General features: G+C 40.3%; 55 protein-coding genes (1 of these 55 only partly in view). 25 read left to right on the plus strand and 30 right to left on the minus strand.

All coding sequences use genetic code 11. The features are described from left to right. Positions 1-342 precede the first annotated feature (342 nt). The 5 genes from GM920_RS11965 (at position 343) to creD (ending at position 4,212) form a co-directional block, all read left to right on the plus strand. Positions 343-1,107, plus strand: coding sequence for a DeoR/GlpR family DNA-binding transcription regulator (locus GM920_RS11965; protein ID WP_182957424.1), 765 nt, complete (start codon positions 343-345; stop codon positions 1,105-1,107). Positions 1,108-1,171: 64 nt separating this feature from the next. Further along, on the plus strand, positions 1,172-1,813 hold the full coding sequence (locus GM920_RS11970; RefSeq protein WP_182957426.1) for a DUF47 domain-containing protein: 642 nt from the start codon (positions 1,172-1,174) through the stop codon (positions 1,811-1,813). A gap of 54 nt (positions 1,814-1,867) precedes the next feature. After that, on the plus strand, positions 1,868-2,488 hold the full coding sequence (locus GM920_RS11975) for a hypothetical protein (RefSeq protein WP_182957428.1): 621 nt from the start codon (positions 1,868-1,870) through the stop codon (positions 2,486-2,488). After that, the gene (locus GM920_RS11980; RefSeq protein WP_182957430.1) at positions 2,485-2,787 is read left to right on the plus strand and encodes a winged helix-turn-helix domain-containing protein; all 303 of its coding nucleotides are present in this window, start codon (positions 2,485-2,487) and stop codon (positions 2,785-2,787) included. The genes GM920_RS11975 and GM920_RS11980 overlap by 4 nt, the downstream gene beginning before the upstream one ends. Before the next feature lie 51 nt (positions 2,788-2,838). Further along, positions 2,839-4,212, plus strand: coding sequence for a cell envelope integrity protein CreD (gene creD / locus GM920_RS11985; protein WP_182957432.1), 1,374 nt, complete (start codon positions 2,839-2,841; stop codon positions 4,210-4,212). Between the two features lie 126 nt (positions 4,213-4,338). On the opposite strand, the gene GM920_RS11990 is transcribed toward creD, so the two are convergent. Together GM920_RS11990 and GM920_RS11995 are read right to left on the minus strand one after the other, a co-directional pair. Beyond that, entirely contained in the window at positions 4,339-5,781 is a 1,443-nt protein-coding gene (locus tag GM920_RS11990) for a M28 family peptidase (RefSeq protein WP_182957434.1), read from the minus strand. Between the two features lie 88 nt (positions 5,782-5,869). After that, a complete protein-coding gene (locus GM920_RS11995; RefSeq protein ID WP_182957436.1) occupies positions 5,870-6,841 on the minus strand; it encodes a polyprenyl synthetase family protein in 972 nt (323 codons plus the stop codon). Between the two features lie 72 nt (positions 6,842-6,913). Between GM920_RS11995 and GM920_RS12000 the strand changes: the two genes are divergently transcribed. After that, complete coding sequence (locus tag GM920_RS12000; protein WP_182957438.1) at positions 6,914-7,933, plus strand: alpha/beta hydrolase; 1,020 nt, start codon at positions 6,914-6,916, stop codon at positions 7,931-7,933. A gap of 52 nt (positions 7,934-7,985) precedes the next feature. Here the strand turns inward: GM920_RS12000 and GM920_RS12005 are convergent, their stop codons facing one another. The 6 genes from GM920_RS12005 to GM920_RS12030 form a co-directional block, all read right to left on the minus strand. After that, entirely contained in the window at positions 7,986-8,948 is a 963-nt protein-coding gene (locus tag GM920_RS12005) for a YpdA family putative bacillithiol disulfide reductase (RefSeq protein ID WP_182957440.1), read from the minus strand. A 21-nt stretch (positions 8,949-8,969) separates the two neighbouring features. Next, positions 8,970-10,385 (minus strand): MBL fold metallo-hydrolase, encoded by a 1,416-nt coding sequence (locus tag GM920_RS12010; protein ID WP_182957441.1) that lies wholly within the window; start codon positions 10,383-10,385, stop codon positions 8,970-8,972. A gap of 87 nt (positions 10,386-10,472) precedes the next feature. After that, the gene (locus GM920_RS12015) at positions 10,473-11,489 is read right to left on the minus strand and encodes an asparaginase (protein ID WP_182957443.1); all 1,017 of its coding nucleotides are present in this window, start codon (positions 11,487-11,489) and stop codon (positions 10,473-10,475) included. Between the two features lie 3 nt (positions 11,490-11,492). Beyond that, positions 11,493-12,260 carry a TatD family hydrolase gene (locus tag GM920_RS12020; RefSeq protein ID WP_182957445.1) on the minus strand — a complete coding sequence of 256 codons (768 nt, stop codon included), beginning with the start codon at positions 12,258-12,260 and terminating at the stop codon, positions 11,493-11,495. 67 nt (positions 12,261-12,327) lie between these two features. Beyond that, entirely contained in the window at positions 12,328-13,332 is a 1,005-nt protein-coding gene (locus tag GM920_RS12025) for an FKBP-type peptidyl-prolyl cis-trans isomerase (RefSeq protein ID WP_182957447.1), read from the minus strand. A 105-nt stretch (positions 13,333-13,437) separates the two neighbouring features. Continuing rightward, positions 13,438-14,448 carry a DHH family phosphoesterase gene (locus GM920_RS12030; protein WP_182957598.1) on the minus strand — a complete coding sequence of 337 codons (1,011 nt, stop codon included), beginning with the start codon at positions 14,446-14,448 and terminating at the stop codon, positions 13,438-13,440. 107 nt (positions 14,449-14,555) lie between these two features. Here GM920_RS12030 and GM920_RS12035 point away from each other — a divergent pair, with 107 nt between their 5' ends. The 3 genes from GM920_RS12035 to GM920_RS12045 all read left to right on the plus strand — a co-directional run bounded on the left by GM920_RS12035 (position 14,556) and on the right by GM920_RS12045 (position 16,424). Further along, complete coding sequence (locus GM920_RS12035; RefSeq protein WP_182957449.1) at positions 14,556-14,975, plus strand: nucleoside-diphosphate kinase; 420 nt, start codon at positions 14,556-14,558, stop codon at positions 14,973-14,975. A gap of 478 nt (positions 14,976-15,453) precedes the next feature. Then, positions 15,454-16,191 carry an FKBP-type peptidyl-prolyl cis-trans isomerase gene (locus GM920_RS12040; protein WP_182957450.1) on the plus strand — a complete coding sequence of 246 codons (738 nt, stop codon included), beginning with the start codon at positions 15,454-15,456 and terminating at the stop codon, positions 16,189-16,191. Between the two features lie 53 nt (positions 16,192-16,244). After that, on the plus strand, positions 16,245-16,424 hold the full coding sequence (locus GM920_RS12045; RefSeq protein ID WP_182957452.1) for a hypothetical protein: 180 nt from the start codon (positions 16,245-16,247) through the stop codon (positions 16,422-16,424). A gap of 3 nt (positions 16,425-16,427) precedes the next feature. Here the strand turns inward: GM920_RS12045 and GM920_RS12050 are convergent, their stop codons facing one another. Next, positions 16,428-16,718 carry a DUF721 domain-containing protein gene (locus tag GM920_RS12050; protein ID WP_182957453.1) on the minus strand — a complete coding sequence of 97 codons (291 nt, stop codon included), beginning with the start codon at positions 16,716-16,718 and terminating at the stop codon, positions 16,428-16,430. Beyond that, the gene (gene recF, locus GM920_RS12055) at positions 16,711-17,814 is read right to left on the minus strand and encodes a DNA replication/repair protein RecF (RefSeq protein ID WP_182957454.1); all 1,104 of its coding nucleotides are present in this window, start codon (positions 17,812-17,814) and stop codon (positions 16,711-16,713) included. The genes GM920_RS12050 and recF overlap by 8 nt, the downstream gene beginning before the upstream one ends. A 247-nt stretch (positions 17,815-18,061) precedes the next feature. On the opposite strand from recF, the gene GM920_RS12060 reads away from it, so the two are divergent. The 3 genes from GM920_RS12060 to ytxJ all read left to right on the plus strand — a co-directional run bounded on the left by GM920_RS12060 (position 18,062) and on the right by ytxJ (position 19,843). Further along, positions 18,062-18,730, plus strand: a complete 669-nt coding sequence (locus GM920_RS12060) for a tetratricopeptide repeat protein (RefSeq protein WP_182957455.1) — start codon at positions 18,062-18,064, stop codon at positions 18,728-18,730. A gap of 75 nt (positions 18,731-18,805) precedes the next feature. Then, the gene (gene ribH / locus GM920_RS12065; protein ID WP_182957456.1) at positions 18,806-19,297 is read left to right on the plus strand and encodes a 6,7-dimethyl-8-ribityllumazine synthase; all 492 of its coding nucleotides are present in this window, start codon (positions 18,806-18,808) and stop codon (positions 19,295-19,297) included. Between the two features lie 213 nt (positions 19,298-19,510). Next, complete coding sequence (gene ytxJ / locus GM920_RS12070; protein ID WP_182957457.1) at positions 19,511-19,843, plus strand: bacillithiol system redox-active protein YtxJ; 333 nt, start codon at positions 19,511-19,513, stop codon at positions 19,841-19,843. On the opposite strand, the gene GM920_RS12075 is transcribed toward ytxJ, so the two are convergent. Further along, a complete protein-coding gene (locus tag GM920_RS12075; RefSeq protein WP_182957458.1) occupies positions 19,833-20,237 on the minus strand; it encodes an OsmC family protein in 405 nt (134 codons plus the stop codon). The two genes, ytxJ and GM920_RS12075, sit on opposite strands and share 11 nt — an antisense overlap. 109 nt (positions 20,238-20,346) lie before the next feature. On the opposite strand from GM920_RS12075, the gene lipA reads away from it, so the two are divergent. The 3 genes from lipA (at position 20,347) to GM920_RS12090 (ending at position 22,707) form a co-directional block, all read left to right on the plus strand. Continuing rightward, positions 20,347-21,225: a lipoyl synthase gene (lipA, locus tag GM920_RS12080; protein ID WP_182957460.1), complete on the plus strand. Its 879-nt coding sequence runs from the start codon at positions 20,347-20,349 to the stop codon at positions 21,223-21,225. Between the two features lie 69 nt (positions 21,226-21,294). Further along, positions 21,295-21,846, plus strand: coding sequence for an RNA polymerase sigma factor (locus GM920_RS12085; protein ID WP_182957462.1), 552 nt, complete (start codon positions 21,295-21,297; stop codon positions 21,844-21,846). Beyond that, the gene (locus tag GM920_RS12090; protein WP_182957463.1) at positions 21,847-22,707 is read left to right on the plus strand and encodes an anti-sigma factor; all 861 of its coding nucleotides are present in this window, start codon (positions 21,847-21,849) and stop codon (positions 22,705-22,707) included. Positions 22,708-22,709: 2 nt separating this feature from the next. Here GM920_RS12090 and GM920_RS12095 read toward each other — a convergent pair whose 3' ends face one another. The 4 genes from GM920_RS12095 to GM920_RS12110 all read right to left on the minus strand — a co-directional run bounded on the left by GM920_RS12095 (position 22,710) and on the right by GM920_RS12110 (position 28,519). Next, complete coding sequence (locus GM920_RS12095) at positions 22,710-23,654, minus strand: NAD(P)H-hydrate dehydratase (RefSeq protein WP_182957464.1); 945 nt, start codon at positions 23,652-23,654, stop codon at positions 22,710-22,712. Positions 23,655-23,663: 9 nt separating this feature from the next. Further along, entirely contained in the window at positions 23,664-26,507 is a 2,844-nt protein-coding gene (gene uvrA, locus GM920_RS12100) for an excinuclease ABC subunit UvrA (RefSeq protein WP_182957465.1), read from the minus strand. Positions 26,508-26,621: 114 nt separating this feature from the next. Next, positions 26,622-27,674 carry a ferredoxin--NADP reductase gene (locus GM920_RS12105; RefSeq protein WP_182957466.1) on the minus strand — a complete coding sequence of 351 codons (1,053 nt, stop codon included), beginning with the start codon at positions 27,672-27,674 and terminating at the stop codon, positions 26,622-26,624. A gap of 86 nt (positions 27,675-27,760) precedes the next feature. Next, on the minus strand, positions 27,761-28,519 hold the full coding sequence (locus tag GM920_RS12110; RefSeq protein WP_235964509.1) for a lytic transglycosylase domain-containing protein: 759 nt from the start codon (positions 28,517-28,519) through the stop codon (positions 27,761-27,763). A 272-nt stretch (positions 28,520-28,791) separates the two neighbouring features. Between GM920_RS12110 and GM920_RS12115 the strand changes: the two genes are divergently transcribed. Further along, positions 28,792-30,342, plus strand: coding sequence for a pseudouridine synthase (locus tag GM920_RS12115; protein ID WP_182957467.1), 1,551 nt, complete (start codon positions 28,792-28,794; stop codon positions 30,340-30,342). Between the two features lie 102 nt (positions 30,343-30,444). After that, the gene (locus tag GM920_RS12120) at positions 30,445-31,557 is read left to right on the plus strand and encodes a lactonase family protein (RefSeq protein WP_182957468.1); all 1,113 of its coding nucleotides are present in this window, start codon (positions 30,445-30,447) and stop codon (positions 31,555-31,557) included. 144 nt (positions 31,558-31,701) lie between these two features. Here the strand turns inward: GM920_RS12120 and bshA are convergent, their stop codons facing one another. The 3 genes from bshA to tilS form a co-directional block, all read right to left on the minus strand. Beyond that, positions 31,702-32,862 carry an N-acetyl-alpha-D-glucosaminyl L-malate synthase BshA gene (gene bshA / locus GM920_RS12125; protein ID WP_182957469.1) on the minus strand — a complete coding sequence of 387 codons (1,161 nt, stop codon included), beginning with the start codon at positions 32,860-32,862 and terminating at the stop codon, positions 31,702-31,704. Positions 32,863-33,060: 198 nt separating this feature from the next. Beyond that, positions 33,061-33,543 carry a hypothetical protein gene (locus GM920_RS12130; protein ID WP_182957471.1) on the minus strand — a complete coding sequence of 161 codons (483 nt, stop codon included), beginning with the start codon at positions 33,541-33,543 and terminating at the stop codon, positions 33,061-33,063. Between the two features lie 57 nt (positions 33,544-33,600). Next, a complete protein-coding gene (gene tilS, locus GM920_RS12135; RefSeq protein WP_182957473.1) occupies positions 33,601-34,977 on the minus strand; it encodes a tRNA lysidine(34) synthetase TilS in 1,377 nt (458 codons plus the stop codon). 195 nt (positions 34,978-35,172) lie between these two features. Between tilS and GM920_RS12140 the strand changes: the two genes are divergently transcribed. Next, on the plus strand, positions 35,173-37,725 hold the full coding sequence (locus GM920_RS12140) for an OstA-like protein (protein ID WP_317171542.1): 2,553 nt from the start codon (positions 35,173-35,175) through the stop codon (positions 37,723-37,725). On the opposite strand, the gene rdgB is transcribed toward GM920_RS12140, so the two are convergent. Then, on the minus strand, positions 37,700-38,275 hold the full coding sequence (rdgB, locus tag GM920_RS12145; protein WP_317171543.1) for an RdgB/HAM1 family non-canonical purine NTP pyrophosphatase: 576 nt from the start codon (positions 38,273-38,275) through the stop codon (positions 37,700-37,702). The genes GM920_RS12140 and rdgB overlap by 26 nt on opposite strands. Then, the gene (locus GM920_RS12150; protein ID WP_182957477.1) at positions 38,275-38,970 is read right to left on the minus strand and encodes a hypothetical protein; all 696 of its coding nucleotides are present in this window, start codon (positions 38,968-38,970) and stop codon (positions 38,275-38,277) included. Before GM920_RS12150 ends, rdgB begins: the two co-directional genes overlap by 1 nt. Positions 38,971-39,115: 145 nt before the next feature. Between GM920_RS12150 and GM920_RS12155 the strand changes: the two genes are divergently transcribed. From GM920_RS12155 to GM920_RS12165, 3 genes are read left to right on the plus strand one after another with little or no spacing between them, the layout of a single operon-like run. Continuing rightward, positions 39,116-39,673 (plus strand): hypothetical protein, encoded by a 558-nt coding sequence (locus GM920_RS12155; RefSeq protein WP_182957479.1) that lies wholly within the window; start codon positions 39,116-39,118, stop codon positions 39,671-39,673. 55 nt (positions 39,674-39,728) lie between these two features. Then, the gene (locus GM920_RS12160; protein ID WP_182957481.1) at positions 39,729-41,087 is read left to right on the plus strand and encodes a peptidylprolyl isomerase; all 1,359 of its coding nucleotides are present in this window, start codon (positions 39,729-39,731) and stop codon (positions 41,085-41,087) included. A gap of 4 nt (positions 41,088-41,091) precedes the next feature. After that, positions 41,092-42,054 carry an AAA family ATPase gene (locus tag GM920_RS12165; RefSeq protein ID WP_182957483.1) on the plus strand — a complete coding sequence of 321 codons (963 nt, stop codon included), beginning with the start codon at positions 41,092-41,094 and terminating at the stop codon, positions 42,052-42,054. Between the two features lie 117 nt (positions 42,055-42,171). Here the strand turns inward: GM920_RS12165 and GM920_RS12170 are convergent, their stop codons facing one another. The 7 genes from GM920_RS12170 to mutL form a co-directional block, all read right to left on the minus strand. After that, complete coding sequence (locus tag GM920_RS12170) at positions 42,172-43,059, minus strand: glycerophosphodiester phosphodiesterase family protein (RefSeq protein WP_182957485.1); 888 nt, start codon at positions 43,057-43,059, stop codon at positions 42,172-42,174. A gap of 187 nt (positions 43,060-43,246) precedes the next feature. After that, on the minus strand, positions 43,247-44,104 hold the full coding sequence (locus GM920_RS12175) for a DUF4440 domain-containing protein (protein ID WP_182957487.1): 858 nt from the start codon (positions 44,102-44,104) through the stop codon (positions 43,247-43,249). Between the two features lie 165 nt (positions 44,105-44,269). Then, positions 44,270-45,730: a cysteine--tRNA ligase gene (gene cysS, locus GM920_RS12180; protein ID WP_182957489.1), complete on the minus strand. Its 1,461-nt coding sequence runs from the start codon at positions 45,728-45,730 to the stop codon at positions 44,270-44,272. An 18-nt stretch (positions 45,731-45,748) separates the two neighbouring features. Beyond that, a complete protein-coding gene (locus GM920_RS12185) occupies positions 45,749-46,861 on the minus strand; it encodes an endonuclease/exonuclease/phosphatase family protein (protein ID WP_182957491.1) in 1,113 nt (370 codons plus the stop codon). Further along, positions 46,861-47,724, minus strand: a complete 864-nt coding sequence (locus GM920_RS12190) for a rhomboid family intramembrane serine protease (protein WP_182957493.1) — start codon at positions 47,722-47,724, stop codon at positions 46,861-46,863. The genes GM920_RS12185 and GM920_RS12190 overlap by 1 nt, the downstream gene beginning before the upstream one ends. Beyond that, positions 47,717-48,457 carry a rhomboid family intramembrane serine protease gene (locus tag GM920_RS12195; RefSeq protein WP_182957495.1) on the minus strand — a complete coding sequence of 247 codons (741 nt, stop codon included), beginning with the start codon at positions 48,455-48,457 and terminating at the stop codon, positions 47,717-47,719. Before GM920_RS12195 ends, GM920_RS12190 begins: the two co-directional genes overlap by 8 nt. Before the next feature lie 6 nt (positions 48,458-48,463). After that, positions 48,464-50,347, minus strand: coding sequence for a DNA mismatch repair endonuclease MutL (gene mutL / locus GM920_RS12200; RefSeq protein ID WP_182957497.1), 1,884 nt, complete (start codon positions 50,345-50,347; stop codon positions 48,464-48,466). 284 nt (positions 50,348-50,631) lie between these two features. On the opposite strand from mutL, the gene GM920_RS12205 reads away from it, so the two are divergent. Together GM920_RS12205 and GM920_RS12210 are read left to right on the plus strand one after the other, a co-directional pair. Next, positions 50,632-52,464 (plus strand): serine hydrolase, encoded by a 1,833-nt coding sequence (locus GM920_RS12205; protein ID WP_182957499.1) that lies wholly within the window; start codon positions 50,632-50,634, stop codon positions 52,462-52,464. 48 nt (positions 52,465-52,512) lie between these two features. Beyond that, a complete protein-coding gene (locus tag GM920_RS12210; protein WP_182957501.1) occupies positions 52,513-53,085 on the plus strand; it encodes a DUF1579 domain-containing protein in 573 nt (190 codons plus the stop codon). Positions 53,086-53,155: 70 nt separating this feature from the next. Here GM920_RS12210 and GM920_RS12215 read toward each other — a convergent pair whose 3' ends face one another. After that, a complete protein-coding gene (locus GM920_RS12215) occupies positions 53,156-54,121 on the minus strand; it encodes an isopenicillin N synthase family dioxygenase (protein ID WP_182957504.1) in 966 nt (321 codons plus the stop codon). A gap of 245 nt (positions 54,122-54,366) precedes the next feature. Here GM920_RS12215 and msrA point away from each other — a divergent pair, with 245 nt between their 5' ends. After that, a complete protein-coding gene (gene msrA, locus GM920_RS12220; protein ID WP_182957507.1) occupies positions 54,367-54,969 on the plus strand; it encodes a peptide-methionine (S)-S-oxide reductase MsrA in 603 nt (200 codons plus the stop codon). Between the two features lie 84 nt (positions 54,970-55,053). After that, complete coding sequence (locus tag GM920_RS12225; protein ID WP_182957510.1) at positions 55,054-55,509, plus strand: copper resistance protein NlpE; 456 nt, start codon at positions 55,054-55,056, stop codon at positions 55,507-55,509. A gap of 117 nt (positions 55,510-55,626) precedes the next feature. On the opposite strand, the gene GM920_RS12230 is transcribed toward GM920_RS12225, so the two are convergent. Both GM920_RS12230 and GM920_RS12235 read right to left on the minus strand, forming a co-directional pair. Further along, positions 55,627-56,910, minus strand: coding sequence for an SGNH/GDSL hydrolase family protein (locus GM920_RS12230; protein ID WP_182957513.1), 1,284 nt, complete (start codon positions 56,908-56,910; stop codon positions 55,627-55,629). Between the two features lie 23 nt (positions 56,911-56,933). Beyond that, positions 56,934-57,671: the 3' portion of an OmpP1/FadL family transporter gene (locus tag GM920_RS12235; RefSeq protein WP_182957516.1), read on the minus strand. 471 nt of this gene lie beyond the right edge of the window; only the last 738 of its 1,209 coding nucleotides appear in the window; its start codon lies beyond the right edge, outside the window; the stop codon is at positions 56,934-56,936.

Genomic DNA, 57,671 nt, shown 5'->3' on the forward strand with positions numbered 1-57,671 from the left:
AACCGTACATTATTGATGTGTTAAATTAAACCCAAAAACAGCCTTAATCACACCAAAAAAGGCATCTTTAAAGGAAAAACAAAACGAAACAACGAGAATCAATCTCCAACACACGATACTGCTTAAATACTAAGTGTCAGCTGTTTTAAATAAAAAAACAAGAAATATCCTCAGCAATGACGAGCATATCCCTTCGTTAACTTTCGCTTAACATTAAATCACAACAAAATGAAATAGCGAGTTATCGCGTCCCAAAAACATAGCTGATTAATTTATTTTTTCATTTAATTTTGTTGCATCTTTAATTCCAAGCCAACCAAAAACCACACAACAAGCCCAACCATGATCAACATTGCAGAAAGACACCAATACATTCTCCACAGAATTCAGGCAGAGGGATCTGTAGATGTTCAGGTTTTATGTAAGGAACTAGATGTTTCCTCGGTGACCATCCGTAAGGATTTGAAACTTCTCGAAGACAAAAAGTTACTTTTTAGAACCCATGGAGGAGCCACACTGAACAATCCGTATACCGTAGACCGACCAGTAAATGAAAAAGAGGAATTACAATCTTCAGAAAAATTGAGAATAGCTGCCACCGCAGCACAATTGGTCAAAGACAATGATTCTATTATCATCGCTTCCGGCACAACAGTGTTGGCATTGGCCAGAGCCATTAAACCACAGGGCAACCTCACTGTCATTACCTCTGCATTAAACGTAGCTTTAGAACTCATTCGTCATGATAACATTGATGTAATCCAACTGGGTGGACTATTGAGAAAAAGCTCGGCTTCTGTAACCGGTCCTTATTCTGACAACATCCTAAGCAATGTTTTCTGCAGTAAGTTATTTCTTGGCGTAGATGGGATTGATTTAGAATTTGGCCTCACCACCACCAATGCTTTTGAAGCACAGCTCAACAAACAGATGATGGATGCCTCCCAAAAGGTAATCGTCCTGGCTGATTCTACCAAGTTTGGGAAAAGAGGTTTTGGAAAGATTTGTGGAATTGAAGAAGTCGATCATGTGATTACCGATAGCGGGGTCTCTCCACAGATACTACAACAACTTGAAAGTTTAGGCATCGAAGTCTCTATCGTTTAAATAGCAGAAACTTCATCCCTTGTTAATATTGCGATCGATATTTTTGAGTTAAATCGTCTGCTTTATGAACAACTTCTTCAAAGTCTTTAGCCCTAAAGATAAAAAATTCCAGCCTCTCTTTGAACAATGCGGAGGGAACTTGGTGCGCTTATCAGAAACCTTGCTGCTTACTTTAAGCACAACAGATCTGGAGTTACGGAAATCCCATATTAAGGAAATCGAACGCATGGAGCATACCGGCGAACAGATCCGTACCAAGGTGTTTCTGAGTCTTAGTAAAAGTCTGATCACCCCATTCAGCAGAGAAGACATTCATTCTCTGATCAGCGCTTTATATGCCATTGCCGACTATATGCATACCGCAGCCATTAATGTAGACCTGTATCAGGTTACAGAGCTCAATAAACCGATGATCAAAATGGCGCAACTGTTGATCGAAATGTGCCGAGACCTGGAAATTGCCCTTAAAGAACTTCGAACCTTTAAAAACACGACCTTAATCAGCGACGTTTGTCTGCGGATTTATAAAGGCGAAGGCCAGGCAGATGCCGTATGCCACCAGGCACTGGCTTTTTTATTCCAATCTGATATCAGTCCCATAGAGCTCATCAAACAAAAAGAGATACTTCAGCTCCTGGAGATGGCCACTGATAAATGTGATGATGTAGCCAACGTACTGGAAAGCATCCTTGTAAAAAATTCTTAAGCCCTATTGCAGATTCCATAATTAATACTTTACTTTGTAATACAAAGTACTTTTATGGAAAAGCAAGAAATCTATTCTGAACTCCATTCCATCAGAAACCTGATGGAGCGTTCTGCAAAATTCATCTCCCTTAGCGGGTTATCAGGAATCATGGCGGGAGTTTATGCCTTAATTGGTGCTGGTATTGCCTATCTATTGGTATACGGGCAAAGCCTAACCATGGATTACCGGGAAAATTTATTGCAGGAAGCAGAGCTGCTCTGGAACTTGTTTTTCGTCGCATTAGCAGTATTGATTCTTTCTATTGGTACGGGGATTTTGCTTACCCTCAGAAAAGCAAATAAAAATAACCAGAAGGTCTGGAATCCAATCAGCAAAAAACTACTTTTCAGTATGCTGGTTCCTTTACTTACCGGAGGCCTGTTGATCCTAATTCTTTTTTATAGAGGATATTACGGCGTTATCGCCCCTACCTGTCTGATATTTTACGGCCTTGCCCTGGTTGGTGCCAGCAATTTCACGTTTGAAGATGTAAAATGGTTAGGCTTAATGGAGCTGATTCTAGGTATATTTGCCGCCTTAATACCTGGATATGGCTTACTTTTCTGGACCATTGGTTTCGGATTACTCCACATCATTTATGGTACGATCATGCATTTTAAATACGACAAGTGAAAACCACATTAGCAAATTTCGATAAAGCCTTTGAAAACCGAGTTCGCTTGCAGATTATGAGCATCCTGGTGGCCAATGATAATTACGACTTCAATTCTCTGAAAGAATTGCTGGAGGTGACAGATGGCAATCTGGCCTCTCACCTAAAAGCGCTGGAAAAAGAAGCTTATATTAATGTCTATAAATCCTTCCTCGGAAGAAAGCCTAACACCAGTTATGCCGCTTCGGAAAAAGGAAAAATTGCCTTCCTAAAACACCTGGAATCCCTTGAAAATTTAATCAAACTTCAAAAAACTTAATTTTTTTTATCCACCTACTTTGAAACACAAAGTACTTTTAAAAATAAAACCATGGAAACAACTCAATCGCAAAAAGAAAAATCGGTATTCCAACAACTTCAGGAATCCGTTGGCGCTAAATTATTTTTAATTGCCGTGCTCACACTGCTCTTGCTCATTCCCTCCTCCTGGATACAATTCCTGATTGAAGAGCGACAAGGCAGACAAGATGATGCCATCAAAGAAATTTCAGAAAAATGGTCTGGTCCGCAATTGATAGAAAGCCCAATCTTACAACTCCCATATAAAACATGGACCAAGACGACCGATGTTAACGGCAAACAAATGATGAAAGAAAGTCTTTCCACCATATACCTTCTTCCAGAAACATTGGATATACAAAGCCAGGTGAACCCAGAAATTCTACACCGTGGAATCTTTGATGCCGTAGTCTACCATGCAAAAATTAGCTTACACGGAAAATTCAGTCCACTAGAATGGAAGAAATCAGGTGTTAATCCTGACCTGATCCTATGGGATAAAGCCAAAATTGTTGCCGGAATCAGTGATTTTAAAGGTTTAAAAAGTAGCCCTATCATCAAAATAGAAGGACAACCTTATACCGCGGAGCCAGATTTTGCAGCGGACAATCTATTTGCCAACAACTTAGGTGTACAAATTGACCTCGCAGCAAAAAAGAGTGCTGCCATCCAATTCAATTATGAGTTAGAGTTGAGAGGTAGTGAGGCCTTGAATTTCCTGCACCTGGGTAAAAATAGCACCATCAAGGTAAATGGTGCATGGAACAATCCAAGTTTCACAGGGGCATTTCTTCCGGAAAACAGGAACATCACGGAAAAACAATTCAATAGTACCTGGAAGATGTCGAATTTCAACAGACCATTTCCGCAGCAATGGATAAGTGGTCAACAGGTACTGACCCCACAAAATAAAGTCAAAGCCACATTTGGGGTTAAATTTTTGCTCCCGGTAGATCAGTATCAGAAAACCATGCGCTCTGCAAAATACGCCATCCTCATCATTTTACTGAGCTTCATCTCTCTTTTCTTTATCGAGTTATTGAACAAAGTAAAGGTAAACCTGCTGCAGTATGTGTTAATCGGGGCAGCAATGATCATCTACTATACGCTATTACTTTCATTTACTGAGCAAGTAGGATTTGCAATTGCCTATTTTATTGCCTCAGTAGCTACAGTAATCTTGGTCAGTAGCTTTATTGGTGCTTTTCTCCGGAATAAAAAAGCGGCAATCGCTTTCGCCATTATTCTCAGCATCTTTTATAGTTTCATTTATGTGATTATCCAGCTACAAGACCTTGCGCTGCTTTTCGGAAGTATTGGCTTGTTTATTACAGTGGCCTGTCTGATGTATTTCTCGGTGAAAATAAACTGGCATAAACCGGGTGTGGACCTTGCTCAATCTTAAGAAATTTTTTCAATCGCAAGATAAACCAATCTATTTAGCGCTGAATTCCTGATTAGGAATTCAGCGCTTTGAAATTTACCATTTCCATTCTCCAGCAACCTTCAAAGGGAGTTCCAGGTCATTATCCTAGAGGAACTTTTTCAACACCTCATCTGATTGTCTGCTGACAGGAATATTTGGGGTATTCGCTAAAGCATAAGCCAGCATCGCACTAAACCTTACGGTATTCCTTAATTCCTGATCATCCACCAGTGAGAATACATCTCCGTCAGAATGGTAAAAAGGACCAGAATGATTCGGCAACTGCTCCCCTGCGCCACCACCAGTAGGGATCCCTTCCAATAAGAAAGGCTGGTGATCGCTATGCAAACCTGCGCCTGAATAAAATACATTTTTGAAACCAGTATCCAGTTTATTGATCTGGCTCCCCCAAGCGGTAAATAAATCTTTCATTTCTACCCTACTCGTAGAAAAACCTTTAGGGTTATTGGCCATATCATAGTTCAACATAAAGCGGACTTTATCCAGTCCATTTTGTTTTTGCGCTTCCGCAACATAAGCTTTTGATCCTAGTAAGCCTTGTTCTTCGCCCATAAACAAGATAAATTCCAAAGTCCTCGCTGTTTTTAGATTTAGTTTTTTGAAAGCACGCGCCATATCGATGATGGCAAAAGAACCTATCCCATTGTCGATTGCACCTGTTGCCAGATCCCAGCTATCCAGATGGCCACCTACCACAATTTTCTCTTGCGGCAACGTCGTTCCTTTAAGTGTCGCAATTATATTTCTGGCTTTAATTGGGCCAGAGAAATTGGTCATGTTTAAACTTGCGTATTGCTTTTTATGCTGAAGTGTTTCCTTTAAAGCCATCCCATCTTCCAAGCCAATGCAAATTGCAGGGATAGGAATCAGTTTTCCAGTTACCGAAGCAGTTCCGGTTAGCAATACACCATCTTTTACACCATTGATCAGGATGATCCCAACGGCGCCATGGTTAATGGCAATGGCCGCTTTTTCCGATCGGTGTAAATAAGGTGTTTTTTCAGGGGATCCAGGAAGGATACCCAGATATACCAGGGCGATTTTCCCCTTCACCTTTCCAGCGTCCTTTGTATAATCAGCTTCTAAACCATTCCCCAAATCAATCAGCTCTCCTAATACATTCGCTTTTACCGGCGAATGCGCCAAGGTCACTGAGTTTACCTTTTTCAATTCATTTTCTGAATCTCCAATTTTCGTCTCATTGCTTAGTCTGCTCCAACTTTCCACCTCAAAAGGTTGATATTTCACCTCATAACCGTAAGACTTTAACAGTTGATAGGCATAAGCCTCTGCTTTTGCTCCATTTTCAGAACCAGTTAAACGGTGCCCAATATTTTCTGTAGCGAACTTCAGGTTATCATACGCTTTAGAATTGGCCTGAACTTCAGCATTGATTTTTTTGAAAACCGGGACGAAATCATCCTGAATCTGTCTTTGCGACTGTATTTCCGTTTTCTTTTGTACGGACGTTTGTGCTACCGCAGAAACTGCGATACCACAAATCAATAAACTAAAAATAGTTTTCATAATGGGGGTATTTTCAATGAAAATAAGGATTTTGCCTGTACAGTTCTACCTGCAGGTCATTTTTTTTGCAACAAATTTATGATGATGGTTATTTCTTGCGTTCTGTAGTATAACGAACCAACTGCTCCAGTCCTGTTCTGGCTTCTCCTTCTTCAAAAGAATAGAGAATATCGAAAGCTTCCTGCTGATACTGCACCATTTTTTCATGCGCATAGCGAACCCCTTCTTTGGCATTCACGAAATCGATGATTTGTTGGATTTTAGCGGGGTCATCCTGGTGATTTTTCACCAAACTGATCATTTTCTTTTTCTCTGCTTTTTCAGAACGATTCAGGGCATAGATCAAAGGAAGTGTTACCTTTTTCTCTTTAATGTCGATACCTAGCGGTTTTCCAACATCATCAGTTCCAAAGTCAAAAGTATCGTCTTTAATTTGAAAAGCGATACCTACCTTTTCACCGAACAACCTCATTTTCTCGATGGTTTCCTCATCGGCACCTGCAGAAGCAGCACCACAAGCGCAGCAAGAAGCAATTAAAGAAGCTGTTTTCTGACGGATCACATCAAAGTATAATTCTTCACTGATGTCCATCTTACGAACCTTTTCAATTTGCAGCAACTCCCCTTCACTCATTTGCTTTACCGCTTCAGAAACGATTTGCAACAGACGGAATTCCCCATTATTTACGGAAAGCAACAATCCTTTGGCCAGCAGGTAATCACCTACTAAAACCGCAATCTTATTTTTCCATAAAGCATTGATGGAGAAGAAACCTCTACGTTCGTAAGCATTATCTACCACATCATCATGCACCAGGGTTGCAGTATGTAGCAGTTCCACCAAAGCGGCACCTCTATGTGTAGATTCAATGATTCCGCCGCAAAGTTTTGCAGCAAAGAAGACGAACATCGGACGAATTTGTTTACCCTTTCTTTTAACAATATAATGGGTAATCCTATCGAGTAATGGTGCGTCACTGTGCATCGAGGCCTTGAACTTTTCTTCAAAGGCAGCAATGTCGGCGGCTATGGGTAGTTTTATCTGATTTATTCCCGGCATTCAGGTGAAAAAATATGTGTGCAAACATAAATTAAATATCTTTAAAAGCGTACTTTTAGTAAAAAGTTTAAAGTGAAAAATACATTCAAAGTACTTATCGCCGTTATTTTAGTCGCTGCCGTGGTGTATTTTATGGGTCCAAGACCTGTACAACCACAATATAGCGCTCAGCTTCCCGTTGTTCCGCAACTCCCTCAGCTTGAAAATTATGTAAAAACCATTGAGTCGAAGCACAAGATCAAGCCGGGTAATGAGGCTGAGATTGTGTGGGCAGATTCGACGTTAAAACAGCAGTCGGAATATTCCGTCGTGTATTTACACGGTTATAGTGCTTCTAAAGAAGAGGGAAATCCTGTTCATACACACCTGGCAAAAGAAATCCATGCCAACTTATACCTGGCCAGACTATCTGACCATGGCGTAGATACCGTTTCGGCCATGGAGTATTTCACGCCGGATCGCGTGTGGGAAAGTGCCAAACAGGCTTTAGAAATCGGAAAGAGATTGGGGAAGAAAGTAATTTTGGTGGGTACCTCTACTGGCGGCACTTTAGCTTTAAAACTAGCCGCTACCTATCCCAAAGATGTTTATAGCTTGATGTTAATCTCCCCAAATATCGAGATCAATGAGAAATTCGCCTGGTTATTAAACAACCCATGGGGCTTGCAAATTGCCCGCCTAACCTTTGGTGGTAAAGAAAGGGTTGTTTCCGACAGTGATCCTAGATATGCTAAATACTGGTATACCAAGTACCGTTTAGAATCTGCGGTAGAACTACAGGAATTGGTAGAAACCACCATGAACAAACAGACTTTTGAAAAAGTAACACAGCCAACCTTACTGCTATATTATTATAAAAACGAACAGGAACAGGATAAAACGGTTAAAGTATCTGCTGAATTGAGGATGTTTGATGAATTGGGAACTCCTGCTTCATTAAAGGTTAAAAAAGCAATTCCTAATGGCGGAGACCATGTTTTAGGTTCTTACATCACCTCTAAAGATATTCCATCAGTATTAACGGCTATAGACGACTTTGTAAAGCAGGTCTTAAAAATTCAGGTACAAGAAAAAGCCGCTGTACAACCCTAATAGCTGGTCAGCGGCCTCCATACTTTAGCAGTTCTGATTAAAAGGAAGCGCTTTAGCTACCTGCGGCAATATGCGCAAAGATTTGTTCCGCATGCACCCTGCTATTTTCTATATACCATTTATGAGTATCCATACCTCCACATACTACTCCTGCCAGGTACAAACCTGGTAGGTTACTTTCCATACTTTCCTCATTATAGAAAGGCTGTGTGCCATCTCCCATTTCTACCCCTAAATTTTTAAGCATCTTGAAATCGGGATGATACCCCGTCATGGCAATCACAAAATCATTGTCGATGCTGTGTTCCCCATCTGGTGTTTTTATTTTTACTGTTCCTTCGCCAATCTCTGTCACTTCCGAATGGAAATGTGCCATAATTTCGCCTTCTTTGATCCTGTTTTCAATATCCGGGCGCACCCAATATTTCACATAAGAACCAATTTCTCCACTACGGATCACCAAGGTTACTTTTGCGCCTTTACGGTAAGTTTCCAATGCGGCATCGATGGCGGAGTTATTTGCTCCAATCACGACTACATTTTGAAAGGCATACAAATGCGGATCTTTATAGTAATGCGTTACCTTGGGAAGCGATTCACCAGGAATATTCATCATCAAAGGAATATCATAAAACCCCGTCGCGACGATCACTTTTTTGGCTTCATAATTTGTTTTTGAGGTAGCGATATGAAATCCCCCATCAGGTTGTTTCTCTACCTTCTGAACTTCTTCAAAAAGATGAATGTTTAAAGAAAATTTCTCTTTAACTCTCCTATAGTACTCTACTGCTTCATTGCGATTGGGCTTAGGATGAATGCTCACAAAAGGAACATCCCCAATTTCCAGTCGCTGGGAAGTAGAAAAGAACGTCATAAACACTGGATAATTGAACAGGCTGTTTACCAATGCCCCTTTTTCTACGATAACATAAGTCAGTCCCGCCTTTTTGGCTTCAATTGCACAAGCCATCCCAATTGGGCCGGCACCAATTATCAGTACATCGTAATTGTTCATTTTATTTTCCTGAGTTAAAGATTAAGCTTTCATCCCTTTAGAAGGGCAGGCAAAATCTGTACGCTTCAATCCGGTATTTTTAATCGCTCCATAACCACCGGCGATGTCGATTACATTTTCTACACCACGAGCTTTAAGAATAGATGCAGCTACCATAGAGCGGTAACCACCAGCACAATGGATATAATAAGTTTCCTGGTGATCCAGCTCATTGGTCCATTCATTAATGTAATCCAAAGGACGTGTCAAAGTTTGCTCCAGGTGTTCTGCCTCATATTCTCCTGGCTTTCTCACATCTAATGCCAACACATTTTCATTGCGATTCAATACCTGTTCAAATTCTGTCGCAGAAATGGAAGTAATGGTATCCAGTTCTTTTCCAGCCGCAGCCCATAGACTAATGCCATCCATTAAGAAACCAATGGTATTGTCGTAACCTACTCTGGAAAGGCGGGTAATTGCTTCTTCCTCTTTCCCCGGTTCACATACCAGCAACAAAGGTTGTTTCAAATCGGTGATTAAAGCGCCTACCCAAGGGGCAAACTGCCCATTTAATCCAATATTCACAGCAGAAGGGATAAAGCCTTTAGCGAAGACCTGAGGATCTCTGGTGTCCAGGATTAATGCGCCAGTACTATTGGCCATGGCTTCAAATTCATCTGGAGTTAAAGGCGTCAATCCTTTTTCACAAACGTCTTCGAAGCTTTCATAACCATGTTTGTTCATGGCGGCATTTTTAGAGAAATATTGAGGCGGAGGTAAAATACCTGCCGTTACTTCTATGATAAATTGTTCTTTTGAACTGGCTTTAAGCGCATAGTTCACTTCTTTCTGATGTCCTAAAGTATCAAAAGTCTCCTTGCTCATGTTCTTTCCACAAGCAGAACCGGCACCATGTGCGGGATAAACCAATACATCATCAGGAAGCGTTAGAATTTTATCTTGTAGAGAATCGTAAAGTGTAGCTGCCATGTCTTCCATAGTCAGTTCTCCTTTTTGCGCCAGATCCGGGCGACCGACATCTCCTATAAACAAGGTATCACCAGTAAAAATACAATGTGCCTTTCCTTGCTCATCTGTTAACAGATAGGTCGTAGATTCGGGCGTATGTCCCGGAGTATGCAAGGTCGTAATTGTTAATGCGCCAATTTTAAATTGTTGCCCATCAACGGCGATCAGCGATTTGAAAGTCGTCTGCGCAGTTGGTCCATAAACGATTTCCGCGCCTGATTTTTCAGCCAGGTCAACATGTCCTGAGACAAAATCCGCGTGGAAATGAGTTTCAAAAATATATTTTATCGTTGCATTGTCTTTCTCCGCACGCTTAAGATAGGGATCTATCTCACGTAGGGGATCAATAATTGCTGCTTCACCATTACTTTCTATGTAATAGGCTGCCTCTGCTAAACAACCTGTATATATTTGCTCTATCTTCATTCCAATTTGCTATTGAGTTGCAAAATTAAGGTTATAATTGAATAGACCAAGATTTTGGTTTTTAATTACATTGGCAGGATAACTAATTTAGGCAGTTAACTCTCCACGAAGCGATTGTTCCATCAATGCGGCGACCTCCTCCTGGGTATAATCTTGTCCCATTAAATACATCAACTTAGTAACGGTTGCTTCAAAAGTCGTGTCATAACCACAAACTACGCCCATTTGCTGCAATTTCTTACTGGTTTCATATTTCCCCAATTCTACTGATCCCCTTTTACACTGCGTAATATCAATGATCAATTTACCAGCATGGATCGCTTCCTGTAAACTGGCAATAAACCAATCGGCAGTATTGGTATTTCCGGAGCCAAAGGTCTCCAGTACAATTGCATCGACGCCTGATTTGGTAATGGCATGGACAGCTTGCGGGGAAATTCCAGGATACAATTTCAGCACACCAATATTGGCATTGAACTTTGTATGCACCTTTAAAGGTTCTGTAGGCTGTTTGGCAATGTAATTTTTATAGAAAGAAAGGTGAACACCAGCTTCTGCCAAAATGGGATAATTTGGCGAGCGGAAGGCTTCAAACTTTTCTGAATTGTATTTAATAGAGCGGTTACCGCGGAACAGCTGATAATCGAAATAAATGCATACTTCTGGCACCATCGCTTTACCTTGTTTTTTTGTAGCCGCAATTTCTAGTGCAGTGATTAAATTTTCCTTGGCATCTGTTCTGATTTCCCCTATTGGCAATTGGGATCCAGTTAAAATCACCGGTTTAGACAGGTTTTCCAACATAAAGCTCAATGCTGAAGCCGTAAAAGACATCGTATCGGAGCCATGAAGAATTACAAAACCATCAAATTCCTCATATTTATCACGAATTAAACTGGCTAATTCTTCCCAAATCAAAGGATCCATATTAGAGGAATCGATGATGGGCTGAAAAGAATGCACGGAAAGGTCATAGTTTAATCTGGCCAGCTCCGGAACATTTTGTTGAATTTGCTCAAAGTTAAAAGGAATGAGAACACCAGTTTTAGGGTCGTTTACCATCCCTATGGTTCCACCGGTGTAGATGATTAGTATTTTAGTCATTGGTTAGATGTTAAAGATAATTTTAGAATTGGCAGTGGTTACCGCAGCAATTTCCTCGATATCGGTATGGTAAATGTCTGCTAATTTTTCGGCGATATGGATCAGATAACTGCTTTCATTTGGTTTACCTCGGAATGGCACAGGTGCTAAATAAGGGGAATCTGTTTCCAATACCAGATTGGCCAATGGAATTTCTTTCAATACCTCATCCAAGCCAGCTTTTTTATAAGTAACTACGCCACCAATCCCCAGGTAGAAACCAAGATCGATGGCCTGTTTAGCCTGCTCCACATTACCGGTAAAGCAATGTAAAATCCCTCTTAGTTTGGCATCTCTTTCCTTTTCTAATACTTCGAAGATCTCATCAAAAGCTTCTCTGCAATGGATTACGATAGGTAAGTTTAGGTCTTTAGCCCATTTGATTTGTTCTGAGAACGCGATTTTCTGAATATCTAATGTGGTTTTATCCCAATGTAAGTCGATACCGATCTCACCAATGGCATAGATCTCTCTACCTACAATACTTTCGCAGATCTCGTCCAGCACCAATTCATAATCTTCTTTCACATCACAAGGATGTAAACCGGCCATTGCGAAACAGTGGTCTGGATATTTTTGCACCATGGCATCGATTTTAGCAATCGAGGCAATGTCGACATTGGGCAGGAACAATCGTTCAACCTGATTATCAAGACATCTTTGCATCAAGATATCTAATTTTTCCGGGTCTGTCTCGTAATAAAGGTGGGTATGGGTATCCGTCAAAAGCATGGACAAAGTTAATAAAAAAAGCCCGTTCGCTATATGCGGACGGGCTTTTCTATTTTATGCTTTTTTACTATTTTTTTGTCACCGGAGCAGCTGTTGCTGGAGTCAATGTTGCAGCAGGAACTGATTTAGGTTTTTTGATATCTACCAATTCTACATCAAATACCAATGGAGCGAATGGGCTGATACCAGCACCACCTTGTTGCATTCCGGCTTCGCCATAAGCTAAAGCAGAAGGAATCACCATGGTGATTTTTCCACCTTTACCGATCAACTGTAAACCTTCGTCAAATCCTGGAATTGCTCTTCCTAAAGTGATTGCACGTGGGCCATAAACAGCCATTGGGTTATGTTTACCTGCTTCTTTAGCGATTTTAGCATCACTAGTATCGAAGATATTGTCTTTACCGTCTGCTTTTTTAGTCGTTAATTTACCAGTATAGTTTACCATCATGGTATCTCCTAAAACAGGTTTTTCGTTGTTACCTGGTTTAACGATTACATATTGTAATCCTGAAGCAGTAGTAGTTGTTTTAAGGTTGTTATCAGCAATATATTTTTTGATTTTACCAGCTTCCGCATTTTTCATTCTATCGATGCTTGCTTTGTAATCTTTTTCAAAAAAATCTCTTGCTTTTTTCTGGAAAGTTGAGTCTGCCTCACCTTTATCTTTTTGCAATACTTTTTCAACTTTAATTGTAAATACCAGGTATTTATCTTTTTGACCAGCTGGTTTTGGCTGACCAGAATATTTAGCTACGGTATCTAAGTCTAATTTGAAAGTTGCACTATCGCCTTCTCCAAACAAGGTCAACACATCATTCATATCACCTGCGAATACTTTTTTCTGAACAGGGAACACTTGTGGTGCTTCCATATCCCAGGTATTCATGGTTACCGAATCTTTTTCAGTTTTTTGAATAAAGTTCAATTTTACAATATCACCTTCTTTAATCTTATCTTTTCCACCATCTTTATGAATGGTGTACATTAGGCCACCCGGACCTTTTTTGTATTGGTTACAAGCAGCTAATCCAAGTGTTGCTGCGAAAAGAATTACGATACCTTTCTTCATGTGGTTTATTAAGTTTTATTTTTTATTTAATCTTTTTATTTTATTCCTAGGCCGGAAGGTCACCCTTCTTTTGTCCTACACCTCGATCAGCAATAGCCTCTTTTTTTACTGTATCAACTGCGTTTTATAGTCTGGTAATAACGCTTTAAAAGCGGTTACGGTATCTGCAAGGTTTTCATCTGAGAAGCCTCCTGCCGCATTTCTATGTCCGCCACCGTTGAAATATTTCTTACAAATTTCATTTGCAGGGAAATCACCGGTGGAGCGCAAAGATAATTTAACTTTATCAGTTCTTTCAATAATAAATGCAGCTAATTTTATCCCATTTACGGAGAGTGCATAGTTCACAATTCCTTCTGTATCACCCGTCTGAATATTGAAAGATTTCAACTCTTCACTCGTTACCGTAATGATTGCGGTATGGTATTCAGGAAGGATTTCCAACTTGTTACTCAGGCAATGACCAAGGAAACGCAGGCGGTTTTCCGTTGCATTGTCATACACCAACTGGTGGATCTTCCAATGCTCTGCACCCAAATCAATCAGGTCAGCCCCAATACGGTACACCGTAGAATTGGCAGAAGGAAAGCGAAAAGAACCAGAATCAGTCATGATTCCTGTATATAAACAGGTCGCAATGTCTTTATTCATGAATTCACCGTCTTCCAGTTCATTCACAATAAAATCATAAACCAGTTGTGCTGCTGCACAGGCATTGATACTCCAATGGCGGTAATCATCAAAATCTTCCGGATCCAAATGGTGGTCGATCATCAGTTTTAAAGCACTTGATGCCCTTACCAATTCCCCAAGTTCATTGATCCTGCTCAGACTGTTAAAGTCCAGGCAAAAGATCATCGCTGCATCTGCTACTAATTGCGCAGATTTCTCCTGTTGTTCCGTGTAAATAATTACCTCAGAATTGTTTGGAAGCCAATGTAAAAAGTAGGGATAATCCGTAGGAGTGATCACAGTAACGTGATGTCCTTTCTGGATCAGATAAGCGTACAAGCCTAAAGATGAACCCATCGCATCGCCATCAGGCTTATGGTGGGTCGTAATTACAATTTTTTGCGGCGTTGCCAGCAATGATTTTAATTCAGGAACAGATAGCATAATTTTCACTGCAAAGCTAGTGATTAAATGATTAATTGGAGCCTATTATATTTGATGCTATAATATTAACAGTATAAAACGTAATTTTGCAAAAAAATTGAAATAAGATGACTACAAACAGAACATTTACCATGATTAAGCCTGATGCTGTTGCAAACGGACATATCGGCGCAATCATCAACGACATTACTGCAGCAGGTTTCAAAATCATTGCATTAAAATATACTAAATTGACAGAAGAAACTGCTGGTCAGTTCTATGCTGTTCACGCTGCACGTCCTTTCTACAAGGATTTAGTGTCTTTCATGTCTTCAGGTCCTATCGTTGCGATGATCTTAGAAAAAGACAATGCAATTGAAGATTTCAGAACTTTAATCGGTGCTACTAACCCAGCTGATGCAGCTGAAGGTACTATCCGTAACAAATACGCAGTATCTATTGATGCAAATGCTGTTCACGGTTCTGACTCAGACGAAAATGCACAAATCGAAGGAGATTTCTTCTTTACTGCTGCTGAACGCTTCTAGTCTTCCCTAAGCGGAAAACATATTTCGGTCATTTTGTAAGGCAGCGTCTAGCTGAACCAAGACAACAGACCTTTAAAAATAAGCATCCTTAACCGGGTGCTTATTTTTTTTATACCCGATTTTTTCCAAGTCATTCATCTATCGCCTTAAACAGGATTATTTAGGAATAAAGCACCCGGTATGATTCGCCTATTGGTCGGAATGACTGCATAGTTTCCTGAGAGTTGACTTGGAGTTCAGTTACAGTCTATTTAATGTTTTATCACATGAACTCCTGCTGGACTCTTGCTGAACTCCTGAGTTACCCCTATCAAACCTGCACCACTTCCCGACCACAACCCGGACAATTCCTATTGCCTTCACGCTTGATCAGAAAAAAATCAGCTGAAAAATTTAAGGATACTTTGTACCTTTCGGCGGCAAACAAACCACAGGGCCTTGCATAAGAATACGAGGTCATTTATAAATTATAGAATTGATGAAAAAAATTTTTATCACCTTATTACTTCCATGTTGCAGCTTAGTTGCGGTCGCACAGACAGGAAAAAAGGCGAGTCCCGTTAAAAAGGCAACGGTGACAAAAACACAGGCATCTGGCCCGGCAAAACCTGTTTTCAAAAACAACCTGGATTCTGCCAGTTATGCTTTAGGCAGTAATATGGCGGGAAGCATGAAAAAAGACGGGCTGACTTCCTTAAACTATGATCTCATGATCAGAGGAATGAAGGATGCACTCGAAGGAAAAACATTACTAATTAGCAAAGAAGAGTCACAAACCCCAATCAGCAACTTATTTAATGCGCTGAGCAAAAAGAAATTTTTACCTATGATCAACGAAGGAAAAGCATTTTTAGAAAACAACAAAAATCAACCAGGCGTACATGTTACCCCTAGTGGATTGCAATACATCGTGCTACAAGAAGGAACTGGTATCAAGCCAAAGGCTACAGATACCGTATTGGCACATTACAAAGGAACTTTGTTAAACGGAAAACAGTTTGACAGTTCTTATGACAGAAATGAGCCGCTTTCATTGCCTTTAAACAGAGTGATTCAAGGATGGACAGAAGGCATCCAATTGATGTCTACAGGTTCAAAATACAGATTTTTCATCCCTTACCAACTGGCTTATGGCGAACGTGGTGCAGGTGCAGATATCCCACCATACAGCACTTTAATTTTCGAAGTTGAACTTTTGAAAGTAAACGGTAAATAAACTATACAAAAACCATTGGGAAATAGCTTTGTTGTTAGGGTAAACACATCCTTATGAACGCAAAAAGATATTTCCCACTGGCGCTTGTTGCGCTCCTGTCCAGCACGCTCATGAGCTGCGAACTAATCACAGGCATATTCAAAGCTGGCGTATGGACCGGCATTATCGCTATTGTAGTGGTGCTTGCATTGGTCATCTGGCTGGTTAGCCGGATTTTTGGTGGCAGAGATTAGCCCCTATAGAAAGACTATTTCTGTGATGACTTCGGAACCGGCACGTTCATTTAATTTATCAATGATTCCGGTTCTGACCATCATCAATTCATTTTTAATCACCGAAGACTCTATTCTCACAAAAAGTTTCTTTTGAAAAATATAGATCTGCGTGGTTCGGTTGCCTATAGCTACCCCCATCAGCTCCGGCCATAAGGCAATGATGGTCGTCTCATCGAACTTCCCTTTCAGCTTATAGACATTAAGCAATTTGCCAATCCCTTCTTTTAAGGTGATGTCATTAGGTTTACGCATTTTCTACTGCTCCGTTGTTTACTTCGAACAAAGTGACTGCCACATCGATCTTATTGAATACTGCCAACACCCGTTCTTTACCGGTATCTGTAATAAATATCTGCCCGAAATCATGATGTGATACCATTTCCATCAGTTTGTGCATCCTACTGTCGTCCAATTTATCAAAAATATCATCCAGCAACAGCAAAGGCTTAAAACCTTTAAACTTCTGAAGATAAGCATATTGAGCCAGTTTTAACGCAATTAAAAAAGATTTTTGTTGCCCCTGCGAGCCAAACTTCTTTAAAGGCATTCCGGTGATGCTGAAGATCAGGTCGTCTTTATGAATTCCGGTAGTAGTTCGTTCCAGAATTTTATCCTTTTCTATAGACTGGCTTAATAGTTTCAGAAAAGGAGTCTCTTTCAATTGACTTAAGTAAGTCAGACTCACCTCCTCTTTATCATCCGTCAGATACTGATAATATTTGTTAAACAAAGGAATAAAATCGGCCATAAACTCCTCGCGTTTTGCGAAAATCTTATCACCGGATTGTACCAGTTGCTCATTGTAAATTTCCAATAAGGTAGGGTCATAACTTCTGGTCAGCGCTAACTGTTTCAGTAACGCATTCCGATTCAGCATGTGTTTATTATACAGCATCAGCTCATCCAGATATTGTGCATCCGTTTGGGAAATCACATTGTCCATGAACCGTCTGCGCTCCTCGCTACCCTCCATAATAATGGTAGTATCATAAGGAGAAATCATCACCAATGGAAATAAACCAATGTGATTAGCCAGTTTATCGTATTCCTTTTTATTGCGCTTGAATTGTTTCTTTTGATTTCTTTTTACACCACAGGTGATCTTCTCATTCTTCTGCTCGCGTTCAAAGTCCCCCTGGATCAAAAATAAATCTTCAGCTGTTTTAATCTGCTGACTGTCGATTGGATTGAAATATCCTTTACATAAACAGAGGTAATGAATTGCATCTAATAAATTGGTCTTTCCTGCACCATTATTCCCTACAAAAGCATTTACAGTTTTGGAAAAACTAAGACTTGCGTCAGAATAATTTTTAAAGTTGAGGAGTGTAATATTTTTTAACCACATAGTTGTATGGAGCAAAGTTACCGTTTAGCTTTGTTATATAGCAAAGTGACCGTATCATTTATTTCTCCTTTTAATTTCCGCTTAAATTCCACAGTCAAGGCAGGTTTTAGCGCCTATGCAGTAGATTATTAACCATCAGGTAGTTCGGTTTAACCATTTAAGCAACAAAGTTTAAGAAATACGTCGAAAGGGGTTGATACTTTCCCATAAAAATGTATTTTTGCAATCCTTAATTTTTTTAAATAAAATGTCTACAACAGAAAAAGAAATGAGTCACCCAGTAAGAAAGGGTTCCTTTTTAGAAGAAAATTCAAAAAGCCTTTTGTTCATTGCAGGCGCTGTAGTGCTATTAATTGGAATCTACTTTTGGTATCAAAATGTATATCTAAAAGACAGAGCACAGGAAGCATCGGCTAAAATGTACAAAGCAGAGCAGTTTCTTGGTGTAGATTCTCTTGCCAATAAAGCAATCAATGGCGATGGTGGTTACCCAGGTTTAGAAAAAATTGCGGAAGAGTATGACAACACCAAATCGGCAAACTTAGCGAACCTTTATTTAGGTGGTATCTATTTGCGTAAAGGTGAGTACAAAAAAGCAACTGAAGCTTTGGGTAAATATTCAGAAACTGGTAGCCCGGTAGCAGATCCATTGGCTTTAGGTTTATTAGGTGATGCTTATAGCGAGTTGAAAGACTTCAAACAAGCGGCTACTTATTACAAAAAAGCAGCTGATAAAGCAAGCAACAAATTCACTTCTCCAATGTTCCTTAAAAAACTAGGATTAGTTTATGAGCACCTGAAAGATTTCAAATCTGCGGAAGATGCTTATACTAAAATCAAAACTCAATATCCGGAAAGCCAGGAAGCAGCAATGATCGATGAATATATCGCTCGTGCTACCGTTCAGGTGAAGTAGGATGAAAAAAATATTATGACAAAGGTTAGCCATTACGGCTAGCCTTTTTTTGTACCCTTTCCTTATATTTGCAGTATGGCAACACAACTTAAAAACCTATCTGACTTTTCACATACTACTGTTCCTAATGGAGCTACGTTTAAAATCGCAATTGCTGTTGCGGAGTGGAATGCAGAAATCACGGGCAGCCTGTATAATGGCGCTTTAAAAACCTTATTAGACCATGGCGTTGCAGCGGAGAACATTCTTTCTATTGCAGTTCCAGGTAGTTTTGAGCTGACTTCAGCTGCTGATATCCTGTTAAAAAAACATACTGATCTAGATGCAGTAATTTGCTTAGGTTGTGTGATCCAGGGCGACACGAAACATTTCGACTTCATCTGTGATGCAGTAGCACATGGTGTAACTCAGGTAAGCGTAAAATACAGTAAGCCGGTTATTTTTGGCGTATTGACTACCAATGATTTACAACAGGCAATTGATCGTGCTGGTGGTAAACATGGCAACAAAGGCGATGAGGCTGCAATTACAGCCCTAAAAATGGCTGAACTGGCAGCTACTGCTTAACAAAGCTTTGTTTCTTCGTATTAAAATCGGTAATTTAGTTGAAGAAAATTTTTAAATCCTTTGAAAATGAAAAAATTAGTGCTCTTATTGCTTTGTGTAGGTTGTACGATTATGCTATTGCAGTCCTGCGCAAACAAACTTTGTCCGGCTTATGGCTCTTATCCCCAGAAAAGAAGATAAAGGCTAAATACAATATCTATTAAAAGAATCTCAATGCAGTGGAAACAGATAACTGATCTGGTACAGATCAGTGAAATAAAAAATAATGAAGGCTACAGTTTAATTTTTAAACACAGTACCCGTTGTTCGGTGAGTAGTATGGCAAAGAGACGCTTTGAGTTGGATTGGGAAGCGATTCCTGAGACTACCAAACTCTATTTCCTGGACTTAGTGAGCTTTAGAGAGATTTCTGCAAATATTGCAGAAACCTTCCAGGTGCATCATGAATCTCCGCAGATCTTATTGATCAAAGACGGAGATTGCGTTCTTGATGCTTCCCATAGCGACATCTCCGCGGAGGAGGTTGCCGAAATGATTAATAATTAAAAGATACCGTTTGCTTGATATCAGGATGTAAACTCATCGCCACCGGACAAGTATGTGCCGAGCGCTCAATGATCGTTTTATCCTTATCAGAATAACCATTTGCAGGGAATTGGAAATTGACTACAATTTCCGAAACCCTCCTTGGATTTTCGGCCATGACCTTTGTGATCTCACAAGTAGTCCCATCAATGTTGAAGCCATGTGAGGCAGATGCAATACCTACAATCGTCAGCATACAATTTCCTAAAGAAGTAGCCAGCAAATCTGTCGGCGAAAATGCCTCTCCTTTTCCCTGATTGTCCACCGGTGCATCGGTTATAATTTCATTTCCCGAACGTAAATGAACAGAAGTTGTCCGTAAACCTCCGTTATAAGTTATTTTTGAAGTTACCATCGCTTAGTTTTTAGATACAAGATTAACATATTTTTTTAAAACTGTCAGATTAGCGTTGTTAAACGGCCCATTTTTATAACTATTCAAACCTATTGCTTAACTTTGCCTCATGATCGAACTTCCGGTTGTTTCCGCAAACACAGTACAACGTAAACCTGATTGGCTTAGAGTTAAGCTTCCTGTTGGTAAAGAATATGCACAAGTACGTAGTCTGGTAGACACGCATAAACTGCATACCATTTGCGAAAGTGGCAATTGCCCAAATATGGGCGAATGCTGGGGTGCTGGTACTGCAACCTTTATGATTCTTGGAAATATCTGTACGCGTTCCTGCTCTTTCTGTGCAGTAGCAACCGGCAGACCATTGGCTGTAGATACAGATGAGCCAAATCGTGTGGCGAACTCGGTGAAACTGATGCAGGTAAAACACTGTGTAATCACTTCCGTAGATAGAGATGACCTGAAAGATGGTGGTTCTATCATCTGGGCAGAAACATTACAGGCAATCAGGAGAGAAAGTCCGGAAACTACATTAGAAACCTTAATCCCTGACTTTAGAGGGATCTGGGATAATTTATACCGCGTACTGGAAGAAAGACCAGAGGTGATGTCTCATAATATTGAAACGGTAAGACGTTTGACCAAACAAGTGCGCATCCAGGCTAAATATGATCGAAGTTTAGAGTGCCTTAAACGCATTTCAGATTTTGGATTGAGAACCAAAACCGGTATTATGCTGGGTTTGGGTGAAACCGAAGAAGATGTTTATGAAGCAATGGACGATCTGGTAGCCAATGGCGTACACATCCTAACCTTAGGACAATACCTACAGCCTACCCGCAACCACCATCCGGTGCTGGACTGGATTCATCCAGATCAGTTTGCAAAATATAAAGAAGTAGGCATGGCTAAAGGATTTAAATATGTAGAAAGCGGACCATTGGTACGTTCTTCTTATCATGCTGAAAAACACCTATTTGATTTATAATCTGCAGGAATCAAACAAATATTAAATTTTCTTGTTAAGGTTTACGGTATATCTGTATATTAGTAAACCTTGACAACGAACAATAAAATCTCCCTCACTGAAGAACAACTCGTTCTGGCCTTAAAGGCTCAGGACACCAATGCTATGAAAGCATTGTACGATATGTATTCAGCCTCTTTGTTTGGTGTCATTTCCCGAATCGTAGTTCATACCGAAGTCGCGGAAGATATATTACAAGAAACTTTCTTGAAAATCTGGAATTCGGCAGGTACTTATGATGTCTCTAAAGGCCGTCTATTTACCTGGATGATGAATATTGCCCGGAATTTAGCTATCGATAAGCTCCGTTCAAAAGATTTTAAGAATGCCAGCAAAAACCAAGACATCGAAAATAACGTAGATTTCGTTGACGCACAGAAAGAAACAACTTTCAACGCAGATGTGATTGGTTTAAAAGACATGGTGACTGCGCTTAAACCGGAATTCACCAATGTGTTGGATATGGTTTATTTTAAAGGCTATACACACGTCGAAGCGGCAGAAGAATTGGATTTGCCATTGGGAACGGTTAAAACCCGCATCCGGATGGCTATTATGGAATTAAGAAAGCATTTTAATTAAGTGGAAGAGGGAAAAGCATATATCGAATCAGGCATACTTGAACTTTACGTTCTCGGCGAGCTTACAACGCAGGAACAACGGGAAGTAGAGGCAATGGCAGCAAAATATCCGGAAATAAAAAAGGAGATCAGTGCCATTGAGCTTGCTATGGAAAATTATGCCCTGGAAAACGCGATTACACCATCTGCAGAGTTGGAGCGCATCATTCTGGAGAAAATCACACCGAAGGGAAAAGAAACACCTGTTGCCCCTACTACAGCTCTATTGGCCAGTCAGCAGTCAGGAGTGTTGCCTATTCATCAAGCAGGATATGAATCAAAAATAAGGACCTTAAAATTTGCCTTAGCAGCTTGTGCAGCATTGCTATTAATAACAGGCATTGCGCTTTATTCTGCACATACAGAATTAGATACTGCAAAAAATCAAATCATCGCCCTAAATCAGGATAAGCAACGATTTGCCACCACGGTAAATTACCTGGAAGGAACCAATAAAGAATTGCAAACTATTGCAGATATGCCTGCTGATCCGGATTGGAAAATAGTACGTTTGGCAGGGACAGAAATGGACCCTGAGGCAAAAATGACGGTTTATTGGCATACTTCGGGTCGCCATGTGATGCTGGACAATACCAAAATGGGACTTCCTAAAAACGATGACGCACACCAATATCAATTGTGGGCATTGGTCAAAGGTAAACCTGTTGACCTTGGTGTATTTGATGTGAACGCAGACAGCAGTCACATCCTCTTAAAAATGAAGGAAATTGCAGGTGCTGATGCTTTTGCTGTGACTTTAGAGAAAAGAGGTGGTTCAGCTGCTCCTACGATGGACCAAATGATTGCCAAAGGTGGCGTTTAAGATCAGTCTTCCGCTTTATTAAACAAACTTTTTACGGTTATCGGAATTTGTGCGGCTACCTCTGAGGCCGTTACATTGAAATGTGTGGTACTCAACTCATCCCCGGCTTTGCCATGAAAATAGCAGGAAAGTATTGCTGCGGCCTTTGCACTATATCCTTGCGCCAAATAAGCGGTCAATATACCGGTTAGCACATCCCCCATTCCACCTTGTGCCATCGCTGGGTTTCCCGTTTGATTAATAGATACATCGCCTTCATGATCCACAATAAAGGTATATTGATTTTTGAGAATCAGAATGACACCTCTTTTTTTAGCTTCGGTTCTGGCCGTTTGTAAACGATCCCACCAATTTTTATGGGGACCAAAAAGACCATCAAATTCTTTTACATGAGGACTCAGGATGGAATCTTTAGGCAAGAGGTGAAATAAGTCTGGATGTCCGCTTAGGATGGCTAATGCATCCGCATCGATCACCACTGGTTGTTTCAGTGCAAAAATCTCTGCCATAATGGTATGACTATCTACCATTCGGCCAATTCCTGGCCCAATACCAATTGCATCATAATTATCTAATGTTCTGGATCTGAGTAACTCAGAACGCTCGAGGTACATCGCCTCTGGTACAGCGGTATTCAGTGCCGTTAACCCTTGTACAGGAATGGAAAGCGTAATCAAGCCTGCTCCGCCATACACACAGCCTTTAGCACAGAGCAAAGCTGCACCCATGGTCTTCTCTGCTCCGGCAATGATCAGGGCATGGCCATAAGTTCCTTTATGAGAAAAAGGCATTCTGATTTTGACCATGCCGCGTATGTCGGCCAGTTCTATTAATTTATAAGGAGAAGCTTTTGCTTCTGCACTTTGTTTAGTTAATCCACGATCTACTACCTGTTTTTTACTCAATGGATCTGTATCGGGTAAATAGGCATTCAGGAAAACTGACATAATTAGATTTTATAAACCCATTTCTTTCTTTAAAAACTTACCGGTTAAACTAATTGGGTTCTGTACTAATCCTTCAGGAGTTCCTTCAAAGATGATCCTGCCACCGCCGGCACCACCTTCTTCTCCTAAATCGATCACCCAATCCGCTACTTTTACGACGTCCAGGTTGTGCTCAATGACCAATACCGTATTCCCTTTTTCCACCAATTCATTCAGCACACCAAGCAACACATTAATATCCTCAAAATGTAAGCCAGTTGTTGGTTCATCCAGAATATAAAATGTTTTTCCAGTGTCTTTTTTAGAAAGTTCCGTTGCCAGTTTTACCCTTTGCGCTTCCCCACCGGAAAGCGTGGTAGAAGACTGGCCTAAAGTAATATAACCTAAACCTACATCTTTAAGCGTTTTGATTTTACGGTAGATGACCGGCATATTTTCAAAGAAATCACAGGCTTCCTCGATACTCATATCGAGTACGTCACTGATGGATTTACTACGGTAACGCACTTCCAGGGTTTCCCTGTTGTATCTTTTTCCACCACATTCTTCACAAGGCACCTGTACATCTGGAAGGAAGTTCATTTCGATGACTTTCATTCCTCCTCCCTGACACGTTTCACACCTTCCTCCTTTTACATTAAAAGAGAAACGGCCTGGTTTATAACCTCTGATCTTGGCTTCCGGCAATTGCACAAACAAGTTTCTGATGTCAGAAAACACGCCTGTATAGGTAGAAGGGTTAGATCTTGGCGTACGTCCGATAGGCGCCTGATCGATTTCAATTACTTTATCAATTTCTTTAATGCCATTGATTTTTTCATACGGCAAAGGATGTTTCTTAGCCCTAAAGAAATGATGGTTTAAAATCGGGTATAAGGTTTCGGTAATCAAACTGGATTTACCACTTCCGGACACCCCGGTTACGGCAATAAATTTACCCAATGGGAATTCTACCGATACCTCTTTTAAATTATGTCCACTTGCTTTGATGATGGATAATTTATGACCAGTTCCTTTCCTACGTTTTTTAGGAACTTCAATTCCTTTCTTACCATTCAGGTAAGCCGCAGTCAAGGTATCTGATTTTAGAATCTCTGCCGGAGTTCCCTGCGCAACGATTTGTCCGCCGCGAACACCTGCTGCAGGTCCCACATCAATCACATGATCTGCTTCCAGAATCATGTCTTTGTCGTGTTCTACTACCAATACCGTATTCCCAAGGTCTCTTAAATTTTTCAAAGCACCAATTAAACGCTCATTGTCGCGTTGGTGCAAGCCAATACTTGGCTCATCCAGAATGTACATTACATTCATCAGTTGCGAACCGATTTGCGTCGCCAAACGAATCCGCTGCGCCTCACCACCTGATAAAGTCCTCGCCGTACGATCCAGAGAAAGATAATTCAACCCTACATCCGTCAGGAAGCCCAATCTGGTTCTGATTTCTTTAAGAATTTCTTTAGCAATGGTATTTTGACGTTCCGACAAGCGACTTTCTATGTCCACATACCAGTTTTTCAAACTGTTAATGTCCATTTCTGCCAGCTCAAAAATATTTTTGCCGTCAATTTTAAAATGCAAACTTTCCTTCTTTAACCTCGCCCCATTACATACCGGACAGGTTTTAAGTTTACGGAAGGTTTCCATATCGTCAATCGCTCCTTCTCCCTTTTTCTCCTGTTGCTCTTCCAACAGTTTAATGATTCCATCAAAAGTGATCTGGTAGTTTTGAACATTCCATTTGTTGTATTCTACAGCTACACTTAGCAATTCATGAGAACCGTCCAGAATGATCCCAATCTGTTCTTCTGTGAGTTTTTCCAGTGGCGTAGATAAAGAGAAGTTATATTTTTTGGCCAGCGCCTTCAACACCTGGAAAACCCAGATGTCGCGGTACTCTCCTAATGGTGCTAAACCACCGTTCATAATGCTCAATTTAGGATTCGGCATCACCGATTCCTTATCGATTACAAAAATATACCCCAGTCCGTCGCAGCTTTCACAGGCTCCATAAGGAGAGTTAAAAGAGAAACTATTGGGTTGTGGCTCATCATAGGAGATTCCAGTGGTTGGGCACATCAGGAAGCGACTAAAATGAGCAACATTATTGTCTTTATCGCTAATTTTAATAATCCCTTTTCCCATTTTCATCGCGGTTTGAATAGAATCATTCAAACGCTTTTGATCTTCTTTATCAACGATCAGTCGATCAATGACCACTTCAATATCATGGATTTTATAACGATCCACCTGCATTTTAGGGCTCATGTCCTGTATTTCTCCATCAATGCGCACCTTCACATATCCTTGTTTACGAATTTGTTCGAATAACTCTCTGTAATGTCCTTTACGGCCTTTTACTACAGGCGCCAGGATATTCACCGGCATCCCTTCAAATTTCTTATAGACATTTCCCAGAATCTGATCTTCGCTCATGCGCTCCATTTTCTCCCCTGTATTGTAAGAGAAGGCATCCGCAGTACGCGCATACAATAAACGCATGAAATCATAGATTTCAGTAATTGTACCTACAGTAGATCTTGGGTTTTTACTGGTTGTTTTTTGTTCGATGGCAATCACCGGACTTAATCCAGATATCTTGTCGACATCAGGACGCTCCATTCCACCCATAAACTGGCGGGAATACGCGCTAAAAGTCTCCATATACCTCCGCTGCCCCTCCGCATAAATGGTGTCAAATGCCAAAGAAGACTTTCCACTTCCACTCAACCCGGTAATGACTACCAGCTGGTTGCGGGGAAAGGAGATGTCTATATTTTTAAGGTTATGTACCCTGGCACCATATACTTCTACATCCTTTTGCTCGCCCAGGTCAACGGTATTTTTGCTCATATTTTTATTAAAACAATACTGATATCTATATATTTAAGACAACAAATTTTCAGCCACAAAAATGCTAAAAATTTTATCAAATGAAAAGTTTACAAGCCTTGCGGCTGATAATGTTTACCAAACTAGTGTGGTACCATTTTCAGTGGGGTGGCCAGTACAAACCAGTACCCTTCCTGCTGCAATTTCATTGTCCATTAAAACTTCATTATAATCCATTCTTACTGAACCTTTGGTACAATTGGCAGTACAAGTGCTACAAATGCCAGCATGACAGCTGTATGGCAGGTTGATTCCTGCTGCTAAAGCCGCGTCCAAAATGCTCTGGTGGTAAGGCACCTTGATTTCCTTAATTTCTCCTTTAAAATGGAGGATCACGGAATAGGTATTGGTATCTTTTACTTTCTTTTCGGTGGTATCATCTTCATCAGCCTCATCTTCAGGAAGTACAAAAGTTTCTTTCTTAATTTGCGTTTGATGGAAGCCCATGTTCAACAAGGTAATCCTACAGACATCCATATAGTCTACCGGGCCACATGTATATAATAAGGTATCCTCTTTTTTAAATTCCTGATTTTCCGCTACGATTCTTTCGATCAGTTGTCCGTTTAAGCGGGCCATCATCAGGTTCTTCGCCGTACTAAACAAATAGCTAATTTTTAGCCGATCCGGATATTTAAGCTGCCATTCCTGAAGTGCTTCATAGAACAAGCTGGCTTCGGCCGACCTATTGCTATATGCTAAAATGACTTTGGTATGTTTTTCACGGATCAATGCCGTCTTCAATATCGAGAATAAGGGCGTGATGCCTACACCTGCGGCGAATAAAAACACGGTTCTTTTGATTTCTTCCTGCGGCAGATAACTGAATTGTCCATTTGGTTCCAATGCAGTAAGCACATCTCCAATCGCTGTTTTATGGTGTAAAAGCCTGGAGATTTCGCCATTTTCCACTCTTTTGATCGCAATAGTCAGTGGTTCTTCCAGATCTGGAGCACTGCAAAGGGAATATGACCTTCTCAATTCTTTTCCATTCACCTCAAATACAAGCGTTAAGAATTGTCCGGCCAAATAGTTTGGCTTTGGGGCATCTATTGGCTCAAAACTGATGAGGAGTGTTTCACCCGGACCATAGGTCATTCCGGTAATGCGCAATTTTAACAGTTTCATAGTCGGGTAAAATAGTGATTTTCTGAGAAAACAAAAAGCCGGAATAAATTCCGGCTCCCCCCATTGTCTGTCTTAATATTTTATGCTTATTCTTTGTTTTCCGCTTTATCAGCTTCGCTGGCGGCCTTTTCAGCATTGTAAGCTAAAAACGCTCTTGACGCTTTATAACCATACTGATCCGGATATTCCATGATCTGTTTCATGGAAATCAATTTGTAAACGTAACTAGCGGTTTCGCTGTTCAGTTTCATCTTGAAATAATTGTCTTGTTTTTGCCTGTTAATCTGCTTTCTCATGTGGTTATCACCAACATTATAAGCCGCTGCAACTAATGCCCAATTGTCAAAAATTCCGTAGAGTTCTTTGATGTATTTGGCGGCAGCGATTGTGGACTTGCGCAAATTGTTTCGCTCGTCTACTTTCGAATTAACTTTCAAACCATAACCGCGTGCAGTTGCCGGCATGAACTGCCAGAATCCTGCTGCTCCTTTTGGAGAAACGCCCGACTTTAATCCTGATTCCACTAAAGGCATATACTTAAAGTCGTCAGGAATGCCGTAGGCGGCAAGTATTGGTTCTATTACAGGAAACCATTCAGCTGCTTTATTGTGCAAACGGTTGGTTTGTAGATTACTGTAACTAAATTTAGCAAGGGCCTTTTCCATTTTCCGCTCCACAATCGCATCCCCTAATGGTAGTCCTTCCTCTGCAAATTTTAGATCAGCCATTGTTTGAGCTGGCTCCTCGATCTCTGATACTAGTGTATCGTTATTTTTTGTTATTTTATCTTCTTTTAAAAGACTTTTTGCTGCTTGGGGCATGTTGTAAGCAAACACTTTTGCCATTACTAGTAATGTAATAATTACCGTTAATGTTATTATGTGTTTCTTTATCATTTTCCTCCTTTTTTTGGTTAACAATTTTAAAACGTTTGCAAAGATACCGTATATTATCTTAACTATCAAGCTTTTACAAAAACTGTCTCCAAAATCCACGTTTAAACACCCATAGACCGCGATTTTTTCCAACTCTTACAACTTCGCAAAATAGTAGCGATAAATTGCTCGATTTTTACTAAATTTGCACCCGCATAAATTATGCGGAATAATAGCGTATCATGATGAAAGACAACAACAGGAACAGTCGGGATGACAAGTCCAAACCGGGAAACAGAAGTTCAACAGGCCAAAATCGTAGTGGAGGAGATTCCTCTTACAGAGATAAAGGCAAGTTTGACGACAAAGAGGGGAAAGATAAAAAATTTGGTGGCCCGAGAGATTTTAACCCAAGAGAAGGTGGATCGAGAGATTACAAACCTCGTGAAGGCGGATCTAGAGATTTCAAACCACGCGAAGGCGGTTCAAGAGATTTCAAACCACGTGAAGGTGGTTCAAGAGATTTCAAACCACGTGAAGGTGGTTCAAGAGATTTCAAACCACGTGAAGGTGGTTCAAGAGATTTCAAACCACGTGAAGGTGGATCAAGAGATTTCAAACCACGTGAAGGTGGTTCAAGAGATTTCAAACCACGTGAAGGTGGTTCAAGAGATTTCAAACCACGTGAAGGCGGTTCAAGAGATTTCAAACCACGTGAAGGTGGTTCAAGAGATTTCAAACCACGTGAAGGCGGTTCAAGAGATTTCAAACCACGTGATGCTGGTTCAAGAGATTTCAATTCTAGACCTCATAGTGCAGGAAGCTCAAGGGATGTACCTCCTTCTGACAAAACACGTAGTTATATAAAGAAAGACCATTTCGGAAAAGGGGATCAACCTTTCAGGAAATTTGATGATAATAAAGGTGGTGCTTCAAGAAGTACTGACAGCAGACCTTTTAGAAAAAGAGAAGACGAAGGTGGTTCAAGAGATTTCAAACCTCGTGATTCACGCCCTGACCGCACAGAAGGTAACACGACTATGCGTAGCAGAAAAGCACCTATCGTTAAAGATGACGGCTTAATTCGTTTGAACCGTTACATCGCCAATTCAGGCATTTGCTCCCGTCGTAAAGCGGATGAGCTTATTGCTGCTGGTGTAGTATCTGTGAATGGCGAAGCAATTTCTGAACTAGGTCACAAAATTGACCCGGCGAAAGATGAAATCCGTTATAACGGTGAATTGCTAAAACGCGAAAAGAAAATTTACGTGTTATTAAACAAGCCTAAAGATTACATTACGACTACTGATGATCCTCAGGAACGCCGTACCGTAATGCAATTGGTAGAAAAAGCAAGCAGAGAACGTATTTATCCGGTAGGAAGATTAGACCGTAACACTACAGGTTTATTATTGATGACCAATGATGGCGATCTTGCTGATAAATTATCTCACCCAAGAAATGGCATCACTAAAATCTACCATGTAGAATTAAGTAAGGCTTTAAGTCAAGGTGATTTTAACAAAATTCAGTTCGGTTTAGAATTGGAAGATGGTTTGATCAAACCTGACAACATTTCTTATGTTGCTGGTGGTAGTAAAAAAGAGATCGGTATTCAGATCCACAGTGGTAAAAATAGAATCGTAAGAAGAATATTTGAACACTTAGGTTATGATGTCGTGAAACTTGACCGTGTAGTTTACGGTAACTTGACTAAAAAAGACCTTCCACGTGGAAGATGGAGATATTTAGAAGAGCATGAATTGATTCAGATCAAACATCTGATCAAGTAATCTTTTAAATAAGATCCAATAAAATATCATTAGCCTGTTCTTTACAAATTGTAAGGAACAGGCTTTTGTTTTTTTAAGATTATTTTAAATAAATTAGCCCTCATGAAGAAACTCTTATTTTTCCCGGTCATTATGTTAGCACTACAAAGCTGCGCACAGAAAAAAGATTATAATTTAATTGTAGGAACGTATACCAATACAGGGAAAAGTGAGGGGATTTACGTGTATGACTTTGACACCAATACCGCTGCTTTTAAAGCGAAAAGCGTGACTAAAAACGTAGAGAACCCAAGTTTTTTGGCTTTAGGCGATGGGAATAAAACCATTTATGCAGTCAACGAAACCGGGGAAACCAGTGCAGCCAGTGCTTTTAATTTTGATCCTGTTTCCGGCAAGCTGACTTTCCTGAACAAACAAGTCACCAATGGTGCAGATCCATGTTATATCATTGCCGATAAGAAAAATGTGATCACCGCAAATTATTCGGGTGGTAGCATCTCTGTTTTTGGCATTGAAAAGAATGGTTCCTTATCCGCCATTAAACAATTGGTAAAACATAGTGGAAAAAGCATAGATAAAGACCGTCAGGGAAGTTCACATGTACACATGGCACAGTTTAGCCCAGACCATAAGTATGTGGTGGTAGATGACCTGGGTACAGATAAGATTTATTTATATAACTATAACCCGGACGGTGGCAATAAAGTACTCACGATTAAGGATAGCGTTGCTGTAACCCCTGGAGCTGGCCCCAGACACCTTATTTTCAGTAAGGACGCTAAATATGCCTACCTGATTCATGAAATTGATGGAGGGATCACTGTATTCAGTTACAGCGATGGCAACCTGACTGAAATTCAGAAAACCAAAATCACAGAAGATGGGTTCAAAGGAGAGAATGGCGCTGCCGATATTCACCTTTCTCCGGATGGTAAGTTTTTATATGCAAGCAATAGAGGTTCTGAAAATAAGATCACCATTTTTGCCATTGAAAAAGGTGGTTTATTGAGTATCAGAGGGTATGTCTCTACTTTAGGAAAAGGGCCGAGAAACTTTGCCATTGATCCTACAGGAAAACACCTTCTGGTTGCACATCAATACACCAACAACATCGTTATTTTTGAACGCAATATGGAAACAGGTGCCTTAACAGATACCGGTAAAAGAATTGAAGTGGGTGCTCCGGTATGTTTGATATTTGCAGCGGCTAAATAACACTTAGAAAGAACGCGCATTAACCAGTGTAATCTTACAAAAAAAGGCCTTCGGAAAATCCGAAGGCCTTTTTTATGGAATTATATTTAACCAATGAATTGGATATTGTTCATTTACTTATTGGCTTTAACTACTTGTTTCCAGCTAATTTAAGGTCGCATTAAGTGGGTTATTATGCTTAGCTTCTTCAATAATCTGGCTATAGTAATCCACATATATTGGCAGAATTTTCTTCAGGTCAAAATCTTGTGCCCGAATAAAGGCGTTTTCCTTGAACTGTTGTAATACCTCATCATTTTCCAGAATCTGAATTCCTTTAGCCGCCATATCGTTTACATCGCCTACATTGCTCATAAACCCACAAAAGCCATCTACATTTAGTTCAGGGAGGCCACCAGCATTAGAGGTGATCGCTGGCACCTTACAGGCCATCGCTTCCAATGCTGCCAATCCAAAGCTCTCAGATTCTGAAGGCATCAGGAACAAATCAGATACCGAAAGAATCTCTTCTATCGCATCTTGTTTCCCCAGGAAGCGAACATGCTCGCAAATGCCCAGGTCCCTGCACAATTGTTCACAATATACGCGCTCAGGACCATCTCCTACCATCAATAATTTCGAAGGAATTGTTTTCTGAATCTTTTCAAATGTCAAGACTACATCTTGCGTACGCTTCACTTTTCTAAAATTGGACGTATGGATTAAGATACGCTCGTTATTTGGGGCGATTGCTTTTTTAAAGTGATCTTTTGGCTTTAAGCTAAAGCGTTTAAAATCTATAAAATTCGGAATCACTTTGATCTCATTGGTGATGTCAAAATGAGCCTCGGTATCTTCCTTCAGATTCTGTGAAACCGTAGTTACCCCATCAGATTTATTAATGGAAAAAGTAACAACAGGTTTATAAGTAGGATCCTTTCCTACCAGTGTAATATCTGTTCCGTGCAGGGTGGTCACGAAAGGAATGTATATTCCATAAGTTTCCAGAATCTGCTTGGCCATAAATGCTGCTGAAGCATGAGGAATGGCATAATGAACATGGAGGATATCCAATTTCTCAAAACGAACTACGTCTACAAGTTTACTGGCCAGCGCCGATTCATAAGGTGCATAGTCAAACAGGGGATAATCCCTTACAGAAACTTCATGATAGAATAAGTTGGCAGAGAAAAAGTCGAGGCGTGCAGGCTGACTATAAGTAATAAAATGTACCTGATGTCCTTCATCAGCGAGCGCTTTACCTAATTCAGTAGCAACTACGCCACTACCTCCAAAAGTTGGGTAACAAACAATACCTATTTTCATTCTAGCGAATTTGTTTTTTTTGTGATATTCTTATCTCAAATACACAAGACCAAGCGCTGAGATCTAACACCAAATCAGCCACTTCATACTGTGTTGTAAAGACAACACCAATCCAGAAAAACGGTTTGATTTCTTTTGTTTTTACAAATGCAAAGAACAATACTTAAACTGAGCTTTGTGTTAAACAATTGCAATTATTTAAGATTTCATCTGGTCTTTTATCACCAAATACATCTCGTTGGGACGTTGTGTGCCAATGAAGTATTCAAAACCATCACGATCAGTGAGTACAACAGCATCTTTTCCAGAGGAATAGAAACGCACACTCCCTTTTCGGTGGAGGTTATAAACAGGGTTATTGAACAGGTAATTGCTATACGTATCTTTTCTTACGCTTTTAATGGTATTCAGATCTATTTCCACTTTTCTGGCCGACCATAATCCATCTATCAGGATCTTCTTATCTTCAATAATTGTTTTATATTGAATCATAAAAAGCAAAATAATGGAAACGGCAATGATCCCGAAACCTACCACTAAAAATAAGTCCTGGGTATTGTCGCGGTCACGCTCATAAACATAAGCTGCAAAACAAAATGCTGCCATTACCAAACGAATACAGATTCGGATATAATCGCGGCCTATATATTGTTTCTCCAAAAAAGCGTATCGGTTCCCCATCTATATAATTTTCAATAAAGTTACTTGTTTTTTCCTTTGCATAGTAAAACAACTGGGTTAAGATTGTTTAGAATTTGTAATATATGGCGCTGAATAGGTCAATATAGTTATATTTTTTGTGGCAGCGCCTATCTTATACCGGTTATCCTGGCGCATTCCAGCAACCCAAATCACCTCCCCATTTCCATTCAGTAAGATTGGCACCGCATCTTTTCTGGTGACTGGAATTTTTTCATCGATAAAAAAATCACTGAGCTTTTTATAATGCTTCATGCCGAATGGCTTGAAACGATCTCCGGGCTGTCTGCTTCTCAAAATCAAAGGATAAATCAATTGATCAGCATCTAAGTATGCCTTGTTTGGATCTCTTTCAATCTGATAATTTGTATCGAATTCTGCTTTACTTAACCGTTTACTACTGATGGATCCATGCGGCATTTCGATGGTCTCTTCTGTTGGATGCCAAAGCAAATGTTGTCCGCTTTCTTCTTTTTTCAGGGGACTAATGATCAGCTCCTCCCTGTTTAAAGTCAGCTGATGTGTCGTACTGAAAAATGAAATCCCACTTTGCTTATCCAAAGCTTGTATCAGATCTGCAATCACCGCCTCAGAAAAATGGTAAGGTTTCAACAGCTCAAACATGAGTAGTTTCTGAGGATTCAGACTTTTCACCTTTTCAATTGATAAGTATAGGCCATCATGTTCCGTTCTAAACATGGCACTGCGCAGCTCCGCTACCACTTGCTGTAGCACCTGTTCGGTATCTGCGAAGCGCTGAATATTCTGCTGAAAAGTAAGTTCTAAACTTGCATTGATTTCCTTTAATGGAGGAATCACCTTGAGCCGGATTTTATTCCGCGCATAATTGGCACTCAGGTTAGAGCTGTCTTCCACATAATCAATCTTTTCTTTCTCCACCAGAGCATTGATTTCTACCCGAGTTAAAAACAACAAAGGCCTGATCAGTTTACCTCTTTTCGGTAAGATGCCATGCAAACCTGCAATGCCAGTTCCGCGGGTCAGATTTAGCAATACCGTTTCTATCGCATCATCCTGATGTTGTGCCAGTGCGATATAAGCGTAACCTTCCGCCGTACTTAACTCCTCAAACCATTGGTAACGCAAATCTCTAGCCGCCATCTGGATCGAGATTTTATGACTACTGGCGTAGGCTTTGGTCTCAAAATGTTTCACATAAACCGGCACTTCCAGTGTCGCTGCCAACATTTTCACGAAATGTTCATCGCGGACAGACTCCTCTCCTCTTAGATTAAAGTTGCAATGTGCGATTCCGAACTGATAACCGGCCAATTTAAACAAGTGGGCCATTAAAACAGAATCCCTTCCTCCACTAACCGCCAGAAGGATCTGATCATCGGTAGAGAATAGAGTATTTTGTTGGATATAAGCTTTAAAATTATGAAGAGGTAGCATCTTTCAAAAATAGCATTTACTAATGGATTTTAATTTTAGCCGCATAGTAAAATTTGTATTTTGTACGTTTAGACTATAGGTTCTCCGCAAGGCTAAGTCGATATTTTACCGGATCATGGAAAGAAACCTCAAAATAGCCCAACTGAACGACATTTATTTTGATGAAAATGGTAAGCAAAAAACTAACTTTGTAACGTGCAGAAACTATATATTTTCTTTATTTTATTCTTTCTATCGTTTTCTCTACTTGCTCAGCAGAAGACCAAAATCTTATTGAAAAGCTCTAAAAGCGCCAGGGTAGAAAAGAATATCAATACCACATTCCTGAAAAATCCGGTATTCCAACAAGACAATGCCACATTGGCTTGTGATAGCGCCCTATTTTATGAATCAAAAAATATGTTCGATGCCTTTGGGAATGTGCACATCAATCAGGCAGATACGATTAATATTTATTCTGACCGCTTGACCTATGATGGGAATACGAAAAACGCACACCTCACCAGTAATGTGAAAATGATCGACAAAGAGTTGATTTTAACCACCAACATCCTGGATTATAACCTGGGTAGTAAAGTGGGCACCTATGTTACCGGGGGTAAAATTGTAAATAAAGATGTTACGTTAACCAGCAAGAACGGGTATTATTTTTCCAATAGCCGCGATGCTTATTTTCGATATAATGTAGTGGTAGTGACTCCCGAAACCACCATTAAATCAGATACTTTAAGATATAACACCCTAACCAACTGGACTTATTTCTATGGCCCAACCAATATCATGGGGAAAGATGATAACCTGTACACAGAAAACGGGGCTTACAATACCAAAACGCAGTATGCCTATTTCGGAAAGAAAAACCTGTATACTACAGGCTCAAAATCCTTAAAAGGAGATAGTTTGTATTATGATGGCATCGCCGGATATGGTAAAGCGGTAAGGAATATTGTGTTTAGAGATACCGTTGATAGAACCGTGATGTACGGCCAGCTCGGCTATTATTACAAAATTGACCAACGTACCATTGTCACCAAAAACCCTTATGTAGGTTTGGGGACCTCTGACTCCATTATGGTGGGTAAAAAGCTTCAACCGGACAGTTTATGGATGGGTGCCGATACACTGGAAACCCAAATGGTTCTCCTTAAATCACTAAAACTGATCTCCTCCCCTGTACTGAAAAAAGACAACGAGATGGGAGAAGCAGAGGAGCCGCAAGAAGAAAAAATTGGTGCCCAAAAACCTGCTGTAGCTGCTGCCGGTACAGATAAAAAAGGAGAGCGAAAGAAAGAAAAAGCGCCATTGGCTGCTCTTCCTGTAAATGCGACAGATTCCAGTAAAACAAAACTGAACATGACCAAGGATTCGCTATCAAAACGAAATCTTCCTTTGAAAAACGATGCCATTCCGATTAAAAAGAAGGAAATCCCTTTAAGTAAGCAGCAGGTAAAAGCAGCGCTTTCCGACAGCACCATTTTGACAGTCCTAAAAGCAGCAGAGATAATTCAGCCTGAAATCACCGACTCCCTCAAAAATAAGCTAAAAGATTCCGTAAAAACGTTAAAAGTTTCGGAAGCAGACAAAGCAAATGCATTGAAAAAAGGCGCAACAATTGCCAAAAAGAATGCTGCGGCAGTTGCTGGGAATAAAGTGGCAATTGGCAAGGCTGCAGCAACTGCAACCACGGTTGCCAACAACGCAGTGGCCGGTAACAAAACAGCGCCAGGAAATAAAAATGCTGCAGTAAAAGCAGTGAGCACCGTAATGGCAAAGGATTCCATCCCTTTTAATCCTGCTGATACCGTAAAAACAAGGATTATTAAAGCTTACCACAATGTAAGGGTTTACAAATCAAATATGCAGGCAAGGGCAGACTCTCTGTTTTATACCAGTTCCGATTCTACCCTTCGCTGGTACGGAAAACCCGTGCTTTGGGCAGAAGGCTCCCAGCAAACTGGCGATACCATTTATTTGAAGCTAAAAGACAAGCAATTGAATACTTCACAGGTATTGAGTAACGCATTTATGGTGAATGTAAATTTAGATTCTGCCAGATACAATCAGATCAAAGGAAAACAGATTACCGGATTCTTCATTGATGGTAAGTTGAACAGAATGTTTGTAGATGGAAATGCGGAAAGTGTGTATTTCAATAGAGAAAAAGACAGCATTTACACGGAGATGAACCAGACAGTGAGTAGCCGGATAAAGATCATTTTTAAGGAAAAAGAGATCTCTGAGATCATCACGATTAAAGACACTGAAGGTGTCAGGACTCCTATAAAGGAGCTCAAACAAGATGTTTTCCTGACTGGTTTTACCTGGGTACCAGAATTGAGACCGCTGTCTAAAAAAGAAGTAATCAATGGAAAACCGAAACTGAAACCTGGTGCAAAGAAACCTGCAGGACCTAAAGGTCCGAAGTTGCCTCCTAAAAAGAAGGAAGAGGATGAAAATGGTTCTCCCGCGACTGATCTCAAAGCGAAGCCAGTTGCTGGAAAGGAACAAGTTCCAGTTAAATCAATAGAGAAAGCAGTAAAAGGATTACCCCTAAAAACAGCACCCTTAAAGCTGGATACAGCCAAAATAGATACACTTAAGAAAGAAATTGAGAAAACAGTCCCTTTAAAACTGGATACTGCAAGGATAGATAACATTAAAAAAGAAGCACAAAAAAAAGCGGCTCCAATTAAAGCCGCTATTCTTTCGCCGGTTGTTATCCCTACTGCTCCTTCAAAAAAGCAATAAGCTTACGCATGGCAATTGCCCGGTGACTGATTTCGTTTTTCTGCTCCATACTCATCTGAGCGAAACTGACTTCATACCCATCAGGAATAAAAATCGGGTCATAGCCAAAGCCTTGGTCACCGATTGGCTTTTCAGCAATCTGGCCGTTAATCACACCTTCAAAAAGGTAATTCTTATGGTCTTTAAAGAGCGAAACCACGGTTCTGAAACGGGCCTTCCTATTGCTTTCCCCTTCCATTTTCTGAAGAACCAAGTTTAAATTTGTGGCATCATCCTTAATACCGGAGTACCTGGCAGAATAAATTCCTGGCTCCTGATTGAGGGCCTCAATTTCCAAACCACTGTCGTCCGCAAAACAATCCAACTGGTAGTTCTGCACTACATAGCTACTTTTTAAAGTCGCATTTTCTGCAAATGTGCTTCCTGTTTCCGGAATATCTACCGTACATCCAATGTCCGTTAGGTTCAATACTTTATATTGGCCGCGCAATAAATTGCCAACCTCTTCTGTTTTGTGTTTATTATTTGTGGCAAATACCAATTCACTGATCATAATCCCAATTGTTTAAGACTCCCCCATAATGCTTTTTTCCCTGCTGGATCTTGCTCCAATTTTCTCAATTCTGCTGAGAAAATCAAACGTACATCTCCCTCCATCACGATTTTATTTTCCGGTTGCGTTGCCAATTTTAAATCGGCAGCGGAAACGCCAAAAGCAAAAATCAACCCACTTGAAAAATATTGCTGTAATTCTGTAAAGCTGGCTTTTGGGTAATTCGCATAATTTAACAAAGCAAAATCACTCGCCGTTAAGTTGATAGATTTTACAATTTTACGCAACAACTCTCTTCCTGCCTCATCACTCACCTCATGCGTTGCATCATTTACCAGGATAAGAATCTTCTTTTTATTCTTGCCAAGAAAGGTAAAAGACAGGGCCGCTGGTTTTTCAGCCGCAGCTGCCAGTACCGGAATAGAAATTGGCTGTGGAATGGTTGGTATTGCTGGAACAACTGGACTTGCAGTCACAGTTGCTGGATTCGTTACCTGAGGAATTTGCGTATTTTCTTCAGCAGCTAAGCTAAGGGATTCTTCTTCAGCACCTATAAAACCAGCGCTATCCTCCTGAACAACAGAACCTAGCGCTTCTTCAGTTGAATATCCTTCCTCCCCCTTAATCAAATAAATATCCTCTGTAAAAAATAAACGTAAAGCGGCTCCGTTCGTCGTTAGTTCACTGCCCATTAATGCTGATTTTGATAGAAATCTTTTTTCTGTTAAAATTAGTTAAATATCTTATTATAGTGCCTTTATTTATTACTTTTATGCCTTAAAATATATATAGCATATATCTTTCGTGAGAAAAACTTGTTGCATTATCTTCTTCAGTATGACCTTTGCCAGCGCATTTGCACAAAATGTAGCCAGTATTAATGGGAAACCTGTAAGTAGTAAAGAATTTATGTGGGTGTATAAGAAAACCCATGCCGGAACTACAAATGATACATTTAAAGAACTGGAAGACTATTTAAACCTCTACCTGGATTTCAAACTTAAAGTACTGGATGCTATAGAAATGGGATTTGACAGAGATACGGCCTATCTTGCAGAAATAAAAGATTATGAAACTGCCTTACTCGCCCAGAAAAAGGCATCCACTCCAAAGGCAACCTATTCCATGGTGATCAATGAGTACAAAAATGCCGTACTCATGTTTAATGTATCTGAGATAAAAGTTTGGGATAGAGCTCAAAACGATGCACACCAACTCCGCAACTTTTATGAAAGCAACCAGGCACTTTATGGTGCTGGCTCTTTTGAAGAACAAAAAGCAGTGGTGATCGCTGATTACCAGCGGGTACTAGAGAAAAACTGGGTAACAGCATTAAGACAACGCTATCCGGTAAAAGTAAATGAAGCGGAATTGAGAAAGCTGGCGAAATTATAAGGATAACGCCTCAAGAATATTAATGTTAAATTTGCAAAAGAATAACGTACATAGAATGAAGAAATTTTTAGTGATTGCAGGCGGATTGATCTGTTTGTTTTTAAACACACAAGCGCAAAAGAAAAATATCGATAAAGTTGTTGCTGTATTAGGGAATAATATCATTTTATTATCTGATTTGAACCAACAATATGCGCAATACCTGAATTCTGGAAATCCAGCTGATGAAAAGGTAAAATGCTATATCTTACAACAGATGCTTGCGCAAAAATTGCTGAAGCAACAGGCGGAAATCGATTCAATTACGGTCGATGAATCTCAGGTAGATAATGAAGTCGAAAAAAGAATGCGTATGCAAATTCAACGTGCAGGTGGAGAAGAGCGTTTAGAGCAATTCCTAAACCGTTCGGTATTGCAATACAAAGATGAAATCAGACCTGACATTAAAGAACAATTGATTTCTGACAATATGCAACAACACATCACCAAAGATGTGAGCATCACTCCTCTTGAGGTTAAAAAATACTTTGATTCTTATAAAAAAGACAGCTTACCTGATATCCCTACAGAATTTGAGGTTGGAGAGATCGTACTTCACCCAAAACTGACTAAAGCAGAGAAACAGAAGTTTTATGATAAAATTGATGCCTTAAGGTTAAGGGTTAAAAGTGGAGAAGACTTTGCCTTCCTTGCAAAATCATATTCAGAAGATCCAGGATCAGCACCTGATGGTGGTGATTTAGGTTTCTTTGACCGTACCAGAATGGTGAAAGAATTTACAGCATGGGCATTCAAATTGAAAGCTGGTGAAGTTTCTCCGGTTTTTGAAACAGAGCATGGTTTCCATATTTTACAAGTCATTGAGCGTCGTGGTGAGCAGGTTCAGGCCCGTCACATCTTGATTCGTCCACAAGTTACACCAGCAAGTTTAGATCGCGTAAAACTTCAGGCAGATAGTATCTACAATAACCTTGTCGATAAGAAGATCACTTTTTCTACAGCTGCATCTTTATACTCAGACAATAAAGAATCACAATACAATGGAGGCATGATCCTTTATGCAGATAATGTGACTGCTAGAACTACCTTCATCCCTGCAGACAAGCTTGATCCTAAAGTATTCTTAGTTGTAGATACGATGAAAGTTGGTGAAATTTCTAAACCAGTACTTTTCACTGGACAAGACGGTAAAGAAGGTTATAAATTATTGTATTTAAAATCTAAAATCCCACCACACAAAGGAAACCTGGAACAAGATTATGCGAAGTTCAAAGAAAGAGCACAGCAGGCTAAGATAGACCGTACTTTAAGTGAGTGGTTTCAGAAAAGAAGAGAAAATACCTACATCAGAATTGGTGAAGATTACGACCAATGTGATGAGTTAAAAATCTGGGCTCAAACTTCTAAGAAATAAATCTATGCAGTTTGAAAATGATATCAAAGCGGTAGACGCCTTACATCAGTTATACAAGGACATTAAGGCCGAGATTGGCAAAGTGGTTATTGGGCAGGATGAGGTGGTCAAATCGGTTTTAATATCCATTTTCAGCAATGGCCATTGCTTACTGGTTGGCGTTCCCGGCCTGGCAAAAACCCTGCTGGTTCAAACCGTATCTAATGTACTGGATCTTAATTTCAATAGGATCCAGTTCACTCCAGATCTAATGCCCAGTGACATCATTGGCGCAGAAATCCTTGGAGAAGACCGTAACTTTAAATTCATCCCAGGTCCGATATTTTCGAATATCATCCTTGCCGATGAGATCAATAGAACGCCACCTAAAACGCAGGCCGCCCTATTGGAAGCCATGCAGGAAAAGGCCGTTACTGCCGCCGGACAAAGACATATATTACCAAATCCATTCTTTGTATTGGCCACACAAAACCCCATTGAACAAGAAGGAACTTACCCACTTCCAGAAGCACAACTGGATCGTTTTATGTTCCATGTACAGTTGGGGTACCCTTCTTTTGAAGAGGAATTGACTATTGTTAAAAATACAACCAGTAACCAGGAAGTTCAGCTGAAAAAGATCATCAATGCGCAGCAGATTCAATATTTCCAAAAACTGGTTAGAAATATCCCCATCGCAGACAATGTGGTGGAATACGCCGTTAAACTGGCCAGCAAGACCCGTCCACAGACCGCACATGCCACAACAGAGGTAAATAAGTATATCAGCTGGGGTGCAGGGCCTAGAGCCTCTCAGTTCCTGGTTATCGCGGCGAAATGCCATGCGGCAATTTCGGGTAAATATTCTCCGGATATTGAAGATGTACAAGCCGTGGCAGAAGCCATATTAAGACACCGGATTGTACGGAATTACCGTGCGGAAGCAGAAGGGCTTTCGATGGAACAAATCATTAAGAATCTGTTTTAAACCAGCATATACTAGCAAGCTAATGATGAGCTCTCTGCGATTCAACAGCTGCTAATGGAGTCCTATAAAAAGAGCGGCCTTGAAAATTTTCAAGGCCGCTCTTTTTATTTTCGAGTTTTATTCTCCGGACAGTAAATCCGCTTTAAACAAGTTTGGATAATCTGTCACCAGGCCATCAACACCAAGACCAATCAAATACTTCATTTCTTTAGTGGAATTGATCGTCCAGGGAATGATTTTAATCCCCATTTCATGGCAACGGTCTACCAGGCTTTTACCCACTAAAACCGAATAAGGACTATATATTGTTGGTTTAAAACCCAATTGCTGAATGTTATTTTCAAAATCTTCCTTTTCATCAATCAGCAATCCTGTTTTCATCTTTGGGTAGTTTTCATGAAGATATTGAAGTGTCCGAATGTCAAAGGAGGTAATGGTTACTCTTTTCTCCAGTTTCTTTCTTTTGACAATTTCCATAATCAGATCCACAAACACCGCTGGTTCCGGTTGAAATTCTCCATCACCCTTAGGGATCAGTTTAGTTTCAATGCTATAGTTAGGTTTAGGCAATCTATGTTGTTTCACATGCGCCTCTACAGAATCAATCGTTTCTTCCAGCAAAGGTTTATAGGCTTTAAATTTCTGCTGACCGGGAAAACGGTTGTGAATTTTACTACCTACATCGAATTGTTTAACCTCTTCATAATTCATTTTGTAGATGTTATACTTCTTTTGATCTTTTAAACTGATGGCTTTGCCATCTGGTTTCAAACTGATCTCGGCATTAAAATAGGGCTCCTGGGACAGGACTACCTGTTTATCTTTTGAAATCACCGCGTTCATCACTAAGGTATTTACACCAAGATCTAAAGCTTTGATCATTCCGGGAATCGTATTTTCAGGCATGATACCTCTGGCGCCTCTCTGGCCCTGCAAATCAAATTTCTGAGCCTGACTTTTAGCGGCAATCAACATTACCGCAAGGATTAGTATTTGTTTCTTCATTTAATATGGATATTCATTAATTATGGTTATTCCTCCTCCATAACGCAGATAAGAACCGATCCTTATCTATACAGGTCATGAAAACGATATGCCCCATGAAAATAGGGCATTAAAATATAGGACACAAAAAAAGGGTTTTTAAATTGAACCTTTAAAAACCCCTTTCATCATCTTTATATTTTTTTGATTAACGTTCAGCTGGTGTAAAAACCTGCATAATCAAGTTCCAGTTATGGTCAGCCTGACGCTCATAAATAAATACGTAATTGAAGCTTTCTCTTAGGTCTGCCTTATAATCAATAGTGGCAACACCATAGGTATAGGCCATATCTCCACCTTGTGCCTTATCAGCTTTAGTGGTTTTAAGCGTCATATTCTTCACCATACCATTGTAAAAAGCCATTGCTTTATCTTTTCCAATGATTGGCTCATATCCAGGGAACAATACTCTGACATCAGGATTTAAAAAACTTGCAAAAGCAACTACGCCATAAGATTTCAAAGTGGTATTTAACGTTTTTTCTGTGGTCACCAAGATCTCGGTTCCCGCATTTCTTTGTTTATCTGTTGCAAATTTAGGCTTAAAGAATTCTTTAGGCTCGATAAATAAGCTTTCTGATTTATTCAATGCCTTGTTGTGCGTCACACCAAGATCCATTGCCAATTCCCATTTACCATCTTTTTCTTTCCAGATCGATAGGTATTGTCCATAGGCTTTCTCAGCGCCATTATCTGTAAATGGTCCTGTCGTAAAACCCCAGTCGCCACTCTTAGCAACTCTTGCATAAGTTGGTGTCCAGCTTAAGCTTTTAGTATCCGCTGCGGTAGCATAATAACTTTTTGCATTCACAGGATTCGGTCTGAATACCAGGGCATCATTTGATGAAAAAGTAGTGAAAGCACTTTTGGCACCATGCTTTGCCAGACTTTCTGCAAATTCTTTCTCTGCTTTAACAAGAGATTTAGTGGTTCCGTCTGATTTTTGCGCGTAGGCACCAACCGTCATAGAAAGGGCTACTACAGTATAAAGGATTTTATTGATCATGATTTGAAATAGTTTGAATAATATTTTTGTTTTTCCGAACATCTTGCTAAAATCTACCTGATCCGAATAAGTTTAGGGCAGATCGCTTTAGCACAAAAATGTTTGATACGAATATAATAGTTCTGAGAATTCTGAATGCTAAAAGTAATTAACAATTAAACATTGTTAGGCTTTATTCCAGGTTGTTCCATCTTTACTGTCTTTCAACTGGATTCCCATACTTTGAAGTCCCAGGCGGATTTTATCAGAAGTTGCATAATCTTTGTTCTCCTTTGCAGTCTTACGCAAGTCGATCACCATATCCAACACAGAGTTCAGTTCAATATTAGCACTTTCCTCGTCTTTTAGTCCGAATATATCATAGACAAAATCCTGCATCAGTTTCTTTAACTTATCTAATTCTACAACGGATATCTTTCCTTTACCGTCATGAACTGTGTTGATGATTCTGCTGGCTTCAAATAACTCAGCAATTACGACCGGGCTATTGAAATCATCATTCATTGCTTTTACACAATGCTCAGCAATTGGATCGATTTCAAAATCACTGCTTTCCGATGGGCTCAATTTATCTAATAAACTCAAGGCATTCATCAATCTTTTGAAACCTTTTTCTGAAGCATCTAAAGCCTCGTTTGAAAAATCAAGTGTACTGCGGTAATGTGCCTGTAACATGAAAAATTTCACGGTCATCGGGCTAAATCCCTTTTCCAGTAAGTCATGATCCCCAGTAAATAATTGTTCTGGTAGAAATCCGTTACCTGCACTTTTAGACATCCTGGTTCCATTTACGGTAAGCATATTGGTATGCATCCAGTATTTGGCCGGTTGTTTATGACTGCAAGCTTCAGATTGCGCAATTTCATTGGTATGGTGCGTTGCTGCAAGGTCCATTCCACCTCCATGAATATCGAATTCTGCGCCAAGGTATTTCGCGCTCATTGCGGAACATTCAATGTGCCATCCTGGAAAACCTTCTCCCCATGGGGAAGCCCAGCGCATCAATGTTTCTGGCTTTGCTTTAATCCAAAGTGCAAAATCCAATCTCCCACGTTTTTCATCCTGTCCACCCAGTTCTCTGGTATTGGCCAGCATATCTTCCAGGTTTCTATTGGTAAGAATCGTGTAGTTATAAGTTTTACTATATTTTTCTACATCAAAATAGATGGTGCCATTCGCTTCGTAGGCATAACCATTATTCATGATCTCTTTGATCATTTCAATCTGCTCGATGATGTGTCCGGTTGCGGTAGGCTCAATGCTTGGGGGCAGTGTATTGAACATTCTCAATACATCGTGGAAGCCCAAAGTATACTTTTGTACAATTTCCATGGGCTCCAATTGCTCCAGCTTTGCTCTTTTCGCGAATTTGTCATCACCTTCATCACGATCACCTTCCAAATGGCCGGCATCGGTAATGTTGCGCACATAGCGAACTTTATATCCACTATATTTCAAATACCTGAAGATCAAATCAAAAGAGATGAACGTACGACAATTGCCCAGATGAACATCACTATAAACAGTAGGTCCGCACACATACATACCTACATGAGGTGCGTTTAGCGGTTCAAAAAGTTCCTTTTTACGTGTTAGGGTATTGTAGAGCTGTAAGCCTGTATTCATCTTGCAAAGGTAAAAATTTTAGGGTGTTAATATCAAATCACTGCGAACAGGAAAATGATCTGACAATTTAGCGGGAATCACGAGGTGATTCAACACTTTTATGTCTTTTGTAGTAGCAATATAATCAATTTGGAAGTTAGGAAACTTACCATTGTAGGTTCTCCCCAATCCAGTTCCTTCTTTTTGAAAGGTATTGTGTAGTGATTTTGTCAATTGAGTCACGGCATAAGAGGCTGGTGTATCGTTAAAATCACCGGCAATCAAAAAGGAAGTCGGGCATTTTGCCATATGCTCCTTCATGATGTCAACCTGCTCACTCCGCTTTAAAAAGGCATTTCTAAGCAACACCAGTATTCTTTTCGAAGGCTTAATCTCTGCATCCATTTTTTTCGCTACCTGATCAATATAGCTATAATCCTGCTTATCAAAAGAGATGGATTGCAAATGAATATTGTATACCCTTAGTTTCTTTTGATCTACTTCAATATCTACAAAAATACTGGCATTGCCACCGAAGTTTGGTCCGAAAGCAATTGTTCCGGTATCTTTAATCGGATATCGCGAGAAGATGGCCAGCCCGGTTGCCTCATAATCATTCTTACTAGAGGGCACGAAGAAAAAATGTTTGGTTTTAAGAATTCTTTTCAGACTATCAGTGATGTCAAAAGACCCTTTTTTACGGGTAAAGTATTCCTGAAAACAAATGACATCAGGGTTTTCTTTTTCGATGAGTTCCAGCATTTGCTGTTTCACAGACTCTACATTTCCCAATCCATAAGGTTTGAAACTATGCACATTGTAAGTCATCATTCTCAGCGATTTTGGATCGTATTTAGGCCCTTTATCAGACTCCCCAAAAACACCTATTGTGGCGGTTAACGCTTGCCAGCCAACCAGAATCAGGGCAAAGGTTCCCAAGGCAAATAGCCAGCGTTTGCGCAGGCACCACCAGACCACCATAAAAATATTGAAGAAGAGAATAAAAGGGTAAGCCAGTCCGAAGAAAGCAATCAATTGATATTTTCGGGGATCAAATCGACCTGCCAGGAAGCCTAGCACTAAACAAAGTGCTAAAACAACCGCAAGTAAACGCAGCAGTTTATCCAAAAATGTAGGCTTTGATTTCTTCATTAATGTTTGCTGGCCTTAAACAAAGTTTCCTTCTCTTCCTTACTTAACCTATCGTATCCTGATTTAGAAATCTTGTCTAATATCGCATCTACTTCCTGCTGATTTACGGAAGCTGGTTTATTTTTCGTTGTAGATTTTGAAGGCTCATTTCTAACCACCCTTAGCTTAGGTTTTCTTTTAAACAGTTTACTCCAATCTTTCCCTTTTTGCAATAAGGTAATGTAAGTAAAACCGAATAAAGCGCCACCAATATGAGTGAAACTTCCTCCAGCATTCGCAGAAGCCAGGCTAACCAGCTCCATTGCAACATAAGCCATGGCCAGGTACTTCAGTTTAATATCACCTAATAAAAACAACCTCATGCCATAATCAGGCACTAAGGTCGCCGTAGCCACGATGACAGCCATTACAGAAGCAGAAGCCCCAATGACGGTTGCCGTTTCCACCGTTTCTGAAAAAACCGGAAATAGGTGATACGCCAGGGTATACATGGCTGCACCAGCAATACCTCCTGCGAGGTATACAAAATGAAACTGTCTTGGTTTTAAGAAATCCAGGAAGATCCTACCCAACCAGAATAACCAGAGCATATTGAACAATAGGTGCAGGAAACCATCATGAAAAAACTGATAGGTGATCACCGTATAAAACCGTGTTGGCAATTTGGCTATGGAGGCCGGATAGCCCATATACTCTCTGATAAAGGCCGGAAAATCAACCGATCCTAAACCCGACAGGAAGAAAGGAATTCCTAAGAATGCCACGATCAAAAAGATCAGTACATTGATGCCAATGTAAAAAAACACCGGATTCCCCGATTGAAACACTTTGTATTTCAGTTCTTCAAAAAAAGACTTATTCATAGTATTTAAAAAATCTATTGTTGTCCTTGTCTTTCCACAATTTAACCAGTATAAACCCTAATAATGCGCCACCAAGATGTGCATAATGGGCAATTGAGTCGCCGGGAACACGTGCAACTCCTAATGATAATTCCATTAAAATATATACAGGGATAATATATTTCGCTTTCACCGGAATCGGAATAAACATGATGTACATTTCCGTATTCGGATACAACATCCCAAAGGCTACCAGTAATCCGAAAATAGCTCCGGAAGCACCTACCATTGGGAAACCATAAATCCCGATCAGGGTGTCTCTTGCTTCTGCAGAAATACCAGGAACACCAACCTGTGCCATCCCTCTGGTCAAATCAACCAGCACTGGGTTGTGAAAAACAGAGCCGGTGATTTGGTACACTTCATAGGCCTGTACACCCATTTGCAGGGCTACTGCACCCAATCCGGTAATCAGGTAGAAATTAATAAAGCGTTTCGTTCCCCACCTGCTTTCAATGACACCACCGAACATAAACAGGGCAAACATATTGAAGAAAATATGCATAATATCACCATGCATAAACATGTAAGTGATGGGCTGCCAGATTCTAAAAAACTGGGAATCGAAGTAAAAAGCACCCAACAAATAGTCCAGGTCAATACCTGCATTCTTCATTACAAACTTCGCAGCAAAAAATAGCGCATTAATAATGAGCAGGTTTTTGACTACCGGTGGGATATGGATATTGTTCATCGTCGCTTATTTATCAAATTTTTTATCAAGTTCAGTTAGTCCGATGGTTTGAATGACCGGCTTCCCACTAATGCTAAAGTTAGGCGTCTGACAAGCAAAAAGTTGCTCAATCAGTGTATTCATTTCTTGTTGTCCTAAAACGGCACCGCTTTTAATGGCGCTGTTTTTTGCCATACTTCTGGCCAGGGCATCTCTTTTACTCAGTTTAAGCTCTTGTTGAGAGTTTTTAAACCCTTCAATCAGGTGCTCAAATAACTGCGTTTCATTGCCATTGTTATTCCCTAAATCTACAGGAATTCCTTCAATGATTAAGGTGTTCTTTCCGAACTCCCGAACCTCAAAGCCAAGACTTTTAATGTCTTCCAGTAAGCTCTTTGCCAATTCAAAATCATTCGGACTTAAAGTGACCGTTTGTGGGAATAAGCTTTGCTGTGATGCTCCTTTACGATCATCCAGATGTCTGCTGAAACGTTCATAAAGAATGCGTTCATGTGCCGCCTGCTGGTCGATCAGCATCAAACCAGATTTAATCTGCGAGATGATGTAACGATTGTGCAGTTGCATCAATTGCTTCTGAACAGGCACTAAAGAATCATCAGGTAATACTGCTGCTCCGGGCAATTCGATCGCCGTCTGCTGTGCGGTTTCCGCATGATTGGCTACTTCATATAAAGCACCCCAGCCCTTTGTACTTGGTACAATCGCTGCACTGGCATCTCTGGAAGCACCGTTCCCGGTTCTTGGGAAAGTTGGCGCAGGATCTCTGCTCGGTTTATCCGCAGCAAAAGGGTTAAAGTCCGGGTTAAAGCTGATGCTTGGTGGCACAATTTCTTCCGGTGCTTTATGGGTAATCATGCCGCTAAATCCGGTTTCCTGGTCAAAATCAATCGTCGGACTGATGTTAAATCTACCAATAGAACGTTTAACTGCAGAATGTAGAATCGCATAAATTGATTTCTCGTCCAGATATTTGATCTCCGTTTTTGTAGGATGCACATTTACATCAATCTTTCCGGGATCAATATCAATGAACAACACATACATCGGAAAGTGGTCATCAGGCAATAAATCTTCATAGGATTTGCTCACTGCATGGTTCAAATAAGCATCTTTAATGTACCTGTTGTTGACAAAAAAGAACTGCTCTCCCCTTGTTTTTTTAGCAAATTCCGGCTTTCCTATAAAGCCTTTGATATTGATGATACTGGTTTCCTCTTCTACAGGAATCAGTCGCTGGTTATAATTATTTCCAAACAGATGAACAATTCTTTGCTTCATGCCCGAAGCAGGTAAGCGGTGAATTTCTACGCCATCATGGTTTAAGCTAAAAGCAATTCTTGGATTGGCCAGGGAAATACGCTGAAATTCCTCCAGGATATGGCGCATTTCTGCAGAGGTACTCTTCAAAAAGTTTCTTCTGGCAGGCGTATTATAAAAAAGATTTTTCACAGAAATACTGGTCCCCACTGGAGTAGCTACAGGCTCCTGATTGGTCACCACAGATCCTTCAATTTGTACCATCGTCCCCAGCTCATCTTCATGTCTGCGGGTTTTCATTTCTATCTGTGCAATTGCTGCAATAGAAGCCATGGCTTCACCTCTGAAACCCATGGTACGAATGGCAAATAAATCTTCTGCTTTCTTGACTTTTGAAGTGGCATGGCGCTCAAAACACATACGTGCATCTGTTACACTCATTCCACAACCATTGTCTATCACCTGAATCAATGCCTTACCGGCATCTTTTAAAATCAACTGTATCTTTTTTGCACCTGCATCTATCGCATTCTCTAAAAGCTCTTTCACGGCTGATGCCGGTCGTTGCACCACCTCTCCGGCCGCGATTTGATTGGCTACACTATCCGGTAAAAGTTGTATTATATCTGACATTTATTTCTCTCTGGTAAAGGTTGCTAATTTAGGGAAAATAAGCCTCAATCCTCAGTTTTCATTTGTTAATAATTTGTCTTTTAATGCCTATTTCTGTTTTATTTGTTCCTTTTTCTATCTTTATCGACAGGAAATAACGGCTATTGGCCCGGGTATGGAAAGGCTGCTGTTTCTGAATGCAAATACATAACCAGCAGATCTGAGGGTATATCTCTTAATTTTGGCATCACCAAGACCATAACCAGGATTCCGAAATCCGAAACCCAGCTTAAAAACATACCCTAATGGAGAAAAAATATAGCAGAAAAAGCAACCTTGCAGGAATCATAGCCACGAGCTTCATGGCCTTGTTCACCTTCAGTGCCTGTGCGCAGAACCATCAACAAAACCAGCAAAAGATTGGTATTTTCAACAATATCAGCAGCAATACGGTATTACTCAACAATGAAACACAACTGATTCCTTTAACCGCATTGAATCAGAAAAACATCGCTGCAGTTAGCCTGGAATTCAATTACCGATCTTCCTTCGACAGTCTTTTAAATAAATACGCAAAGGTCAGCAGCTTCTCCTCTGATGCCTATCAGGCCTATAGCACGCTTGATGAACTGGAAGATGACCTTAAATATTTCAACCTCGTAATTGTCGCCTTACCCGCCTCGGCGATGAACAATCCCAGAAATGCCAATTTCATTAACAGTCTCGCCAAAAGCAAAAAGATCATTGTTTCTTTATTTGGCGAAACGGGGAGCCTATTGGCATTAGATGGCATTAATACCCCTATTGTCTGGGCCAATCAAAACAATGAAGAAGCAGCCCTCACTGTTCCTCAAATGATTTTTGGTGGCATCCCATTTACTAAAAAACTAACTGCCAGCTACTCTTCAAAATACACCGTCGGGCAAGGTGCCAGCACCAGTCAGACCCGATTAAAATATACCCTTCCTGAAGATGCAGGTGTAAACTCCGACAACCTCAGAGAGATCGATAACATTGCCAATGAAGCCATTCGTGAAAAAGCGGCTCCGGGAATTGTGGTATTGGTCGCGAAAGATGGAAAAGTAATTTTCAACAAAGCTTATGGCAATCATACCTATACCAACGGCCTGACGGAAAAGGTAACTGACATCTTTGATTTAGCCTCACTCACCAAAACTACAGCCACCACCCCTACCGTGATGCGCTTATTTGAAGAGCACAAGCTCAACCTAGACACCAATATCGGCGCATACATTCCAAGAGCCAGATTATCACCAATGAACCCGATTAAAGTTCGTGAAGTGATGTTGCACCAGGCAGGATTCATCCCTTTCATTCCCTTCCATGATTTTATAAAACCTGGAGATTACAGCAGAGATTCCAGTGCGGCCTTCCCTACTAAGGTGGCAGACAATTATTACATCAAAAAAGGATTTTTCAAGGATGTGATGTGGCCTAAAATGCTGAACTCGCCAATTAGAACCCGAGGAAAATACGTGTACAGCGACATCAGCATGTATGTCATGAAAGAAATCTGTGAACGCCTGAGTGGCGTGCCTTTGGATACCTATGTCTGGGAGAATTTCTACAAGCCACTCGGGATGCAAACCGCAGGTTTTTTACCTAGAAACCGTTTTTCAAAAGACCAGATTGTACCCACCGAACAGGATAACTATTTCAGAAAAACCTTGTTAGAAGGTTACGTTCATGATCAGGGAGCTGCATTAGCAGGCGGTGTTTCTGGCCATGCCGGTTTATTTTCCAGTGCAAACGACCTGGCCATCATCTATCAGATGTTATTGAACAAAGGCAGCTATGGCGGCACTCAATATTTCCAACCACAAACCGTAGATATGTTTACAAAAAAACAATCTGATGTAAGCAGAAGAGGTTTAGGATTTGACAGATGGGATCCAGATGCGACAAAGAAATACCCTTCTGAACTGGCCTCTCCACTGACCTTTGGCCACACTGGATACACGGGAACAGCAGTCTGGGTTGACCCTGCAAAAGGACTGGTCTACATTTTTCTATCCAACAGAGTAAATCCCACTGTATCAGAGAAGTTAGGTAATTTAAAGATCAGACCTAGAATCCAGGATGCGATTTACAAAGCCTTTGAAAAAGGAAATAATTAATTCATTTTTTCGTAAATTAGGTTACGTACAAAACTTAATTCTATTCAAATGAAAAAGTTAACATTAACTGTTGTGGCTTTGCTATTGCTGGCCATAACCAACCGGGCTCAAGCTCAGGATGACGCCATGATGAAAGCATGGCAAGCCTATATGACCCCTGGTGATGTACACAAAATGATTGCTAAAGATGATGGAAAGTGGGATGGAGAAGTAACCATGTGGATGGCACCTGATGCGCCGCCCACAAAAAGTAAAAGCAGCTGCACAAATACGATGATCATGGGGGGCCGTTATCAGAAATCTATGCACGTAGGAAACATGATGGGAATGCCTTTTGAAGGCATGGGCCTGTTGGGCTATGACAATTCAAAAAAAGTCTTCGTTTCTAGCTGGATAGACAACATGGGTACAGGTATCATGAACATGGAAGGTACTTGGGACGATGCCAACAAAACCATCAACTTTACCGGAAAATGTGTTGATCCCATGACCGGCAAAGACATGGACGTTCGTGAAGTGTTTAAATTTGTAGACAAAGACCATCAAATGATGGAAATGTATTGCAGCACGGATGGAAAAGAAATGAAAACCATGGAAATCAAACTCAGCAGAAGAAAATAAGTAGCACAGCCTATTTATAAAAAAAGGGACCAATATAGATTGATCCCTTTTTTTATACTTCATGAAATACTTACATTTTTTTCAAGCCGATTTCGCGTAAACGCTCGTCAAGATATTCACCTGCAGTCATATCTGAATACACTTTAGGATGTGCTTCATCCACTGTAGATGGCAAACTTGTCAGGTCCATATTTGCACGTGGGTGCAAAAAGAAAGGAACTGAAAAACGAGATGTTTTCATCAACTCAACTGGCGGATTCACCACTCTATGTGTAGTAGAACGTAATTTGTTGTTCGTTAAACGTTGCAACATATCACCTACATTCACGACAATATCCGTATGACCAGCTTTGATAGGCAACCATTCATTGCTACGAGTCAATACTTCTAAACCATCTGCACTAGCACCAATTAACAAGGTAATCAGGTTAATGTCTTCATGGGCACCTGCACGCACTGCATCAGGAGCCAATAACTCTGGATGTTCAATTGGGAAATAGTGAATCCCTCTTAAAATAGAATTACCATTATGTACATGCTTATCGAAATAATCGATAGGTAAAGAAAGGTAAGTCGCAATTGCGCGTAATAAATGTTTACCATTCTCTTCTAAACGTTGGTAAATTTCACGGGTTACCGCATTAAATTCAGGAAGTTCTTCTAATACTTCATTTGCTGGATATTCCGACTTAATAGGATCATTATCCATCACTTCCTGACCAATTTGCCAGAATTCTTTCAGGTCTGCTGTTTTAGCACCTTTAGCAGTTTCTTTTCCAGGGCTGGTATAACCACGCTGACCGGCAAGTTCTGCTCTTTCATATTTTTTCTTCTGCTCAGGGCTCAGGCCAAAAACACCTTTAATGTTGGCATAAAGCTTATCAATCAGTTCCTGATCTACACCATGATTAGTGATGGTTACAAAACCAGAATCATTAAAAGCTCTGCCCAATTCATCAGAGAATTTTTTACGCTGCGCATCATCGCCATTGATGTAAGAGCCCAGGTCTAAACTAGGAATATAAGGTGTTGACATATCGATATTTTTATAGGTACTAACGCTGCAAATTTAAGAAAGTATTGTTAATAAATGTTAAATATCCACACAAATGAAAAGCAAACCACTGAAAACAACTAGATTAAGTTATGCACATTTCAAGAAGCCCTCCCGTAATTTATCAGTTAATTGTAATATAGCTGAAGAAGCTAGTCCTTACTAAAACTATAAACACGACACTTACGTATTATATTTTGAATTGTTTTCAACTTTTCCTTACTACCATGAAGTATTTATCAATTATGATCTTAGTCCTCCTATCTGCAGGCCATGCAGATGCACAATCAAAAAAACTACAGAAAGCCACATTTGGCATGGGCTGTTTCTGGTGTTCAGAAGCACTTTTCCAGCGCCTGGATGGAGTGACTTCCGTTAGGTCAGGCTATGAAGGCGGATCCGTTGCCAATCCCAGTTATGAAGAGGTGTGTACCGGCACAACCGGACACGCAGAAGTCATTGAGCTGACCTATGATCCTGCGAAAATTAAATATGACGATTTACTTGAAGTATTCTGGAAAAGTCATGACCCGACAACCTTAAACCGTCAGGGTGCAGATGTGGGTACACAATACCGATCAGTTATTTTCTACCATAATGACGAACAAAAACAAATCGCTGAAAAGTATAAAAAGGAACTCAATGACACGCGTGCTTATGGGAAGCCGGTAGTGACCGCCATAGATAAAGCCAGCGCATTTTATGTAGCAGAAGGGTACCACCAGGATTATTTCAACAAAAATTCCAATCAGCCTTATTGCAGACTGGTCATCCTCCCAAAACTGGAAAAACTAGAAAAGGTTTTTAAAGCGAAATTGAAGCCACATTAATCAACAGATCTGGTTAAGCAGGTCAAACATATTTACCTTAAAATCGTTTAAAAGGCAAGGCAACACCTGCAAAAACGATCTATTATGAAAATAAACAACTTAACACTCGCCATCATTCCTATGTTTTTTATAGCCTGCAATAGCGATCAAAAAGCCAGCAGTACCAGCGACAGCACACACAAAACGGAAGAAACCGCCTCAAAAGACCCACACAATGCACAAAACTCATTAGATTGGGCTGGTACTTATACAGGTGTTACTCCTTGTGCGGATTGCGAAGGCATTCAAACAGAATTAACATTAAACCCTGACATGACCTATATCCTGAAAACCAATTACATGGGTAGAGATACCCATTTTCCGGAGGATCGTGGCACCTTTAAATGGGACAGCACTGGGTCAAAAGTAGAACTCATTGGATTAAAAGATGGCCCAAACCTATTTTTCGTAGGAGAAAATACGGTTAGGCTATTAGATATGGAAGGAAAAGAGGTTACAGGTCCACTTGCAGATCATTACGTACTGAAGAAAATAAAATAAAGGATTCGAATACTATTCTAAAATAAAAAAGCATGCAAATGCCCCCATAAGTTTAACTTTTTGGGGGCATTACAAAACTTGTTCTTGGCAATTCCAAAGCAATCGCCAGGCTATTCATTAAGGGAATTTAACTCCTCTATACCTCGTTACATCAACAACAGGAATAGAAGAACCATATTTTCCATTGATCGCTCTGATAAATTCATTGGCCACCAAAGCATAACCCATTGGAGTAAGGTGTATCCCATCTAAAGAGAAAAGATTTCCAGTGATGTAGGCTGCACTTATTGGTACACCGTTCACTACTTTACCCGCACCATATTCTTTTAATAACGCATAAGCATCCACGACAGCCAGACCTTTACTTGCTGCCACCGACTTAATTGTGTTGTTATAAGCACTCACGTAATCAGCAACTATCGCTGCCTCATCCTGATCCAATACCCATTGGCTCTCAATAGGATTGAAAGGACTTAGCCCATAAGGAATAGCGCCAGTTCCGATAAGATTGGCTGATGCCAACGGCAATACAAAATAATCCTTTGCCGTTGCAGCTCTGGTGGCATTTTGCCCTGTTTTAATATAAAGCGCATTTATGGTTGGCGCAGTCGCATGTACCGCAGCCAAGAGAGAAGATAGCGTAACCGTATTAAAGAAAGGAGTTGCTAAAACATCTGGAATAGTTGCAACCACCCCTTTCGCCTTATCTTTTGTCATCACATCCGCAGCTGCTGTATATAAACTAGCAAAAGCAGCTTTAGGTGTTGGCTGATCCGTAGGGTCTGCTCCTCCGGTCGTGGCATAACCCAAAATATCATTATTACCAAGCCACATACTAAAGAACGTAAATGGTTTGGCAGTCACAAAATTCAAGTAAGTCGTGTTGTTGTTATTCGGGTAATCTGTTGGCAACATGCGCTCAAAATAATTATTCAGGTTACCATATTGCGGGATATTAATGTGCGCCAGTTTAATCCCCGGCACGCCATAATTATTGATTTCACCAACATATTTGGTAAATAATTTAGGTGGAGTAGTGGTACGATAAGCGGTATGCGCATTCTGATCTCCAATAATAGGCAAACCTGCTGCCGTAAATCCAGTCAGGATTTTATATCCGGATCCATCGGCTTCTGAATCCTTAAAGAAAGGTGTATAAAAAGCACCGCCTCCAACGGATTTCATTTGACCAGCGATCATTTCCGGGAAAGAGTTCTTCTGTCCTTCCAGGTAAAGTCCATTATCCGCATAACCGGAAGTCAGGGAATTACCTATGGCAATATATCGTGAAAAATCGGCCGTTCCTTTAGATGGACTGATATCGCTCAATTCGGGTTTGCAGGAAGCCATTCCAAGAATAGCGACCGCAATCATGCTTCTAAATATGTATTTTGAGTTCATTGTGATAGGTCTGAAGAGGGTGATTAGAATTTATAAGAAAAAGAAATACCAGGAATATAAGCCAGGGTTTTAAACTCACCTGCCAATTGGGTCTCAATATTGGTTTCTTTTCTTTTCTCTACGTTTTCATACAGGAAGGAAAAATCAATATGAAACTTCTCAGACGCTTTAAATCCAATACCTGCACTTAATAAAAGACGGTTGGCATCCGGCACTTCCGGAGTCACATAACCTTCCCCTACCGGAGTAAAGGCATAGCCGATTCCTGCACGTAAGGCCAATCTATTCGTGGTTTGGTTTTGAATCCCGAAGCGTAATGCTGCAGCATCATGGTAATTTCTAGGAGAAGGAGGCGACACAAAGTTATTATTGTAATCAAAACCCAGTTCTTTGTATTTACTCCAATGTACCCAGTTTACATCAAAGGCAAGCGTAGTCTTTTCTGAAGGACTGTACCCTAAGCCCAGTGTTGTTGTGGCCGGCAAAGGAAGTTTTGCACCAAATTTAGTAGGAACACGACTTCTGATTGCATCAGGTACATCAAAGTTGGCATCACCATTCTTAACTGTAGCGGTAACTTGCGAACGGTGGGTAACTCCAATAGAGACCCCAGATACCGTTTCCACATAAATACCTGCATTCCATCCAAAATCTTTAGAATTCCCTTTAAGTTCAGCCGTAGATTGTCTGCCGTCATTTAGCGTATAAGGTAAAGCCTTTTTCAGGTCTACTTTTCCAAGTGAATAGACCAGACCACCACC

This window comes from Pedobacter gandavensis, from assembly GCF_014172405.1.
In the GTDB taxonomy this organism is placed as follows: Bacteria; Bacteroidota; Bacteroidia; order Sphingobacteriales; family Sphingobacteriaceae; genus Pedobacter; species Pedobacter gandavensis.

Coding starts and splice junctions, on each gene's coding strand:
- ytxJ (WP_182957457.1), top strand. CDS start 19,511: ATGCAGTGGAAACAGATAACTGATCTGGTACAGATCAGTGAAATAAAA.
- GM920_RS12150 (WP_182957477.1), bottom strand. CDS start 38,970: ATGGGCAGTGAACTAACGACGAACGGAGCCGCTTTACGTTTATTTTTT.
- GM920_RS12195 (WP_182957495.1), bottom strand. CDS start 48,457: ATGAACAATATCCATATCCCACCGGTAGTCAAAAACCTGCTCATTATT.
- GM920_RS12010 (WP_182957441.1), bottom strand. CDS start 10,385: ATGAAGATAGAGCAAATATATACAGGTTGTTTAGCAGAGGCAGCCTAT.
- mutL (WP_182957497.1), bottom strand. CDS start 50,347: ATGTCAGATATAATACAACTTTTACCGGATAGTGTAGCCAATCAAATC.
- GM920_RS12155 (WP_182957479.1), top strand. CDS start 39,116: ATGACCTTTGCCAGCGCATTTGCACAAAATGTAGCCAGTATTAATGGG.
- GM920_RS12015 (WP_182957443.1), bottom strand. CDS start 11,489: ATGACTAAAATACTAATCATCTACACCGGTGGAACCATAGGGATGGTA.
- GM920_RS12115 (WP_182957467.1), top strand. CDS start 28,792: ATGATGAAAGACAACAACAGGAACAGTCGGGATGACAAGTCCAAACCG.
- GM920_RS12165 (WP_182957483.1), top strand. CDS start 41,092: ATGCAGTTTGAAAATGATATCAAAGCGGTAGACGCCTTACATCAGTTA.
- GM920_RS12120 (WP_182957468.1), top strand. CDS start 30,445: ATGAAGAAACTCTTATTTTTCCCGGTCATTATGTTAGCACTACAAAGC.
- GM920_RS12095 (WP_182957464.1), bottom strand. CDS start 23,654: ATGTCAGTTTTCCTGAATGCCTATTTACCCGATACAGATCCATTGAGT.
- GM920_RS12060 (WP_182957455.1), top strand. CDS start 18,062: ATGTCTACAACAGAAAAAGAAATGAGTCACCCAGTAAGAAAGGGTTCC.
- cysS (WP_182957489.1), bottom strand. CDS start 45,730: ATGAATACAGGCTTACAGCTCTACAATACCCTAACACGTAAAAAGGAA.
- bshA (WP_182957469.1), bottom strand. CDS start 32,862: ATGAAAATAGGTATTGTTTGTTACCCAACTTTTGGAGGTAGTGGCGTA.
- uvrA (WP_182957465.1), bottom strand. CDS start 26,507: ATGAGCAAAAATACCGTTGACCTGGGCGAGCAAAAGGATGTAGAAGTA.
- GM920_RS12105 (WP_182957466.1), bottom strand. CDS start 27,674: ATGAAACTGTTAAAATTGCGCATTACCGGAATGACCTATGGTCCGGGT.
- ribH (WP_182957456.1), top strand. CDS start 18,806: ATGGCAACACAACTTAAAAACCTATCTGACTTTTCACATACTACTGTT.
- GM920_RS12025 (WP_182957447.1), bottom strand. CDS start 13,332: ATGAAGAAAGGTATCGTAATTCTTTTCGCAGCAACACTTGGATTAGCT.
- GM920_RS12185 (WP_182957491.1), bottom strand. CDS start 46,861: ATGAAGAAATCAAAGCCTACATTTTTGGATAAACTGCTGCGTTTACTT.
- GM920_RS12035 (WP_182957449.1), top strand. CDS start 14,556: ATGACTACAAACAGAACATTTACCATGATTAAGCCTGATGCTGTTGCA.
- tilS (WP_182957473.1), bottom strand. CDS start 34,977: ATGCTACCTCTTCATAATTTTAAAGCTTATATCCAACAAAATACTCTA.
- GM920_RS12175 (WP_182957487.1), bottom strand. CDS start 44,104: ATGATCAATAAAATCCTTTATACTGTAGTAGCCCTTTCTATGACGGTT.
- recF (WP_182957454.1), bottom strand. CDS start 17,814: ATGTGGTTAAAAAATATTACACTCCTCAACTTTAAAAATTATTCTGAC.
- GM920_RS11970 (WP_182957426.1), top strand. CDS start 1,172: ATGAACAACTTCTTCAAAGTCTTTAGCCCTAAAGATAAAAAATTCCAG.
- GM920_RS12225 (WP_182957510.1), top strand. CDS start 55,054: ATGAAAATAAACAACTTAACACTCGCCATCATTCCTATGTTTTTTATA.
- msrA (WP_182957507.1), top strand. CDS start 54,367: ATGAAGTATTTATCAATTATGATCTTAGTCCTCCTATCTGCAGGCCAT.
- GM920_RS11965 (WP_182957424.1), top strand. CDS start 343: ATGATCAACATTGCAGAAAGACACCAATACATTCTCCACAGAATTCAG.
- GM920_RS11995 (WP_182957436.1), bottom strand. CDS start 6,841: ATGCCGGGAATAAATCAGATAAAACTACCCATAGCCGCCGACATTGCT.
- creD (WP_182957432.1), top strand. CDS start 2,839: ATGGAAACAACTCAATCGCAAAAAGAAAAATCGGTATTCCAACAACTT.
- GM920_RS12075 (WP_182957458.1), bottom strand. CDS start 20,237: ATGGTAACTTCAAAAATAACTTATAACGGAGGTTTACGGACAACTTCT.
- GM920_RS12210 (WP_182957501.1), top strand. CDS start 52,513: ATGAAAAAGTTAACATTAACTGTTGTGGCTTTGCTATTGCTGGCCATA.
- GM920_RS12040 (WP_182957450.1), top strand. CDS start 15,454: ATGAAAAAAATTTTTATCACCTTATTACTTCCATGTTGCAGCTTAGTT.
- GM920_RS12170 (WP_182957485.1), bottom strand. CDS start 43,059: ATGAAGAAACAAATACTAATCCTTGCGGTAATGTTGATTGCCGCTAAA.
- GM920_RS12205 (WP_182957499.1), top strand. CDS start 50,632: ATGGAGAAAAAATATAGCAGAAAAAGCAACCTTGCAGGAATCATAGCC.
- GM920_RS12215 (WP_182957504.1), bottom strand. CDS start 54,121: ATGTCAACACCTTATATTCCTAGTTTAGACCTGGGCTCTTACATCAAT.
- GM920_RS12045 (WP_182957452.1), top strand. CDS start 16,245: ATGAACGCAAAAAGATATTTCCCACTGGCGCTTGTTGCGCTCCTGTCC.
- GM920_RS12190 (WP_182957493.1), bottom strand. CDS start 47,724: ATGAATAAGTCTTTTTTTGAAGAACTGAAATACAAAGTGTTTCAATCG.
- lipA (WP_182957460.1), top strand. CDS start 20,347: ATGATCGAACTTCCGGTTGTTTCCGCAAACACAGTACAACGTAAACCT.
- GM920_RS12020 (WP_182957445.1), bottom strand. CDS start 12,260: ATGCTTTTGACGGATACCCATACCCACCTTTATTACGAGACAGACCCG.
- GM920_RS12005 (WP_182957440.1), bottom strand. CDS start 8,948: ATGAACAATTACGATGTACTGATAATTGGTGCCGGCCCAATTGGGATG.
- GM920_RS12110 (WP_235964509.1), bottom strand. CDS start 28,519: ATGGCAAAAGTGTTTGCTTACAACATGCCCCAAGCAGCAAAAAGTCTT.
- GM920_RS12130 (WP_182957471.1), bottom strand. CDS start 33,543: ATGGGGAACCGATACGCTTTTTTGGAGAAACAATATATAGGCCGCGAT.
- GM920_RS12230 (WP_182957513.1), bottom strand. CDS start 56,910: ATGAACTCAAAATACATATTTAGAAGCATGATTGCGGTCGCTATTCTT.
- GM920_RS11990 (WP_182957434.1), bottom strand. CDS start 5,781: ATGAAAACTATTTTTAGTTTATTGATTTGTGGTATCGCAGTTTCTGCG.
- GM920_RS12160 (WP_182957481.1), top strand. CDS start 39,729: ATGAAGAAATTTTTAGTGATTGCAGGCGGATTGATCTGTTTGTTTTTA.
- GM920_RS11975 (WP_182957428.1), top strand. CDS start 1,868: ATGGAAAAGCAAGAAATCTATTCTGAACTCCATTCCATCAGAAACCTG.
- GM920_RS12050 (WP_182957453.1), bottom strand. CDS start 16,718: ATGCGTAAACCTAATGACATCACCTTAAAAGAAGGGATTGGCAAATTG.
- GM920_RS12030 (WP_182957598.1), bottom strand. CDS start 14,448: ATGCTATCTGTTCCTGAATTAAAATCATTGCTGGCAACGCCGCAAAAA.